Annotated in this window: 44 protein-coding genes, 1 pseudogene and 1 riboswitch (1 of these 46 running past the window's edge); of the genes and pseudogenes, 21 read left to right on the forward strand and 24 right to left on the reverse strand. The window is 51.4% G+C overall.

From position 1 onward, the window contains the following. Window positions 1-133: 133 nt before the first annotated feature. Window positions 134-991, reverse strand: a complete 858-nt coding sequence (gene murI / locus ACJHYO_RS21160) for a glutamate racemase (protein WP_001529515.1) — start codon at window positions 989-991, stop codon at window positions 134-136. Next, window positions 936-2,774 carry a TonB-dependent vitamin B12 receptor BtuB gene (gene btuB / locus ACJHYO_RS21165; protein WP_000591384.1) on the reverse strand — a complete coding sequence of 613 codons (1,839 nt, stop codon included), beginning with the start codon at window positions 2,772-2,774 and terminating at the stop codon, window positions 936-938. Before btuB ends, murI begins: the two co-directional genes overlap by 56 nt. Before the next feature lie 64 nt (window positions 2,775-2,838). Further along, window positions 2,839-3,029, reverse strand: a riboswitch (cobalamin riboswitch). A gap of 113 nt (window positions 3,030-3,142) precedes the next feature. Here btuB and trmA point away from each other — a divergent pair. Next, window positions 3,143-4,243 carry a tRNA (uridine(54)-C5)-methyltransferase TrmA gene (gene trmA / locus ACJHYO_RS21170; RefSeq protein ID WP_085455629.1) on the forward strand — a complete coding sequence of 367 codons (1,101 nt, stop codon included), beginning with the start codon at window positions 3,143-3,145 and terminating at the stop codon, window positions 4,241-4,243. 39 nt (window positions 4,244-4,282) lie between these two features. On the opposite strand, the gene ACJHYO_RS21175 is transcribed toward trmA, so the two are convergent. The 4 genes from ACJHYO_RS21175 to ACJHYO_RS21190 all read right to left on the reverse strand — a co-directional run bounded on the left by ACJHYO_RS21175 (window position 4,283) and on the right by ACJHYO_RS21190 (window position 7,921). Then, window positions 4,283-4,642, reverse strand: a complete 360-nt coding sequence (locus ACJHYO_RS21175) for a YijD family membrane protein (protein ID WP_000806411.1) — start codon at window positions 4,640-4,642, stop codon at window positions 4,283-4,285. After that, the gene (gene fabR / locus ACJHYO_RS21180; protein WP_122083113.1) at window positions 4,642-5,292 is read right to left on the reverse strand and encodes an HTH-type transcriptional repressor FabR; all 651 of its coding nucleotides are present in this window, start codon (window positions 5,290-5,292) and stop codon (window positions 4,642-4,644) included. The genes ACJHYO_RS21175 and fabR overlap by 1 nt, the downstream gene beginning before the upstream one ends. A gap of 103 nt (window positions 5,293-5,395) precedes the next feature. Further along, window positions 5,396-6,712 (reverse strand): citrate-proton symporter, encoded by a 1,317-nt coding sequence (locus ACJHYO_RS21185; protein WP_000125464.1) that lies wholly within the window; start codon window positions 6,710-6,712, stop codon window positions 5,396-5,398. 42 nt (window positions 6,713-6,754) lie between these two features. After that, window positions 6,755-7,921: a M20 aminoacylase family protein gene (locus tag ACJHYO_RS21190; protein ID WP_000569571.1), complete on the reverse strand. Its 1,167-nt coding sequence runs from the start codon at window positions 7,919-7,921 to the stop codon at window positions 6,755-6,757. A gap of 329 nt (window positions 7,922-8,250) precedes the next feature. Here ACJHYO_RS21190 and sthA point away from each other — a divergent pair, with 329 nt between their 5' ends. Further along, the gene (gene sthA / locus ACJHYO_RS21195) at window positions 8,251-9,651 is read left to right on the forward strand and encodes a Si-specific NAD(P)(+) transhydrogenase (protein ID WP_001120806.1); all 1,401 of its coding nucleotides are present in this window, start codon (window positions 8,251-8,253) and stop codon (window positions 9,649-9,651) included. On the opposite strand, the gene oxyR is transcribed toward sthA, so the two are convergent. From oxyR to argC, 6 genes are all read right to left on the reverse strand, one after another. Beyond that, window positions 9,634-10,551 carry a DNA-binding transcriptional regulator OxyR gene (gene oxyR / locus ACJHYO_RS21200; protein WP_001025939.1) on the reverse strand — a complete coding sequence of 306 codons (918 nt, stop codon included), beginning with the start codon at window positions 10,549-10,551 and terminating at the stop codon, window positions 9,634-9,636. The two genes, sthA and oxyR, sit on opposite strands and share 18 nt — an antisense overlap. Before the next feature lie 251 nt (window positions 10,552-10,802). Further along, window positions 10,803-12,086 carry an MFS transporter gene (locus tag ACJHYO_RS21205; protein WP_000382186.1) on the reverse strand — a complete coding sequence of 428 codons (1,284 nt, stop codon included), beginning with the start codon at window positions 12,084-12,086 and terminating at the stop codon, window positions 10,803-10,805. A gap of 66 nt (window positions 12,087-12,152) precedes the next feature. Continuing rightward, window positions 12,153-13,367: a D-mannonate dehydratase ManD gene (manD, locus tag ACJHYO_RS21210; RefSeq protein ID WP_000691039.1), complete on the reverse strand. Its 1,215-nt coding sequence runs from the start codon at window positions 13,365-13,367 to the stop codon at window positions 12,153-12,155. A 497-nt stretch (window positions 13,368-13,864) separates the two neighbouring features. Continuing rightward, window positions 13,865-15,238 (reverse strand): argininosuccinate lyase, encoded by a 1,374-nt coding sequence (argH, locus tag ACJHYO_RS21215; RefSeq protein WP_001230079.1) that lies wholly within the window; start codon window positions 15,236-15,238, stop codon window positions 13,865-13,867. Between the two features lie 60 nt (window positions 15,239-15,298). Further along, entirely contained in the window at window positions 15,299-16,075 is a 777-nt protein-coding gene (gene argB, locus ACJHYO_RS21220; protein WP_001519062.1) for an acetylglutamate kinase, read from the reverse strand. Window positions 16,076-16,082: 7 nt separating this feature from the next. After that, entirely contained in the window at window positions 16,083-17,087 is a 1,005-nt protein-coding gene (argC, locus tag ACJHYO_RS21225) for an N-acetyl-gamma-glutamyl-phosphate reductase (protein ID WP_000935379.1), read from the reverse strand. A gap of 153 nt (window positions 17,088-17,240) precedes the next feature. Between argC and argE the strand changes: the two genes are divergently transcribed. The 4 genes from argE to ACJHYO_RS21245 all read left to right on the forward strand — a co-directional run bounded on the left by argE (window position 17,241) and on the right by ACJHYO_RS21245 (window position 24,338). Further along, window positions 17,241-18,392 (forward strand): acetylornithine deacetylase, encoded by a 1,152-nt coding sequence (argE, locus tag ACJHYO_RS21230; RefSeq protein WP_001314333.1) that lies wholly within the window; start codon window positions 17,241-17,243, stop codon window positions 18,390-18,392. A gap of 301 nt (window positions 18,393-18,693) precedes the next feature. After that, on the forward strand, window positions 18,694-21,345 hold the full coding sequence (gene ppc, locus ACJHYO_RS21235; RefSeq protein WP_001005579.1) for a phosphoenolpyruvate carboxylase: 2,652 nt from the start codon (window positions 18,694-18,696) through the stop codon (window positions 21,343-21,345). A 182-nt stretch (window positions 21,346-21,527) separates the two neighbouring features. After that, the gene (locus ACJHYO_RS21240) at window positions 21,528-23,261 is read left to right on the forward strand and encodes a phosphoethanolamine transferase CptA (protein ID WP_024009443.1); all 1,734 of its coding nucleotides are present in this window, start codon (window positions 21,528-21,530) and stop codon (window positions 23,259-23,261) included. Window positions 23,262-23,486: 225 nt separating this feature from the next. Then, window positions 23,487-24,338: an AraC family transcriptional regulator gene (locus ACJHYO_RS21245; protein WP_000274618.1), complete on the forward strand. Its 852-nt coding sequence runs from the start codon at window positions 23,487-23,489 to the stop codon at window positions 24,336-24,338. Here the strand turns inward: ACJHYO_RS21245 and ACJHYO_RS21250 are convergent. From ACJHYO_RS21250 to ACJHYO_RS21270, 5 genes are read right to left on the reverse strand one after another with little or no spacing between them, the layout of a single operon-like run. Then, window positions 24,325-24,666 (reverse strand): PTS fructose-like transporter subunit IIB, encoded by a 342-nt coding sequence (locus ACJHYO_RS21250; protein WP_000323849.1) that lies wholly within the window; start codon window positions 24,664-24,666, stop codon window positions 24,325-24,327. The genes ACJHYO_RS21245 and ACJHYO_RS21250 overlap by 14 nt on opposite strands. A 1-nt stretch (window position 24,667) precedes the next feature. Continuing rightward, window positions 24,668-25,546 (reverse strand): [formate-C-acetyltransferase]-activating enzyme, encoded by an 879-nt coding sequence (locus ACJHYO_RS21255; protein WP_000204136.1) that lies wholly within the window; start codon window positions 25,544-25,546, stop codon window positions 24,668-24,670. Then, the gene (locus tag ACJHYO_RS21260; RefSeq protein ID WP_000184862.1) at window positions 25,512-27,809 is read right to left on the reverse strand and encodes a formate C-acetyltransferase; all 2,298 of its coding nucleotides are present in this window, start codon (window positions 27,807-27,809) and stop codon (window positions 25,512-25,514) included. Before ACJHYO_RS21260 ends, ACJHYO_RS21255 begins: the two co-directional genes overlap by 35 nt. Before the next feature lie 50 nt (window positions 27,810-27,859). After that, window positions 27,860-28,180: a PTS fructose-like transporter subunit IIB gene (locus ACJHYO_RS21265; RefSeq protein ID WP_000161265.1), complete on the reverse strand. Its 321-nt coding sequence runs from the start codon at window positions 28,178-28,180 to the stop codon at window positions 27,860-27,862. A gap of 14 nt (window positions 28,181-28,194) precedes the next feature. After that, window positions 28,195-29,274 (reverse strand): PTS fructose transporter subunit EIIC, encoded by a 1,080-nt coding sequence (locus tag ACJHYO_RS21270; protein WP_001004469.1) that lies wholly within the window; start codon window positions 29,272-29,274, stop codon window positions 28,195-28,197. Window positions 29,275-29,582: 308 nt separating this feature from the next. On the opposite strand from ACJHYO_RS21270, the gene ptsP reads away from it, so the two are divergent. The 4 genes from ptsP to ACJHYO_RS21290 all read left to right on the forward strand — a co-directional run bounded on the left by ptsP (window position 29,583) and on the right by ACJHYO_RS21290 (window position 34,765). Further along, window positions 29,583-32,084, forward strand: a complete 2,502-nt coding sequence (ptsP, locus tag ACJHYO_RS21275) for a phosphoenolpyruvate--protein phosphotransferase (protein WP_085455627.1) — start codon at window positions 29,583-29,585, stop codon at window positions 32,082-32,084. An 11-nt stretch (window positions 32,085-32,095) separates the two neighbouring features. Then, window positions 32,096-32,758 (forward strand): fructose-6-phosphate aldolase, encoded by a 663-nt coding sequence (gene fsa / locus ACJHYO_RS21280; RefSeq protein ID WP_000424857.1) that lies wholly within the window; start codon window positions 32,096-32,098, stop codon window positions 32,756-32,758. 10 nt (window positions 32,759-32,768) lie between these two features. After that, entirely contained in the window at window positions 32,769-33,872 is a 1,104-nt protein-coding gene (gene gldA / locus ACJHYO_RS21285; protein WP_000374009.1) for a bifunctional L-1,2-propanediol dehydrogenase/glycerol dehydrogenase, read from the forward strand. A 275-nt stretch (window positions 33,873-34,147) separates the two neighbouring features. After that, complete coding sequence (locus tag ACJHYO_RS21290; RefSeq protein ID WP_000647862.1) at window positions 34,148-34,765, forward strand: DUF1287 domain-containing protein; 618 nt, start codon at window positions 34,148-34,150, stop codon at window positions 34,763-34,765. Between the two features lie 26 nt (window positions 34,766-34,791). On the opposite strand, the gene yijE is transcribed toward ACJHYO_RS21290, so the two are convergent. The 4 genes from yijE to ACJHYO_RS21310 all read right to left on the reverse strand — a co-directional run bounded on the left by yijE (window position 34,792) and on the right by ACJHYO_RS21310 (window position 41,125). Continuing rightward, window positions 34,792-35,697 carry a cystine transporter YijE gene (gene yijE / locus ACJHYO_RS21295; RefSeq protein WP_085455626.1) on the reverse strand — a complete coding sequence of 302 codons (906 nt, stop codon included), beginning with the start codon at window positions 35,695-35,697 and terminating at the stop codon, window positions 34,792-34,794. Window positions 35,698-35,790: 93 nt separating this feature from the next. Next, window positions 35,791-37,971 carry a catalase/peroxidase HPI gene (katG, locus tag ACJHYO_RS21300; RefSeq protein WP_001296626.1) on the reverse strand — a complete coding sequence of 727 codons (2,181 nt, stop codon included), beginning with the start codon at window positions 37,969-37,971 and terminating at the stop codon, window positions 35,791-35,793. A gap of 328 nt (window positions 37,972-38,299) precedes the next feature. Then, entirely contained in the window at window positions 38,300-39,190 is an 891-nt protein-coding gene (gene metF / locus ACJHYO_RS21305) for a methylenetetrahydrofolate reductase (protein ID WP_000007515.1), read from the reverse strand. Between the two features lie 381 nt (window positions 39,191-39,571). Beyond that, window positions 39,572-41,125: a bifunctional metallophosphatase/5'-nucleotidase gene (locus tag ACJHYO_RS21310; protein ID WP_000694071.1), complete on the reverse strand. Its 1,554-nt coding sequence runs from the start codon at window positions 41,123-41,125 to the stop codon at window positions 39,572-39,574. A gap of 132 nt (window positions 41,126-41,257) precedes the next feature. On the opposite strand from ACJHYO_RS21310, the gene ACJHYO_RS21315 reads away from it, so the two are divergent. From ACJHYO_RS21315 to ACJHYO_RS21330, 4 genes and pseudogenes are all read left to right on the forward strand, one after another. Then, a complete protein-coding gene (locus ACJHYO_RS21315) occupies window positions 41,258-42,382 on the forward strand; it encodes a hypothetical protein (protein WP_000105532.1) in 1,125 nt (374 codons plus the stop codon). Between the two features lie 232 nt (window positions 42,383-42,614). Next, window positions 42,615-44,165, forward strand: a complete 1,551-nt coding sequence (locus ACJHYO_RS21320; RefSeq protein ID WP_000859433.1) for a bifunctional metallophosphatase/5'-nucleotidase — start codon at window positions 42,615-42,617, stop codon at window positions 44,163-44,165. Between the two features lie 40 nt (window positions 44,166-44,205). Then, window positions 44,206-45,825: pseudogene (locus tag ACJHYO_RS21325) on the forward strand (bifunctional metallophosphatase/5'-nucleotidase). 76 nt (window positions 45,826-45,901) lie between these two features. After that, window positions 45,902-46,762 (forward strand): nucleoside-specific channel-forming protein Tsx, encoded by an 861-nt coding sequence (locus tag ACJHYO_RS21330; RefSeq protein ID WP_085455625.1) that lies wholly within the window; start codon window positions 45,902-45,904, stop codon window positions 46,760-46,762. Between the two features lie 217 nt (window positions 46,763-46,979). Here ACJHYO_RS21330 and metL read toward each other — a convergent pair whose 3' ends face one another. Then, window positions 46,980-49,412: a bifunctional aspartate kinase/homoserine dehydrogenase II gene (metL, locus tag ACJHYO_RS21335; RefSeq protein ID WP_000110754.1), complete on the reverse strand. Its 2,433-nt coding sequence runs from the start codon at window positions 49,410-49,412 to the stop codon at window positions 46,980-46,982. A 2-nt stretch (window positions 49,413-49,414) separates the two neighbouring features. Further along, window positions 49,415-50,575: a cystathionine gamma-synthase gene (metB, locus tag ACJHYO_RS21340; protein WP_024704833.1), complete on the reverse strand. Its 1,161-nt coding sequence runs from the start codon at window positions 50,573-50,575 to the stop codon at window positions 49,415-49,417. A 276-nt stretch (window positions 50,576-50,851) separates the two neighbouring features. On the opposite strand from metB, the gene metJ reads away from it, so the two are divergent. Next, window positions 50,852-51,169 carry a met regulon transcriptional regulator MetJ gene (metJ, locus tag ACJHYO_RS21345; RefSeq protein ID WP_000852812.1) on the forward strand — a complete coding sequence of 106 codons (318 nt, stop codon included), beginning with the start codon at window positions 50,852-50,854 and terminating at the stop codon, window positions 51,167-51,169. 59 nt (window positions 51,170-51,228) lie between these two features. Beyond that, window positions 51,229-51,837, forward strand: a complete 609-nt coding sequence (locus ACJHYO_RS21350; RefSeq protein WP_000702302.1) for a YiiX family permuted papain-like enzyme — start codon at window positions 51,229-51,231, stop codon at window positions 51,835-51,837. 60 nt (window positions 51,838-51,897) lie between these two features. Here ACJHYO_RS21350 and rpmE read toward each other — a convergent pair whose 3' ends face one another. Beyond that, window positions 51,898-52,110: a 50S ribosomal protein L31 gene (rpmE, locus tag ACJHYO_RS21355; protein ID WP_000710769.1), complete on the reverse strand. Its 213-nt coding sequence runs from the start codon at window positions 52,108-52,110 to the stop codon at window positions 51,898-51,900. 202 nt (window positions 52,111-52,312) lie between these two features. Between rpmE and priA the strand changes: the two genes are divergently transcribed. The 5 genes from priA to hslU all read left to right on the forward strand — a co-directional run. After that, a complete protein-coding gene (gene priA, locus ACJHYO_RS21360) occupies window positions 52,313-54,511 on the forward strand; it encodes a primosomal protein N' (protein ID WP_085455624.1) in 2,199 nt (732 codons plus the stop codon). A gap of 156 nt (window positions 54,512-54,667) precedes the next feature. After that, window positions 54,668-55,693, forward strand: a complete 1,026-nt coding sequence (cytR, locus tag ACJHYO_RS21365; protein ID WP_000644904.1) for a DNA-binding transcriptional regulator CytR — start codon at window positions 54,668-54,670, stop codon at window positions 55,691-55,693. A 91-nt stretch (window positions 55,694-55,784) separates the two neighbouring features. Beyond that, window positions 55,785-56,744: a cell division protein FtsN gene (ftsN, locus tag ACJHYO_RS21370; RefSeq protein ID WP_000068845.1), complete on the forward strand. Its 960-nt coding sequence runs from the start codon at window positions 55,785-55,787 to the stop codon at window positions 56,742-56,744. Between the two features lie 92 nt (window positions 56,745-56,836). Continuing rightward, a complete protein-coding gene (hslV, locus tag ACJHYO_RS21375; RefSeq protein ID WP_000208235.1) occupies window positions 56,837-57,367 on the forward strand; it encodes an ATP-dependent protease subunit HslV in 531 nt (176 codons plus the stop codon). A gap of 9 nt (window positions 57,368-57,376) precedes the next feature. Next, window positions 57,377-57,671, forward strand: partial view of an HslU--HslV peptidase ATPase subunit gene (gene hslU / locus ACJHYO_RS21380; RefSeq protein ID WP_001293344.1) — the 5' end (the start) only. It continues 1,037 nt past the right edge of the window; the window shows 295 of its 1,332 coding nt (coding positions 1-295); its start codon is at window positions 57,377-57,379; the stop codon falls past the right edge of the window.

Here is a 57,671-nt window from a genome sequence, read left to right on the forward strand (position 1 = left end):
TCAGGAGAACCCCGCTGACCCGGCGGCGTGTTTGCCGTTGTTCCGTGTCAGTGGTGGCGCATTATAGGGAGTTATTCCGGCCTGACAAGAGGAAATTTAAAATAATTTTCTAACCGCGCAACATTCAACCAAATCAATCTAAAACTGCCAGTTTTTCGAGCGTTTCGAAGCCGTAACGCTGTAAAACGGGCAATAATTGTTCAGCTTCTGGCGTCATTGCCATACAAAATGCAATATTCGCATCGGCAGATTTTGCATCCGGGGCTTCATGCTCTAACAACCAGGCCGTTCGGCGAGCAATCGCTGCGCCAGAATCCACCAGCCGGGTTCCCTCTGGCAGCACTTGTAATAGTTCTTCTTGTAGTAGAGGGAAATGGGTGCAACCCAATACAACTGTATCTGGCGGCTCTTTCATTCTTAACCACGGGCGTAGGATACGTTTTAGCGCATCCAGAGAAACATCTTCGCCATGCAGCTTCGCTTCAGCCAACTCAACCATCTCTGCCGAGCCCAGCATTTCTATCTGGCATTCATTAGCGAAACGCGCGATCAGCTCATGAGTATAAGAACGTTTAACAGTTCCGCGGGTTGCCAGTAATCCGACAATGCCATTTGCCGTCAGACGTGCAGCAGGTTTAATCGCCGGCACGACACCAACAACCGGGAAGTCGAACTTTTCGCGTAATGCAGGAAGTGAAACGGTACTGGCGGTGTTGCAAGCGACCACAGCCAGCGCAAGGGGATAACGTTCTTGCACTGCGGTGACAATTTCCACCACTCGCTCAACAATAAACACTTCGCTTTTTTCGCCATACGGGAAAGCGACGTTATCGAAAGCATAAATGTAATGGAGATCCGGCAAGAGATGCCGGATCTCGTCATAGACCGACAACCCACCGACGCCGGAGTCAAACACCAGCACGGTGGGACGTGGTTCAGAAGGTGTAGCTGCCAGACAAGGTATATTCCCGTCCTGCAGTTTGGTAGCCATAGACTGTCTCGTAATCTTTGTCGAACAGGTTGGCTATTTTACCACGAACTGTCAGGTGAGAGGTGACCGGATATGAAAGTCCGATATCCCACACGCTCAGTCCCCCCATTTTCACCTTACGGGTACTGTCATAGTCGTAATCGTATCGTTCACCAATGTACTGATACGTGACATCCCACCCCAACTCGTAAACCTCACCGCTCAACTCATATTTTACCTGCTGTTTTGCACGGCGATAGAGTTGTTGATCAGTTTCATCATCACGGGGGTCTACATACTGCAACGTTAAACGATGATCGATAGGACCAGTTGTGAAATTACCCGTCCATTCCAGGCCCTTAATGGTCGCGGATTTAACGTTAAAATAGGTATTGTTGTTGTAGTCGATCAGGTTCTGAATTTTGTAGCGATAGGTCGACAATCGCCAGTCAACAGGACCTGTCAAGCCTTCTAATCCTGCCTCCCATTGCTTAGATTCTTCTGGTTTCAAGTTAGGGTTAGAAGCAATACCAAACCGCTCTGCGCCAAATTGTTGACCAAGCGAAGGAGCAAGGAAACCAGTTCCATAGGAAAGCGTTACTTTGTAACCATCAACAAACTGCCACCCTGCTGCCGTTTGCCAAGTGCCATGCCAACCTAGCTGGCCATCGTGATCCTCACGACCAGAGGCTTCTAGTGTGATGTTATCAATTTGCTGCTGCCCGGTTAGATAAAGCCCAGTGTTATTACGCTTGTAGTTATCCGTGCCATTAGCGCCAAAAGACATCAGTTTTTCCTGTTTCCAGTCTGCTCCTGCGCTGATAGCACCATGCCCAACAATGACATTGTTACCCCACTGGATGTAACGTTGCTCCATATCATCAAGTGTATAACCTGATGCGTAACGCCCAGTCAGACTGCTGTAGTTGTAGTCCTTAATGCGCTGATAATTTACCACCAGTTGCGAAGAGTAGACTCCCGAATTAAAACGCAATCCAGTATCCCATGACTGTGTGTAATTTTGATGCTCATCATTGCCGCCATCATATCCCCAGTTCCCTTGGTCGTAATCGGCATTACTGGCATAACCGTAGCCACGGAAGTAACCATCAAATTGATCGTTAAATTTGTGCTCAATTCCCCCCCAGAACAGCTTGTTACGATAACCATCGCGATCGCCATCTCCGCTATAACTTGAGTGTGGCTGAACATTGAAACCTTTGGTCGTCTGATAAGCCCCTGCAGCAGTCACCACCGTATCTCCAAAACGCTGGCGGTATGTGCCATCGTACTGTTGGTAGCCTTTCGAACCGATACTGGAGTTAATTTGCGAACGCTCTTTATTCGTCATAGTGATGATGTTGACAACACCACCAATTGCACCAGAGCCATAAACAGCCGAGCGTGGGCCACGAATATATTCAATACGCTGGACCAGCGAGACTGGGATCTGGTCAATGTCTGAGCTATTCGATATACCAGGGCGTGCTACTGGAATTCCATCAACTAACACCAGAACGTGTTTCGATTCGGTTCCCCGGATAAAAAGAGAAGAACTCTGTCCCATGCCGCCATACTGTGCGACATCAACACCAGGTAAGCGGCGCATCACATCCAGAACGGTTCTGGATTGCCAGCGTTCGATATCCTCACGCGTGACAATATCCGTCGGAGCCAGAACAGTATTGATAGGCTGTTGAAAACGGTTAGCAGTAACGACGAGAGTATCCGGGCTGGTATCCTGTGCCCAAGCGGAAAATGCCGTGACGGAACACGCCGTCAGCAGCGAAGCTTTTTTAATCATTGTAAAGCATCCACAATAGAAGAAGGATGCCGCAGGTTTCATCAATATTACGCGATGATGAGAACCAGATGCGACGTTGGCCGGCAGGTCTTCGGGCTTGGAGGGGTATCTAAGATACTAAGAGATGATGACTTCCCACCGGATGGCAGTGTCCGCATAACGCAATCATCGCACCTTTCCTTACCGCTGCGCGTCAGCTCCAGATTCGCACTGGATTCCCTATTAACTCACAGGACCGGCAAGTGGATGCTACAGGTTGTAACAAGTTACTGTCCAGACGTAGCTCACAAATAGGAATTCATCAAGATCTGGACATCTGATGAGCAATCCCTACAATCGCCGCGTACTTTAATTTTTCAGGATACATCATGACCCCCGAACACCTTCCAACAGAACAGTATGAAGCGCAGTTAGCCGAAAAAGTGGTACGTTTGCAAAGTATGATGGCACCGTTTTCTGACCTGGTTCCGGAAGTGTTTCGCTCGCCGGTCAGTCATTATCGGATGCGTGCGGAGTTCCGCATCTGGCACGATGGCGATGACCTGTACCACATCATTTTCGATCAACAAACCAAAAGTCGTATCCGTGTGGATAGCTTCCCCGCCGCCAGTGAACTTATCAACCAGTTGATGACGGCGATGATTGCGGGTGTGCGTAATAATCCCATTCTGCGCCACAAGTTGTTCCAGATTGATTACCTCACTACGCTAAGCAATCAAGCGGTTGTTTCCTTGCTGTACCATAAAAAGCTGGATGATGAGTGGCGTCAGCAGGCGGAAGCCCTGCGCGATGCACTGCGCGCGCAGAATCTGAATGTGCATCTGATTGGTCGGGCAACGAAAACCAAAATCGCGCTGGATCAGGATTACATCGACGAACGTCTGCCGATCGCGGGGAAAGAGATGATCTACCGTCAGGTAGAAAACAGCTTTACCCAACCGAACGCGGCGATGAATATTCAGATGCTGGAATGGGCGCTGGACGTAACCAAAGGCTCAAAAGGCGATTTACTGGAGCTATACTGCGGCAACGGTAACTTTTCATTAGCGCTGGCACGCAATTTTGATCGGGTATTAGCCACCGAAATCGCCAAGCCGTCAGTCGCCGCCGCGCAATACAACATTGCCGCTAACCATATTGATAACGTACAAATTATTCGTATGGCGGCAGAAGAATTTACTCAGGCGATGAATGGTGTGCGCGAGTTTAACCGCCTGCAAGGAATCGACTTAAAGAGTTATCAGTGCGAAACCATTTTTGTCGACCCACCGCGCAGCGGTCTGGACAGTGAAACCGAGAAAATGGTGCAGGCGTATCCACATATTCTGTATATCTCCTGCAATCCGGAAACGTTATGCAAGAATCTGGAAACATTAAGCCAGACGCACAAGGTCGAACGTCTGGCTCTATTTGATCAGTTCCCCTACACGCACCATATGGAGTGCGGCGTATTACTGACCGCGAAGTAAAACCCATGCCGGATGCGCTTGCATCCGGCATGATACCGATTACTCAGCAACTTCCTGCTTACGGTTACGCATCTTCGCGCCAATCCAGAACACCATAATGACGGACAGTACTGCCGGGAAGAAGTTAGAGCCGATATCCGGATATTCCGCACGAACTACCGTGCTGTACAGCAGTACGCCGAGAATAAAACAAGCAGCTGCCAGACCCGGCAAGCCTACCGGCATAGTGCGATTAAGATAACGTTGATGCAGGCAGTAAACTGTCAACACCAGGGAAATAATCGGGAATACAGAAAATGGTACAATGGAGCTAAACAGCGCTGCAAAAGTACCATTGATCGATAAGCCAGCAACCAACGCTAGCAGCAGCGTACCTCTATCTTGATTTGCTTGTTTCATTACTCGTCCTTCACATTTCCCGGAATAATTGTGGTTTTCTCTTGTTCACGGCGATACCAGTAATAAGCCCCTTTCGAAATCATTCGCAGCTGCAGTACCAGTCGCTCTTCTAATTGCCGGCGTTGCTCGACGCCGACATCCAACGCCTCGGCCCCCGCACTGAAGACAATCGTCACCATTGCTTCGGCTTGCGCTTCAGTAAACGCACGCGGCATATGGTTTTCGAGTTCCAGATAGTCCGCAAGTTCCGCAATGAAGTGCTGAATTTCACGCGCAACGGCGGCACGAAACGCAGCGGAGGTGCCGGAGCGTTCCCGCAATAATAACCGGAAGGCGTTAGGATTATTACCGATGAACTCCATAAATGTGGAGACCGAGGTGCGGATCACACTCCCGCCTTTGGCGATACGCTGACGCGCCTGACGCATGAGTTGGCGTAGCATTAAACCGCTCTCATCAACCATGGTCAGACCCAGTTCGTCTACGTCGCGGAAATGCCGATAAAAAGAGGTGGGAGCAATGCCTGCTTCTCGTGCCACTTCACGCAAACTCAGGCTGGCGAAGCTGCGTTCAGCACTTAATTGGCTAAATGCGGCTTCCACCAGCGAACGGCGGGTTTTTTCTTTTTGTTGCGCTCTTACGCCCATCACGATGTCTGAATCCTTGCCAAAAGTACTGCTGGCACTATACCAGAGAATGAACATACTGGATTGCTCCAGTGTTGTGAATGAACGGTAACGCAATAAAACATATTTACTGCAATTCTTTGGCCGGTTCTTTTACGTACAACAACGCCAGCATCGACAGCAACGTGCCTCCCCCCAGATACCACGCCGGAGCCGTCAGACTATCCAGCAACACGATGGATTGCGTGGCGAAATATTGCGCAAAACCGCCAAAGATTGCTACGCCAATGCTATAAACCAGCGCGAAACCTAATGCCCGAATCCGTTTCGGCAACAGTTCAGAGATCAACAACATCACTGGCACACCGCCAAGCGTGGTAAAGCTGACCATCACGAAAACCACCGTCAGCAACATGCCAGGGCTTGGGTAATTCACCAACAGCCAGAATGACGGCCAGCTACAGAGAAGCACCATCACACGGGAGATTAAAATCAGCTTTTTACGCCCAACCGAATCACATAGCATCCCCACCAACAGCGCACCCACAAACGTAATTACCCCCGCCAGTAACATCGCTGCATGAGAATAATGTTGAGGCATCGCCAGATACTTCGCCGCCCAGGTGCCGTAATAAAAGAGGGAGATATAGGTTGCGACCGTGCTACCAATAGCGAGTAAAACGCCATTAACGATAGTCGCCTTATGTTGCAGGAGCAGAGAAAACGCGCTTTCGCTGGTAGCAGCTTTTTTATTGCGCACTGGCTCAGGTACGTCATTTTCCAGGCTCAGACGCAACCAGCAACCGATAGGTGCTAATAACACGCCAATAAAAAACGGCACACGCCAGCCCCATTCTGCCATTACGGTTTCTGAACCTGTGGCGAACGGTAGCCATGCGCTCAGACCTAAAGCAACAACCCCACCGAAGGTCGTTGCCAGCCCTTGGGTCGCCAGTGACCAACTGCTGTAAAAGCCGCGACGATTTGCCGGAGCTGACTCCACCAGTAGCGACATTGAAGCCCCGACTTCACCACCTGCCGCAACGCCCTGAATTAGACGCGCCAGCACCAGCGTTGCAGTTCCCCAATAGCCCGCCGTTTCATACGTCGGTGCGATGCCGATCATCAGCGTACCGAGGCTCATCAGAGCAATAGTGAACACCATCGCCGGTTTACGCCCGAAGCGATCGGCCCAGGCACCAACGATAATCCCACCGAGCGGACGCATAAAAAAGCTCACACCAAACGTTGCAAATGCCAGTAACAGCGCGACGTTATGATCGGCACTGGGTGGGAAGAAAAGCGTACTGATATAGACCACAAAAAAGTTGTAAACGCCAAAATCAAAAAATTCGAGCGCATTGCCAAACGCCGAGGCAAAGATCACCCGCCTGCCGCTGGGCTTTTTCTTCACACTCACGGTTTCATTTACGATCGCCGTCATTCCATGTTCCTTGCCAAAAAGTGTTGTTGTGTGTTGTTTTATTTATTGCAGCCAGGCTTCAACCAGTGCGCCCCAGTAGCTGCTTGCCGGGACCAGGCTTGCATCGTTAAAGTCGTAACCGGGGTTATGCACCATGCAGGAACCTTCCCCGACATCGCCATTACCGAATAACAGGAAACCGCCTTTGGGTTGGGCTTCCAGCATGAAAGAGAAATCTTCACTGCCCATCAGGGGTTTGATGCCAAACTCAGCCCGATCTTCACCAAATGTTTTGCACGCCACCTGCCAGGCGAAGCGCGCCATCTCCTCGTCATTTACTAATACCGGTGTACCGTTAACATGCGTAACCTCAGCCGTAGCGCCAAAGCTGGCAGCCTGGGCTTGTGCAAGAGCAGGAATACGGGTCAGAAGAAGTTGTCGGGTATCGCGGCTAAGAGAGCGGACACTGATTTTCATCTCAGCACTGTCAGGAATGACGTTAGCCGCCTCACCCGCAACAATGCTGCCGACGGTAATTACCGCCGCTTCCAGCGGATCGACATTGCGCGACACAATGCTTTGTAATGCGGTGGTGATATGTGCAGCAACCAGCACTGGATCGATGGCTTTGTGCGGGATCGCACCGTGTCCGCCACAACCACGAACCGTAATATGGAACTGATCCATTGACGCCATCAGCGCCCCAGGCTGGAAGAAAAACTTGCCGACCGGCAAACCCGGCATGTTGTGCATCCCGAAAATGACATCGCAGGGGAAACGATCAAAAAGCCCCTCTTTAACCATGATCTCACCGCCGTTAATCATCTCTTCCGCAGGCTGGAAGATAAGGCGTAACGTGCCGTTAAAACGGCGGGTTTCGGCAAAATAACGCGCAGCCCCCAGCAGTATGGTGGTATGCCCGTCATGCCCGCAGGCGTGCATTAAACCAGGATGTTTACTGGCCCAGGGCTTGCCACTATTTTCATAAATCGGCAACGCATCCATATCCGCCCGCAGGCCAATACTTTTCTCTCCGTCGCCCACTTTTAACGTGGCTACCACGCCGGTTGTCGCCAGCCCTTGCTCAACCTCATAGCCCCACTGGCGCAGCTTTTCCGCAACCAAAGCACTGGTTTTAAATTCTTGTAATCCCAGCTCCGGGTTTTCGTGGATCTGATGGCGGATCTCGCGAAGTTCTTCCTCAAACCCACGAATATAGTGTTCGATCATCGGCTATTCCTTTATTCACTTATAAACAGGCTAATTAACGGATTTTATTGATGGTATAAATACAAATAACTCATCAATATAAAATATTTATATATTTGTTTTATAAGAAGATTTCATAAAGACAATAACAAAAAAGCACGCTTCGGCAAGATAAAACTATCAGCCATAAGAAAAAGCGATTAATAGTGAATAAATAAAATAAGAAGGAGGAAGACAAAGCAAAGGCCGCTCACGATATAGCCAGATAAATGACGGGGATCAATTGGCTTACCCGCGATAAAATGTTACCATTCTGTTGCTTTTATGTATAAGAATAGGTAAGCCCTACCATGCCACATTCCTACGATTACGATGCCATAGTAATAGGTTCCGGCCCCGGCGGCGAAGGCGCTGCGATGGGCCTGGTTAAGCAAGGTGCGCGCGTCGCAGTTATCGAGCGTTATCAAAATGTTGGCGGCGGTTGCACCCACTGGGGCACCATCCCGTCGAAAGCTCTCCGTCACGCCGTCAGCCGCATTATAGAATTCAATCAAAACCCACTATACAGCGACCATTCCCGACTGCTCCGCTCTTCTTTTGCCGATATCCTTAACCATGCCGATAACGTGATTAATCAACAAACGCGCATGCGTCAGGGATTTTACGAACGTAATCACTGTGAAATATTGCAGGGGAACGCTCGCTTTGTTGATGAGCATACGTTGGCGCTGGATTGCCCGGACGGCAGCGTCGAAACACTAACTGCTGAAAAATTTGTTATTGCCTGCGGTTCTCGTCCATATCATCCAACAGATGTTGATTTCACCCATCCACGCATTTATGACAGCGACTCAATTCTTAGCATGCACCACGAACCGCGCCATGTACTTATTTACGGTGCTGGAGTGATCGGCTGTGAATATGCGTCGATCTTCCGCGGTATGGATGTAAAAGTGGATCTGATCAACACCCGCGATCGTCTGCTGGCGTTTCTCGATCAAGAGATGTCAGATTCTCTCTCCTATCACTTCTGGAACAGTGGCGTAGTGATTCGTCACAACGAAGAGTACGAGAAGATCGAAGGCTGTGACGACGGTGTGATCATGCATCTGAAGTCGGGTAAAAAACTGAAAGCTGACTGTCTGCTCTATGCCAACGGTCGCACCGGTAATACCGATTCGCTGGCGTTACAGAACATTGGGCTGGAAACTGACAGTCGCGGACAGCTGAAGGTCAACAGCATGTATCAGACCGCACAGCCGCACGTTTACGCGGTGGGCGACGTGATTGGTTATCCGAGCTTGGCGTCGGCAGCCTATGACCAGGGGCGCATTGCCGCGCAGGCGCTGGTGAAAGGTGAAGCCAACGCACATCTGATTGAAGATATCCCTACCGGCATTTACACCATCCCGGAAATCAGCTCTGTAGGCAAAACCGAACAGCAGCTGACCGCGATGAAAGTGCCATATGAAGTGGGCCGCGCCCAGTTTAAACATCTGGCACGTGCACAAATCGTCGGCATGAACGTGGGCACGCTGAAAATTTTGTTCCATCGGGAAACAAAAGAGATTCTGGGTATTCACTGCTTTGGCGAGCGCGCTGCCGAAATTATTCATATCGGTCAGGCGATTATGGAACAGAAAGGTGGCGGCAACACTATTGAGTACTTCGTCAACACCACCTTTAACTACCCGACGATGGCGGAAGCCTATCGGGTAGCTGCGCTAAATGGCTTAAACCGCCTGTTTTAACACTTTATCGAAATGGCCATCCATTCTTGCGCGGATGGCCTCTGCCAGCTGCTCATAGCGGCTGCGCAGCGGTGAGCCAGGACGATAAACCAGGCCAATAGTGCGGCGTGGTTCCGGCTTAATGCACGGCAGATAAACAACCCCATCGCGTTTGCGTTCCGGCGGCACAGCCAGCGCAGGCAGTAAAGTGATCCCGCTACCTGCCGCCACCATGTTGCGCAGAGTTTCCAGGCTGGTCGCGCGGAAGTGTGTATCTTCATCCGCCCCGGCTTCAAAACAGAAACCCATTGCCTGATCGCGCAAACAGTGACCATCTTCCAGCATCAGCAGTTTTTCCCCTGCCAGATCGGCCATCGGTACGCATTCGCGGTTCGCCCACGGGTGGTCTTCATAGATAGCCAGCAACATTGGCTCATCAAACAACGGCACTTCAATGAATGCTTCGCTCTCTTTCACCAGCGCGAGGATCACGCAATCGAGTTTGCCGCTGTCCAGTTGCGCCAGTAACTGGTGGGTCTGTGCTTCATGCAGATACATTTCCAGCTTTGGAAAGGTCTGGTGCAGCATCGGGATAATATGCGGTAGCAGGTACGGTCCAACCGTGGGAATTAAACCAATATGCAGCGGCCCGGACATCGTCTCGCCCTGCTGGCTTGCCATCTCTTTAAGGACTTTCACCTCACGCAGTACGGTACGCGCCTGATCCACCAGCAGCATTCCCGCCTGGGTGAACAACACTTTACGGCTGGTCCGCTCCAGCAACATCACGCCCAACTCATCTTCCAGCTTACGAATTTGCCCGCTAAGCGTCGGCTGGCTAACGTGGCAGGAATCTGCCGCACGCCGAAAATGGCGGTGTTCGGCCAATGCCACCAGGTACTCAAGATCACGAATATTCATTATCCATCCTCCATTGCCACGATAGTTCGCGGCGATAGGTAGCATAGCAACGAACGATTATCCCTATCAAGCATTCTGACTGATAATTGCTCACAGAAACGGAGCGGCACCTCTTTTAACCCTTGAAGTCACTGCCCGTTTCGAGAGTTTCTCAACTCGAATAACTAAAGCCAACGTGAACTTTTGCGGATCTCCAGGATCCGCTTTTTTTTATTCTACAGGCCCACAGCAAGAGAGCCTGATAGTAACGGTTACTCAATCCGATCTTTGACAATAAAGAAGTAACACAGCGCCCCGGTGAACGTCACACAGGCCGCGATAACCAGCGCCAGATTAAACGAGTGTGTGGTATCCACGACCCAACCGGTTACGATCGGAGCAAAGGAAGCAAAAACAAAACTGCCAAAGTTTTGAATCCCGGCGATGGAAGCCACTTTTGTTTCTGACACCATCACCTGCACCAGCCCCCATGCAGATGTTCCCGCGAAATGCACGCAGAACAGCGCCATTGAGATAAACGCTACCGCCTGGGCTGGCGAGGAAGATTGCACGACCAGCAACGTGCCTAATGCCGACATCATCAAACCGCAGACAATAGCCGTTTTACGCGTCTTCGCCAGGTCATAGCCTTTTTTCGCCAGCCGATCGACAACAATACCGTTAACCCACATCCCGACCGCCGCCGCGAGGAAAGGAATTGCCGCCACCCAACCGGTTTTCGCCAGACTGAAACCTTGTTCGGCCTGCAAATAACCGGGTAACCACGCGATGTAGAGCCAACCGGTATAATTGACGCCAGAGAAACCTAAAATCATCCCCCAGGTTGTCCGATGCTTAAACAGCGCCAGCCACTCGCTAAATTGTAACTGTGGACGCGGTTTAACCGGCGCGGAGAGATATGTCCGTTCTTCCTCGGTCAGGACAAACTGCGCCCGGTTGCGATACCACGCGTACCAACAGATCCCAACCAGAATCCCTGCTACGCCGATGATGACAAACATCGTCCGCCAGCCCCATGCCAGTTGCATCAATACAAGAGCAGGAGGCGCGATAGCCTGACCGATAACGGTAGATGAGTTAAAAATCCCCAGCGCCGTGCCGCGTTCTTTTTGCGCATACCAGTCGGTGATCGACTTTACTCCCGCAGGCATAAATGGCGCTTCGCCAATACCCAGACCGATACGCATTAAAATAAAGTGGCTAAAAGAATTAACCATTCCTGTTAATGCCTGCATTAATGACCAGAATATTAAGCCTGCGCCTAACACTATTCGTGGGCCAAAGCGGTCTAGCAAAATACCGGAAGGAAGTTGTGAAAAACCATAAGACAGAGAAAATGCAGAAAGCAAAACACCAAATTCGGTAGCGGATAATCCTAACTCGCCACGAATCGCTTCACCTGCCACGCTCAATGATGAACGGTCGAGAAAATTAACGATCCCCGCCATAAATAATAAAACCAGGGTCACTGTCTGAATACGACGAATCCGTTGCGGTTTATTACCCGCAACACTGGTTGACACATCAACGTCCATTTTTAGCTCCTTGAGCGGAATTAATCGATTTGATGAATATTCAGAAAATAATTAAGCGAACCGCTATTACCAGTTCCACAATGTGCCATCTTCCAGTCGTGCGACGGGGAGATACGCCGGGTCATACGGATATTTCGCCGCCAGTTTCTCATCGAAAGAAATACCCAGCCCCGGTTCATCGCCTGGGTGCATATAACCTTCATCGAAGCGCCAGCTGTGCGGGAAGACTTCAAGCATTTGTTCGGAATAGCCCATGTACTCCTGAACGCCAAAGTTTGGCACCCAGAGGTCAAAATGCAGCGCCGCCGCATGACAAACAGGCGATAAATCTGAAGGGCCATGCGAACCGGTACGTACCTGATAAAGCGATGCAAAATCGGCAATCCGTCGCATCCCGGTAATGCCGCCTGCATGGGTAATCGTCGTGCGAATATAGTCAATCAGCTGCTCTTCGATTAACTGTTTGCAGTCCCAGATACTGTTAAACACTTCACCGACCGCAATCGGCGTCACGGTATGCTGGCGAATCAGACGAAAACATTCCTGGTTCTCGGCAGGCGTCGGATCTTCCATCCAGAACAGGCGGTAATCCTCAATGCTCCTCCCAAAGCGCGCCGCTTCGATGGGGGTCAGGCGATGGTGCATGTCATGCAACAGATGTTCGTTAAAACCGAACTTATTACGCACCGCTTCAAATAACTTCGGCGTAAAATCGAGATACTTTTCTGAAGACCACAACTGCTCTTCTGGCCACAGGCCTTTGGTTGCTGGTTCATACGCCAGTCCTTTGCCCTTCGCCAGACCATAGGTGGTTTGCATACCCGGTACACCACACTGCACACGAATCGCCTTAAAGCCCATCTGCTGGTGCTTTGCATAGTCTTCAAGGACTTCATCAATCGTCCGCCCGGTGGTGTGGCAATAAACCATCACGCCTTCACGAGAAGCGCCACCAAGCAGTTGATACAATGGCATATTTGCCGCTTTAGCTTTGATATCCCACAACGCCATATCAATGGCAGAAATGGCCGACATCGTGACGGGACCACGTCGCCAGTAAGCTCCTTTATAAAAGAATTGCCAGATATCTTCGATACGGCTGGCATCGCGGCCAATTAATTGAGGACAAAGATGATCTTTCAGATAAGAAGCGACCGACAATTCGCGACCATTTAACGTGGCATCTCCTAATCCACAAAGTCCGCTTTCAGTGGTTATTTTAAGCGTAACGAAATTACGCCCGGGACAAGTAACAAAAACATCCACAGCAATAATTTTCATTATTGCAATCTCCTGTATTGTAAATAGACACTTCAAACTTAATTTTACGCCTACTACCATACAAGAGAGAAAAAGTGATTATTCAACCGTGATCACATTAAAAATAAAAATTTCTACCGAGGAGAAAAAACACCCTCAAAAACCACCTGAATAATTAGCCATCATCGTTAAAACAACACGTTAAATAATCACATAACAAACTCCATTAATCATTAAAAATGAACACAGCAATAGAAATGAATTATATTCAATTAATTAAAGTATGTATTGGCTGATGTATTGAAAATATAATTTTTATGGGGAGAGTGAAGGTAAAGAAGACGCAAGAATAAAAAGGAATGTGACAAATAATGGTTCTGGTTGGGCGTTAAATTTAAGGTCACCAGAATACTGACAAATTTCTGCCTGATGCGGCGTAAACGCCTTATCCGCCTACGAAGTGTCACACTTTGTAGGCGTGGTAAGCTCCCCATTTTCAGGGGAGCAATATAAACAAATTACCCCAACCGCGCCTGCGCAAAAGCAATCGCCTGCGCCACCTGTTGCGGTGAGACACCGCCTTTTGCTGCACGCTTGTCGAGGCACGATTGCAGCGACAGAATCGGATAGACATCTTCGCCAATCACCTGGCTGAATTTCTGCAACTCACTGAGCGGCAGATCTTCCAACGCTTTGCCCTGACGAATGGCTTCCACCACCGCTTCACCCACAATATGGTGCGCCTCGCGGAACGGTACGCCTTTCGCCACCAGATAATCCGCCAGTTCAGTAGCGTTGGCGTAACCCTGCTGCGCCGCTTCCTGGCAACGCGGACGTTTCACCTGAATGCCGTCCAGCACCAGCGCCGCCATATGCAGGCAGTCCAGCCAGGTATCGAGCGCGTCGAACAGACCTTCTTTGTCTTCCTGCATATCTTTGTTGTAAGCCAGCGGCAAACCTTTCAGCGTCATCATCATGCCGGTTAACGCCCCCTGCACCCGACCGCATTTACCGCGAATCAGCTCCAGCGCATCCGGGTTTTTCTTCTGCGGCATTAATGATGAACCGGAAGTCACACGGTCAGAAAGCTCCACAAACCCCGCTTCGCCGGTGTTAAAGAAAATCAGATCTTCAGCAAAACGCGACAGATGCACCATGCCGATAGCGGCAGCAGAAAGCAGTTCCAACACATGGTCACGGTCAGAAACGCTGTCGAGACTGTTACGGGTCGCCGAAGCAAAGCCCAGCCAGCCTGCTAACTGTTCACGGTCGATTTCATAGGCCGTTCCTGCCAGTGCGCCACAACCTAGCGGGCTGACATCCAGACGCTTAAGCGCGTCCTGCAAACGGCTTTCATCACGCGCCAGCATCTCAACGTAGGCCAGGCACCAGTGAGCGAACGTCACCGGCTGGGCGCGTTGCAGGTGAGTGTAACCCGGCATCACCGCGTCCTGATTGTTCTGCGCGGTCTCGACCAGAGCGGATTGTAACTGCCGGTTAGCCGTCAGCAACTCGCTAACGGTATCTTTGCACCACAGTTTCAGGTCAGTTGCTACCTGATCATTACGGCTACGCCCGGTATGCAGTTTTTTGCCTAACTGACCCACTTTGTCGATCAGTTTGCCTTCCACCCAGCTATGGATATCTTCGGCGTCGCTTTCAAGGATTTGTTGTGGCCTGGCGCGAACATCTTCCAGCAGCACGTTCAGCGCCTCTTCCAGTTGCGCCTGCTCTTCTGCGGTTAACACGCCGACCGTTACCAGGGCTTTGGACCAGGCCACAGAGCCAACAATATCCTGCTCCGCCAGACGGTAATCAAAGCGCAGTGAGTCGTTGAATTGTTTGAACCGTTGATCTGCTGCCTGGGTAAAACGCCCGCCCCAAAGTGCCATAACTCTGTTTCCTTATTTTGAAATTCAATGCCGGAAAGCTGCGCCTCCGGCCAACAAAACTTAAGCTAAAATCCGCGTACCCATCGGCATACCGTTAAACAGTGCCGGAAGCTGTTCCGCATGACGCCAGGAGGCGATATCTACCGGACGGCCCAACGTGCGCGCAGCATCCAGCGCCGCGTTCACTTTCACAATCATGCCGTCAGTAATAATGCCCTGCTCAATCAGTTGTTCTGCTTTCGCGGCGGTCATTTCGGCAATACGTTGCCCTTTGCCGTCGAGAATGCCGCTGACGTCAGAGAGCAAAATCAGATCCGCGCCCAGCGTTGCCGCCAGCGCCGTCGCCGCCTGGTCGGCATTGACGTTCATCAGTTGCCCTTCGTTTGTTACGCCAATGGAGCTGACCACCGGCAGATAACCGTTCTCCAGCAAGCTGTTGATAAGCTTAGGCGAACCTGGCTGCGCCAGTCCAACATGGCCTAACTCTTCATCAAGCTGGGTCACTTTGACGCTGTCGCCGTCACCGAGAAACAAACCTACGGCCGCAATCTGATGCTTCTTCGCCCATGCCAGCAGGGTTTTATTTGCCGTTCCCGCCAGTGCTCCGGTGATAATGTCTATCTGATCCGCAGGCGTCACCCGCAGGCCATTTTTCTTTTTCACCGGCAGATTCAGCCCTTTCATCAGCTCATCCACCACGCAACCGCCGCCGTGCACAATCACCAGCTGACGCTGATGTGACTCGCGATAATTCACCAGTGCGCTAAACAGACGGTCCAGCGCCTCTTCACTATCCAGCAGTACGCCACCCAGTTTGATAATTAATGGATTCATCATTGCACCCTTAAATAAGAGACTGCGTTTCCGCATAGCCGAAACGAATATTGGCGCACTGCACCGCTTGTGCCGCCGCGCCTTTCAGTAAGTTGTCTTCGGTCGCCACAATAATCAGATGCTCGCCCTGAACGGCAAAACCGATATCGCAGAATGGCAGTCCAACGACATTTTTCAGCGCCGGAACGCCTTTGTCATACAGCCGCACCAGTGGTTTATGGGCATACGCCTGCTGTAACGCTTGCGCCACTTGCACCTGGCTCACACCCGGTTTCAGGCGGCAGGTAATGGTTTCGAGAATGCCGCGCGGGAAATTGCCCAGATGCGGGGTGAAGATAACGTCAGCACCGAGGTGTGTGGCGATCTCTGGTTGATGGCGATGGGTAAAGACGCCATACGGTTGCAGGCTAACTTCACAAAAACTATTTGAAATCGCTGCCTTACGTCCTGCACCGCTCACGCCGCTGGTGGCGTTGATCACCGGCCACTGATTGAGGTCAAGAAGATCGGCATCAATCAACGGTTTCAGCGCCAGCTGTGCTGCCGTCGGATAACAGCCTGGCACGGCAATCAAGTTCGCTTCTTTTAATTTATTACCGCACCACTCCGCCAGACCGTAGGCTGCCTGTTCCAGCAGTTCCGGGTATTGATGGGTAAAGCCGTAATATTTTTCATAGAAGGCGACATCGTTAACACGAAACGCGCCGGAAAGGTCGAACACCACACAGCCTGCTTCAAGAAATTGCGGCGCTAAATCGTGGCTGACTTCATGGGCGGTGGCGAGAAACACCACGTCCACCCCTGGGCTAAACTCGCTGATATCCGACATCGGCTGCAACGGCAGATCAACGATGCCTTTTAGCTGCGGATGCAAATCGGAGATTAACTTTCCCGCATCATTGCTTTGCGCTGAAACAGTCAAAGCGGTTATGTTCATATGCGGATGGCGATTTACATAGGTCACTAGCTCTGCGCCAGCGTAGCCGCTGGCACCCACAATCAGCGTATTCAACATCGGGGCTATTCACCTTCTTATGTCTGGTTGCCAGGTTAAACGTAAAACATTCACCTTACGGCTGGTGGGTTTTATTACGCTCAACGTTAGTGTATTTTTATTCATAAATACTGCATGAATATTGATACTATCATGACCAGAGGTGTGTCAACAATGAAAAACAAATTACCGCCATTTATCGAGATTTACCGTGCTCTGATTGCCACACCTTCAATAAGCGCCACGGAAGAGGCACTCGATCAAAGCAATGCAGATTTAATCACTCTGCTGGCGGACTGGTTTAAGGATTTAGGCTTCAATGTGGAAGTACAGCCTGTGCCAGGAACTCGCAACAAATTTAATATGCTGGCCAGTTGCGGACAGGGGGCTGGCGGTTTGTTGCTGGCGGGGCATACCGATACGGTGCCATTTGATGACGGACGCTGGACGCGCGATCCATTTACGTTGACGGAGCATGACGGCAAGCTTTACGGCTTAGGCACCGCCGACATGAAAGGCTTTTTTGCGTTTATCCTTGATGCGCTACGCGATGTCGACGTCACGAAGCTTGCAAAACCGCTCTACATTCTGGCGACTGCCGATGAAGAAACCAGTATGGCCGGAGCGCGTTATTTTGCCGAAACTACCGCCCTGCGCCCGGATTGCGCCATCATTGGCGAGCCAACGTCGCTGCAACCGGTACGCGCGCATAAAGGTCATATCTCTAACGCCATCCGTATTCAGGGCCAGTCGGGCCACTCCAGCGATCCAGCACGCGGAGTTAACGCTATCGAACTGATGCACGACGCCATAGGGCATATTTTGCAATTGCGCGATAACCTGAAAGAACGTTATCACTACGACGCGTTTACCGTGCCATACCCTACGCTCAACCTCGGGCATATTCACGGCGGCGACGCTTCTAACCGTATTTGTGCTTGCTGTGAGTTGCATATGGATATTCGTCCGCTGCCAGGCATGACACTCAATGAACTTAACGGTTTGCTCAACGATGCATTGGCTCCAGTGAGCGAACGCTGGCCGGGTCGTCTGACGGTCGACGAGCTGCATCCGCCGATCCCTGGCTATGAATGCCCACCGAATCATAAACTGGTTGAAGTGGTTGAGAAATTGCTCGGAGCAAAGACCGAAGTGGTGAATTACTGTACCGAAGCGCCGTTTATTCAAACGTTATGCCCGACGCTGGTTCTGGGGCCTGGCTCAATTAATCAGGCTCATCAGCCTGATGAATATCTGGAGACGAGGTTTATCAAGCCCACCCGCGAACTGATCACCCAGGTGATTCACCATTTTTGCTGGCATTAAAACGTAGGCCAAACAATGTCGGATGCGATGCTTACGCATCTTATCCGACCTACACCTTTGGTGTTACTCGAGGCGATTTTTTAACATTCCCATAAGTTACGCTTATTTAAAGCGTCGTGAATTTAATAGCGTAAATTCCTGCTATTTATTCGTTTGCTGAAGCGATTTCGCAGCATTTGACGTCACCGCTTTTACGTGGCTTTATAAAAGACGACGAAAAGCAAAGCCCGAGCATATTCGCGCCAATGCGACGTGAAGGATACAGGGCTATCAAACGATAAGATGGGGTGTCTGGGGTAATATGAACGAACAATATTCCGCATTGCGTAGTAATGTCAGTATGCTCGGCAAAGTGCTGGGAGAAACCATCAAGGATGCGTTAGGAGAACACATTCTTGAACGCGTAGAAACTATCCGTAAGTTGTCCAAATCTTCACGCGCTGGCAATGATGCTAACCGCCAGGAGTTGCTCACCACCTTACAAAATTTGTCGAACGACGAGCTGCTGCCCGTTGCGCGTGCGTTTAGTCAGTTTCTGAACCTGGCCAACACCGCCGAGCAATACCACAGCATTTCGCCGAAAGGCGAAGCTGCCAGCAACCCGGAAGTGATCGCCCGCACCCTGCGTAAACTGAAAAACCAGCCGGAACTGAGCGAAGACACCATCAAAAAAGCAGTGGAATCGCTGTCGCTGGAACTGGTCCTCACGGCTCACCCAACCGAAATTACCCGTCGTACACTGATCCACAAAATGGTGGAAGTGAACGCCTGTTTAAAACAGCTCGATAACAAAGATATCGCCGACTACGAACACAACCAGCTGATGCGCCGCCTGCGCCAGTTGATCGCCCAGTCATGGCATACCGATGAAATCCGTAAACTGCGCCCAAGCCCGGTAGATGAAGCCAAATGGGGCTTTGCCGTAGTAGAAAACAGCCTGTGGCAAGGCGTACCGAATTACCTGCGCGAACTAAACGAACAACTGGAAGAGAACCTCGGCTACAAACTGCCCGTCGAATTTGTTCCGGTACGTTTTACCTCGTGGATGGGCGGTGACCGCGACGGCAACCCGAACGTCACTGCCGATATCACCCGCCACGTCCTGCTGCTCAGTCGCTGGAAAGCCACCGATTTGTTCCTGAAAGATATTCAGGTTCTGGTTTCTGAACTGTCGATGGTTGAAGCCACCCCTGAACTGCTGGCGCTGGTTGGCGAAGAGGGAGCCGCAGAACCGTATCGCTATCTGATGAAAAACCTGCGTTCTCGCCTGATGGCGACACAGGCATGGCTGGAAGCGCGCCTGAAAGGCGAAGAATTGCCAAAACCAGAAGGTCTGCTGACACAAAACGAAGAACTGTGGGAACCGCTCTACGCTTGCTACCAGTCACTTCAGGCGTGTGGCATGGGTATTATCGCCAATGGCGATCTGCTCGACACCCTGCGCCGCGTGAAATGTTTCGGCGTACCGCTGGTGCGTATTGATATCCGTCAGGAGAGCACGCGTCATACCGAAGCATTAGGCGAACTGACCCGCTACCTCGGTATCGGCGATTATGAAAGCTGGTCAGAAGCCGACAAACAGGCGTTCCTGATCCGCGAACTGAACTCCAAACGTCCGCTTCTACCACGCAACTGGCAACCAAGCGCCGAAACGCGTGAAGTGCTCGATACCTGCCAGGTGATTGCCGAAGCGCCGCAAGGCTCCATTGCCGCCTACGTGATCTCGATGGCGAAAACGCCGTCCGACGTGCTGGCTGTCCACCTGCTGCTGAAAGAAGCGGGTATCGGGTTTGCGATGCCGGTTGCTCCGCTGTTTGAAACCCTCGATGACCTGAACAACGCCAACGATGTCATGACCCAGCTGCTGAATATCGACTGGTATCGCGGCCTGATTCAGGGCAAACAGATGGTGATGATTGGCTATTCCGACTCAGCAAAAGATGCGGGCGTGATGGCAGCTTCCTGGGCGCAATATCAGGCACAGGATGCATTAATCAAAACCTGCGAAAAAGCGGGTATTGAGCTGACGTTGTTCCACGGTCGCGGCGGTTCCATTGGTCGCGGCGGCGCACCTGCCCATGCGGCGCTGCTGTCACAACCGCCAGGAAGCCTGAAAGGTGGCCTGCGCGTGACCGAACAGGGCGAGATGATCCGCTTTAAATATGGTCTGCCAGAAATCACCGTCAGCAGCCTGTCGCTGTACACCGGGGCGATTCTGGAAGCCAACCTGCTGCCACCGCCTGAGCCGAAAGAGAGCTGGCGTCGCATTATGGATGAACTGTCAGTCATCTCCTGCGATCTCTACCGTGGCTACGTACGTGAAAACAAAGATTTTGTGCCTTACTTCCGCTCCGCTACGCCGGAACAAGAATTGGGTAAACTGCCGTTGGGTTCACGTCCGGCGAAACGTCGCCCAACCGGCGGCGTCGAGTCACTGCGCGCTATTCCGTGGATTTTCGCCTGGACGCAAAACCGCCTGATGCTCCCCGCCTGGCTGGGTGCAGGTACGGCGCTGCAAAAAGTGGTCGAAGATGGCAAACAGAGCGAGCTGGAAGCCATGTGCCGCGATTGGCCATTCTTCTCGACGCGTCTCGGCATGCTGGAGATGGTCTTCGCCAAAGCAGACCTGTGGCTGGCAGAATACTATGACCAACGCCTGGTCGACAAAGCACTGTGGCCGTTAGGTAAAGAGTTACGCAATCTGCAAGAAGAAGACATCAAAGTGGTGCTGGCGATTGCCAACGATTCTCACCTGATGGCCGATCTGCCGTGGATTGCAGAGTCTATTCAGCTACGGAATATTTACACCGACCCGCTGAACGTATTGCAGGCCGAGTTGCTGCACCGCTCCCGCCAGGCAGAAAAAGAAGGCCAGGAACCGGATCCTCGCGTCGAGCAGGCGTTAATGGTCACTATTGCCGGGATTGCGGCAGGTATGCGTAATACCGGCTAATCTTCCTCTCCTGCAAACCCTCGTGCTTTTGCGCGAGGGTTTTCTGAAATACTTCTGTTCTAACACCCTCGTTTTCAATATATTTCTGTCTGCATTTTATTCAAAATCTGGATATCCCTTCAGATATCCTTAAGGAATTGTCGTTACATTCGGCGATATTTTTTTCAAGACAGGTTCTTACTATGCATTCCACAGAAGTCCAGGCTAAACCCCTTTTTAGCTGGAAAGCCCTGGGTTGGGCACTGCTCTACTTTTGGTTTTTCTCTACTCTGCTACAGGCCATTATTTACATCAGTGGTTATAGTGGCACTAACGGCATTCGCGACTCGCTGTTATTCAGTTCGCTGTGGTTGATCCCGGTATTCCTCTTTCCGAAGCGGATTAAAATTATTGCCGCAGTGATCGGCGTGGTGCTATGGGCGGCCTCTCTGGCGGCGCTGTGCTATTACGTCATCTACGGTCAGGAGTTCTCGCAGAGCGTTCTGTTTGTGATGTTCGAAACCAACACCAACGAAGCCAGCGAGTATTTAAGCCAGTATTTCAGCCTGAAAATTGTGCTTATCGCGCTGGCCTATACGGCGGTGGCAGTTCTGCTGTGGACACGCCTGCGCCCGGTCTATATTCCAAAGCCGTGGCGTTATGTTGTCTCTTTTGCCCTGCTTTATGGCTTGATTCTGCATCCGATCGCCATGAATACGTTTATCAAGAACAAGCCGTTTGAGAAAACGTTGGATAACCTGGCATCGCGTATGGAGCCTGCCGCACCGTGGCAATTCCTGACCGGCTATTATCAGTATCGTCAGCAACTAAACTCGCTAACAAAGCTACTGAATGAAAATAATGCCTTGCCGCCGCTGGCTAATTTCAAAGATGAATCGGGTAACGAACCGCGCACCTTAGTGCTGGTAATTGGCGAATCGACCCAGCGTGGACGCATGAGTCTGTACGGTTATCCGCGTGAAACCACGCCGGAGCTGGATGAGCTGCATAAAACCGATCCGAATCTGACCGTGTTTAATAACGTGGTTACGTCTCGTCCGTACACCATTGAAATCCTGCAACAGGCGCTGACCTTTGCCAATGAAAAGAACCCGGATCTGTATCTGACGCAGCCGTCGCTGATGAACATGATGAAACAGGCGGGTTATAAAACCTTCTGGATCACCAACCAGCAGACGATGACCGCCCGCAATACCATGCTGACGGTATTTTCGCGCCAGACCGACAAGCAGTACTACATGAACCAGCAACGTACGCAGAGTGCGCGTGAATACGACACCAACGTGCTGAAGCCGTTCCAGGAAGTGCTGAAGGACCCTGCGCCGAAGAAACTGATCATCGTTCATCTGCTGGGTACGCATATCAAGTACAAGTACCGTTATCCGGAAGATCAGGGCAAATTTGACGGTAATACAGAGCATGTTCCACCGGGATTAAACGCAGAAGAGCTGGAGTCATATAATGATTATGACAATGCTAACCTGTACAACGATCACGTGGTTGCCAGCCTGATTAAAGACTTTAAAGCGACCGATCCGAACGGTTTCCTGGTTTATTTCTCTGACCACGGTGAAGAGGTTTACGACACGCCGCCGCACAAAACTCAGGGGCGTAATGAAGACAACCCGACGCGTCATATGTACACCATTCCGTTCCTGCTGTGGACGTCAGAAAAATGGCAAGCGACTCATCCGCGTGATTTCTCACAGGATGTTGATCGTAAATACAGCCTGGCGGAACTGATCCACACCTGGTCAGATTTGGCGGGCTTATCTTACGACGGTTACGATCCAACCCGTTCAGTGGTGAATCCGCAGTTCAAAGAAACTACCCGCTGGATTGGTAACCCGTATAAGAAAAACGCACTGATCGATTACGACACTCTGCCGTATGGCGATCAGGTGGGTAATCAGTAATTATCAGCCAGATGTTATTTGCCGGATGCGACGCTTGACGCGTCTTATCCGGCCTACAGATCGCGGCGGTAGGCCGGATAAGGCGTTTACGCCGCATCCGGCAATACAAGTCGACTGAAACTGCCGCAATGTTTACATCTCACTCCCATCAGGCCACACTTTTCAGGTGGCCTTTTTTCATAATGCCAGTTACTGTTTTCCCGTCTACATACCTAAGGGAATAACATGTATCACGACGTCAGCTATCTGCTCTCCCGCCTGATCAACGGCCCGCTGTCCCTGCGCCAGATTTACTTTGCCAGCAGCAACGGCCCGGTGCCCGATCTTGCGTATCAGGTCGATTTTCCACGGCTGGAAATTGTGCTGGAAGGTGAGTTTATTGATACCGGCGCTGGAGCAGCGTTAGTTCCCGGCGATGTGCTGTACGTCCCTGCTGGTGGCTGGAATTTTCCACAATGGCAAGCCCCCGCCACCACCTTTAGCGTGCTGTTTGGCAAACAGCAACTCGGCTTCAGCGTTGTGCAATGGGATGGCAAACAATATCAAAATCTGGCGAAGCAACACGTCGCCCGACGCGGCCCGCGCATTGGTTCTTTTCTGCTACAAACGCTCAATGAAATGCAAATGCAGTCGCAGGAGCAGCAAACGGCCAGACTTATCGTCACCAGCCTGCTTAGCCACTGCCGCGATTTGCTCGGCAGCCAAATACAGACCGCCTCACGCAGCCAGGCTCTATTCGAAGCTATTCGTGATTATATCGACGAACGCTATGCCTCCGCACTTACCCGCGAATCTGTCGCACAGGCGTTCTATATTTCGCCAAATTACCTCTCGCACCTGTTTCAAAAAACGGGGGCCATTGGTTTTAACGAATACCTGAATCACACGCGACTGGAGCACGCTAAGACATTATTGAAAGGCTATGACCTGAAGGTAAAAGAAGTGGCGCACGCCTGCGGCTTTGTCGACAGCAACTACTTCTGCCGTCTGTTTCGTAAAAATACCGAACGCTCGCCGTCGGAATATCGTCGGCAGTACCACAGCCAACTGACAGAAAAACCGACTACTCCAGAATAAGATGGGTTTGCTGCGGCGCAGAAAGCACTTTGCGCACTGCGCTCATCACCCTCTGCGGCTCACGCAGGAAAGCGTAGATGCTGCATTGCACGTAGCGACAATGTTCAAATCGCTCAGCACCGGCAAGCTCGATATCCGTAATTAACAGCGCAACATCCGCCCGGCGGATATCCTCGTCCGCTAAACGATTCTCCGTTCCCAACGCGCCCTGAGTTTCAATGCTAACGCCCCACTTCTCTAACTGGCACAACTTTTCCAGCCGTTCCGCCGCCATATAAGTATGCGCCACGCCGCTTACGCAGGCGGTTACTGCCACCAGGTATGCCATTTTAACCTCCCACGGTAACCTGAAATCCGGCCCGTTCTGCCATTTCACGCATCGTTGCCACATCGGCTGACGACGGAGCAGCAACCTCTTTCATCGACCATGTTTTCCCCAGCAGGCGGTATTTCGGCTCGCCGTACTGATGAAACGGTAACAGATGGATCTGCTTGATATTCAGCGGGATCAGCACGTCCAGCGCCTGCTGCATATTCTCCCGGCTGAGCGTGAAACCAGGGATCAGCGGTAAACGCGGGATCACGTTGACACCCTCACTCACCAGCAAACGCAGATTCTCCAGCACGCGTTGCAGGTTCATCTTCACCACATCCCGCGCCTGAGCCGCATCCATAATTTTTAAATCGAACAACACTTCATCGCACAATTTCGCCAGCGGTAACAGCTTGCTGGCTGGCGCGTCTCCGGCAGTTTCGATGGCGCATGACACACCCCATAGCCGCAGTCGCTGTAAAAAACGGGTCGCAAACTCCGCCTGCATTAACACTTCGCCGCCAGAAAGCGTGACGCCACCGCCGGACGTGCGAAAGAAAATGTCATCTTTCATCACTTCCCGTTCCAGAGCGTCAAGGCTGATATCGCGACCAATCCGTTCAAACGCCCCGGAGGGGCATTCATCCGCATCACGCAAACATTTCGCACAGTGCAGACATTTCGCCTCTCTGCGTACCGTCTGGATTTTGCCGGAGATCGACTCCGGATTAGCACACCATGGGCAAAGATGCGGACAGCCTTTAAAAAAGACCACCGTACGAATGCCCTCGCCGTCATTCAGTGAATAACGCTGAATGTTGAAAATGCGCGCCACATCATTGCGGCGCGTTTCCACAACGTTACAGCTGATGCGCTGTCCGGCGGATGATGTCATCCTGGATCTCCTTCGACAGTTCGACAAAGAAGGCGCTGTATCCGGCAACGCGCACCACCAGCCCGGCATAATCTTGTGGGCGCTGTTGCGCTTCCCGCAACGTGTCGGCGTTCACCACGTTAAACTGAATATGCTGCAACTTAAGCTGGGTAAACGCCCGTAAGAAGTCGGCCAGTTTGCGTAATCCCGCTTCACCTTCCAGGGTCGCCGGAGTGAATTTCACGTTCAGCAACGTACCGTTAGACAGCAGCGTATTATCGAGCTTACTGACTGATTTCAGTACCGCCGTTGGCCCTTGTGCATCCTGACCCAGCATGGGTGACAAGCCACCGTCTGCCAGTTGTTCCCCGGCAAAACGACCGTCTGGCGTCGCGCCAACCACCGATCCCAACGGGACGTGGGCAGAAACGGTATACGATCCCGGCGTGAAGTAGCCGCCGCGCGGGTTCTGGTATTTTTCCACTTCTTTGCAGTAGTGGCGTAACAGTTCGGCGCTGATGTTATCCACCTCGTCGATATCGTTACCGTATTTCTCGAAGCGGTTAATTAAGCGAGCGCGGACTTTTTCGCCTTCTGGCGTGGCGAAGTTGGCTTTTAATACCGACAGCAATTCGTCAAAACTTAAACGCTGTTGATCAAAAATCATCCCTTTCAACGCATGGAGAGAATCGCTCAGGTTGGCGATACCGATCCCCTGTACGCCGGAGAAGTTATAACGCGCGCCGCCATCGGTAATATCGCGACCTTTTTCCAGACAATCGCTGATAAAAGACGAGAGTAGCGGTACAGGAGCCCAGTCGCGATGGCCGATATCACAAATATTGCTGCCCTCAACCATCAGGGTGATGTAGTGGCTGATCTTGGCGCGGATCTGTTCCAGTAAACCTTCATAAGTCAGCGCAGCGTTGCCTTCATTTTCATGCAGGCAGATTTCCATCACTTTCAGTAGGTTAAACATCGCGATGTCATGCAAGCCGTAGGTTCTGCCGGGAATAGATAATTCCACACAGCCCACTACGGAATAGTCGCGCGCATCTTCCAGCGAAACGCCACGGTTGAGGAACGCTGGCACTACCACTTCATCGTTAAAGATTTGCGGAATACCGGTGCCGAGGCGAATGGTTTCTGCGGTTTTCATCAGGAAAGGGGTGTCGATCAAGGCGTTAGTGCGCACGCCGAGGTTCGGTTGCGGTAATTGCACGCTTTGATAAGCGTCAAGGCAAAGGAACGAAAGCACGTTCACCGCGCTACGTCCGTTCTCGGTTAACCCGCCGAGCAGTGCGGTATAGCCGGTAGGGAAACCGGCGAAATAACGCGCGCTACTGGTGGAGCGCAACAGCACGATGTCGTTGCATTTCACCCATAAAGATTCGAGCAGTTCTTTCAGGAATGCCGGATCTTCGCCCTGGGTTAATGATGTCTGATAGAACGGCAACATATACTGGTCGAAGCGCCCCAACGATAGCGAACTGGCGTTGGATTCGTATTGCAGAATGATGTTCATGTACCAGAATAACTGGCACGCCTGCCAGAACGTCTGCGGCTTATGTTCGGCGTTATGGCGGGAGATCTCCGCAATGGTCAGCAGTTCTTCGCGACGCGGGCCATCAGTGCAGCTTGCCGCCATCGTTTCCGCCAGTTCGGCGTAACGCAAAATATGTTTCTGCGAGGCTTCCAGCAGTAACAGCGCTGCCTGATAAAAGTGATTCTCCGGCTGTTGCTGACAATGTTGCTGCATCTGTGCCACCAGCTCCCCCAGCCCGTGATTCAGCAGGCGCGGGTAATCAATAATAATGTGCCCCTGGCCTTTATCCGTCTGGTTGATGCTGAAAATCTGCGTGCTGGTCGCGGCTTTTACTTCATCCGTCATCTGCCCGTTGATGAAATCTTTCATCGAACGTTTTTCCCAGTACGGGAACAACTCTTCGCGGTAGATACGTTTATCTTCTTCGCTGATAGCAAAGCGGTCCTGCGGACGCGTCGGGAATTGATCCAGCTCTTTCAGCAGCCAGTAAGGGTCCATTTCCGGCGACATAATCCCGGCGCGTGGTTTTACGGTGCGGTTACCGGCAATCAGTTCTTCATCACGAATCGAAATTTCAACGTGTTCAAGGATATACGCTGTTGCTTTCGCCCGACGCATTATCACCGGCTCCCCTTCGGTTTGCCGATGGCTGGCGGTATAAAGCAACGCCCGCTCCAGCGAGATTTCACGGGTATTGGCAAACAGTGCAGTTTTGAGGCGAGAGATACGATTCGTCATGAGGAACTCCTGTGGGAAAGCGAACCCGCCCTTGCGGGCGGGGTAAGAACTTAAGCGGTTTGTGCCAGGTGAGCTTCAATTTTGCTCATAATGGCGTCAGCACGTTTTACCGCGTCGCTGATGTTGACACGCACGATAGTCTTGCCAGCAAAACGCTCTTCAAATTTGATGCCGATATCTTTGGTCAAAATCACCATATCGGCGCTTGCCACGTCTTCCGCAGTCAGTTCATTTTCCAGACCAATCGACCCCTGGGTTTCTACTTTCACTTCCCAGCCTTTCGCTTTCGCGGCGCTTTCCAGCGCCTCTGCCGCCATATAAGTATGGGCAACACCTGAAGGACATGCGGTTACTGCGATAATTTTCGTCATGGCTCGTTCCTCAATTAATTAATTTCAAAATCCAGATCCAGGTCGTCTTCCTTCTCTTCAGTTGAAGACCCATTTTTACGCGCCAGACTTTTCAGCACGTTCACGCAGACTGCCGTCACAACCGCCCCGACAGCCACTGCCGCGATGTAACCCAACTTACCTTCAACCACCGGCAGCACAATCAGACCACCCCAGCCTGCATAGCACTGCGCACCGACCAGCGCCGCAGTTACCGCACCACAAACTGAACCGACCATGATGGAAGGAATGACACGCAGCGGATCGGCAGCGGCGAAAGGAATCGCCCCTTCAGTAACGCCAACACAGCCCATCACCAGTGCCGCCTTGCCGGTTTCGCGCTCTTCTGCGGAGAAATTTTTACGACCAATCAGCGTCGCCAGCCCCATCCCCAGCGGTGGAACACAAATCCCAACAGCGGCAATAGCCACCACGGTATAAACACCCTGAGCAACGCAAATCAGCATGAAGGCATAGGCCACTTTGTTAACCGGGCCGCCCATATCGAACGCCAGCATCAGACCCATGATCACCGCCAGCATAACAATGCTTCCCTGCTGCATCCCCTGAAGCCACTGGGTCAGGCTGTTGGTCAACGCCCCCACCGGTTCGCCCAACCCCCACATCATGACGCCAGCGGTAATCAGTGTGCCGACGATTGGAATGATGAAGATTGGCATCACCGAGCGCAGAACTTTATGCACCGGAATTTTCTTCAGGTAATGCACCACGATGCCGCCGATAATCCCGGCGATCAGCGCACCAAAGAAGCCCGCGCCAAAGCTGTTACCAACCCAGGCACCGATAGCGCATGGAGCCAGCGCAGAACGTTCTGCAATGGAATAACCGATGTAAGCGGCGAGGAAAGGCACCATCAGCGTCAAACCTGCAACGCCGATATCAAACAGTTTTTTCAGATTCGGATCGGCTACGGCATCCGGCACTGCGCCTTTGCCATACAACATGACGGAAACCGCCAGCAAAATACCGCCCGATACCACGAAGGGAATCATGTGTGAAACGCCCGTCATTAAATGCTGACGGGTATTTTTCAGGATCTGCACCAACTCATTCATAAGCTGCTCCCGGGCTTGCGAAAGCCCATGTCCATATTTTTGATGGAAGAAACAATAGGCAATCGCAGGCGGAGCAAACAGTGGATAAAAAGGCCATTTACTGGACTTTTGTAATATCAGTACAAAAATGCGATCCGCCTCATAACTTGCGATAATCCGGAAGTACGCCGCAAAACGGCGTCTTGTGAGACGCGTCGCAAATTGACGGTTACATTACATTTGTCCAGCTTTTGGCAGATTTGTCACATGGCAGGCCGTTGCCGTGCGCTCTTATCCTGTAAACAGAAAACCGTACCGGGAGAAAGGCAATGGCCCTGATTGTGGAATTTATTTGTGAGCTACCTAACGGCGTCCATGCGCGTCCGGCAAGCCACGTTGAAACGCTGTGTAATACTTTTTCATCACAAATTGAGTGGCATAACCTGCGCACTGACCGCAAGGGCAACGCCAAAAGCGCCCTTGCGCTGATTGGCACCGATACGCTGGTGGGCGATAACTGCCAGTTACTGATTTCCGGGGCCGACGAACAGGAAGCGCACCAGCGTTTAAGCCAATGGCTGCGCGATGAATTCCCCCACTGCGACGCACCGCTGGCGGAAGTAAAATCTGACGAACTGGAACCACTGCCGATTTCACTGACCAATCTGAATCCGCAAATTATCCGTGCTCGCACCGTGTGCAGCGGTAGCGCAGGCGGCATTCTGACACCGATCTCTTCTTTAGATCTCAATGCGCTGGGTAATCTTCCCGCAGCCAAAGGCGTTGACGCCGAACAATCCGCACTGGAAAACGGTCTGACGCTGGTACTGAAAAACATAGAGTTTCGTCTGCTGGATAGCGACGGTGCTACCAGCGCGATTCTGGAAGCGCACCGATCCCTGGCTGGCGATACTTCCCTGCGCGAACATTTACTGGCAGGTGTCAGCGCCGGATTAAGCTGCGCCGAAGCGATTGTTGCCAGTGCGAATCACTTTTGCGAAGAGTTCGCCCGTTCCAGCAGCAGCTACCTGCAAGAACGTGCCCTGGACGTACGCGACGTCTGCTTCCAGTTACTCCAGCAAATCTACGGTGAGCAACGCTTCCCGGCACCGGGCAAACTGACGCAGCCCGCCATTTGTATGGCTGATGAACTGACCCCCAGCCAGTTCCTCGAACTGGATAAAAATCATCTCAAAGGTCTGTTACTGAAAAGTGGCGGCACCACCTCACATACGGTGATCCTTGCCCGTTCGTTCAACATTCCGACGCTGGTAGGTGTGGATATTGCTGCCCTTACTCCGTGGCAGCATCAGACGATTTATATCGACGGCAACGCAGGGGCGATTGTGGTTGAGCCAGGGGAATCCGTGGCCCGTTATTATCAGCAAGAAGCCCGCGTACAGGACGCTCTGCGTGAGCAACAGCGTGTCTGGCTGACCCAGCAAGCGCGTACCGCTGACGGTATCCGCATTGAAATTGCCGCTAACATCGCTCACTCCGTGGAAGCGCAGGCCGCATTCGGCAATGGTGCGGAAGGCGTTGGTTTGTTCCGCACTGAAATGCTCTATATGGATCGCACCAGTGCACCGGGCGAAAGCGAGCTGTACAACATTTTTTGTCAGGCGCTGGAGTCTGCCAACGGACGCAGCATTATTGTGCGCACTATGGACATTGGCGGTGATAAACCCGTTGATTATCTGAACATTCCGGCAGAAGCTAACCCGTTCCTCGGTTATCGCGCGGTGCGTATTTATGAAGAATACGCGTCGTTGTTTACCACACAACTACGGTCGATCCTGCGCGCCTCTGCTCACGGCAGCCTGAAAATCATGATCCCGATGATCTCCTCAATGGAAGAGATCTTATGGGTGAAAGAAAAACTGGCGGAAGCCAAACAGCAACTGCGTAACGAACACATTCCGTTTGATGAGAAGATCCAGCTCGGCATCATGCTGGAAGTGCCGTCGGTGATGTTCATCATCGATCAATGCTGCGAAGAGATTGATTTCTTTAGTATTGGTAGTAATGACCTGACGCAATATCTACTGGCAGTGGATCGCGATAACGCTAAGGTGACTCGTCACTACAACAGCCTGAATCCGGCCTTCTTGCGGGCGCTCGATTACGCCGTGCAGGCGGTGCATCGCCAGGGCAAATGGATTGGTCTGTGCGGTGAACTGGGAGCGAAAGGTTCCGTGCTGCCGTTGCTGGTCGGTTTAGGGCTGGATGAACTCAGCATGAGCGCACCATCAATTCCGGCGGCGAAAGCGCGGATGGCGCAACTTGATAGCCGTGAGTGCCGCCAGTTGCTCAACCAGGCAATGGCCTGCCGTACTTCGCTGGAAGTGGAACACCTGCTGGCGCAATTCCGCATGACCCAACAGGACGCACCGCTGGTCACCGCCGAGTGCATCACACTGGAAAGCGACTGGCGCAGCAAAGAAGAAGTGCTCAAAGGCATGACCGATAACCTGCTGCTGGCGGGCCGCTGTCGCTATCCGCGTAAACTGGAAGCCGACTTGTGGGCGCGCGAGGCCGTTTTCTCTACCGGTCTGGGCTTTAGTTTTGCCATTCCCCACAGCAAATCAGAACACATTGAGCAATCCACCATCAGCGTGGCGCGTTTGCAAGCGCCGGTGCGCTGGGGCGATGATGAAGCGCAATTCATCATTATGTTAACCCTGAACAAACACGCTGCGGGCGATCAGCACATGCGCATTTTCTCGCGCCTCGCTCGCCGCATCATGCACGAAGAATTCCGTAATGCGCTGGTTAACGCCGCCTCTGCCGACGCTATCGCCAGCCTGCTGCAACATGAACTGGAACTGTAAAAGGAAACATCATGGAACTGTATCTGGACACCGCTAACGTCGCAGAAGTCGAACGTCTGGCACGCATATTCCCGATTGCCGGGGTGACAACTAACCCGAGCATTATCGCTGCCAGCAAGGAGTCCATCTGGGAAGTGCTGCCGCGCCTTCAAAAAGCGATCGGTGATGAGGGAATTCTGTTTGCTCAGACCATGAGCCGCGACGCGCAGGGTATGGTGAAAGAAGCGAAACGCCTGCGCGACGCTATTCCGGGCATTGTGGTTAAAATTCCGGTAACCTCTGAAGGTCTGGCAGCAATTAAAATGCTGAAGAAAGAAGGCATTACTACGCTGGGAACCGCAGTGTACAGCGCCGCGCAAGGATTACTGGCGGCGCTGGCTGGAGCCAAATACGTTGCTCCATACGTTAACCGCGTAGATGCCCAGGGCGGTGACGGCATTCGTACTGTACAGGAGTTGCAAGCGTTACTGGAAATGCATGCGCCAGAAAGCATGGTGCTGGCTGCCAGCTTTAAAACACCACGTCAGGCGCTGGATTGTTTGCTGGCTGGATGTGAATCCATCACACTGCCCTTAGATGTAGCGCAACAAATGCTTAACACCCCTGCGGTAGAGTCAGCTATAGAGAAGTTCGAGCACGACTGGAATGCCGCATTTGGCACTACTCATCTCTAAAGGAGTAATTATGGACCGCATTATTCAATCACCAGGTAAATACATCCAGGGCGCAGATGTAATTAATCGTCTGGGCGAGTACCTGAAGCCACTGGCGGAACGCTGGTTAGTGGTGGGTGACAAATTTGTTTTAGGTTTTGCTCAATCCACTGTCGAGAAAAGCTTTAAAGATGCTGGACTGGTAGTAGAAATTGCGCCGTTTGGCGGTGAATGTTCGCAAAATGAGATCGACCGTCTGCGTGGCATCGCGGAGACTGCGCAGTGTGGCGCAATTCTCGGTATCGGTGGCGGAAAAACCCTCGATACTGCCAAAGCACTGGCACATTTCATGGGTGTTCCGGTAGCGATCGCACCGACTATCGCTTCTACCGACGCACCGTGCAGCGCATTGTCTGTTATCTACACCGATGAGGGTGAGTTTGACCGCTATCTGCTGTTGCCAAATAACCCGAATATGGTCATTGTCGACACCAAAATCGTCGCTGGCGCACCTGCACGTCTGTTAGCGGCGGGTATCGGCGATGCGCTGGCAACCTGGTTTGAAGCGCGTGCCTGTTCCCGTAGCGGCGCGACCACCATGGCGGGTGGCAAGTGCACTCAGGCAGCGCTGGCACTGGCTGAACTGTGCTACAACACCCTGCTGGAAGAAGGCGAAAAAGCGATGCTTGCCGCCGAACAGCATGTAGTGACTCCAGCGCTGGAGCGCGTGATTGAAGCGAACACCTATTTGAGTGGCGTTGGTTTTGAAAGCGGCGGGCTGGCGGCGGCACACGCGGTACATAACGGCCTGACCGCTATCCCGGACGCGCATCACTATTATCATGGTGAAAAAGTGGCATTCGGTACGCTGACGCAGCTGGTGCTGGAAAACGCGCCGGTGGAGGAAATCGAAACCGTAGCTGCGCTTAGCCATGCGGTAGGTTTGCCAATAACTCTCGCTCAACTGGATATTAGAGAAGATGTCCCGGCGAAAATGCGAATTGTGGCAGAAGCGGCATGTGCAGAAGGTGAAACCATCCACAACATGCCTGGCGGCGCGACGCCAGATCAGGTTTACGCCGCACTGCTGGTAGCCGACCAGTATGGTCAGCGTTTCCTGCAAGAGTGGGAATAACCTACTCCAAACTCCCGGCTTGTCCGGGAGTTTGAACGCAAAATTGCCTGATGCGCTACGCTTATCAGGCCTACGCAATCTCTGCAATATAGTAAATTTACGTACTTTTGTAGGCCGGATAAGGCGTTCACGCCGCATCCGGCACGCTGTGCCAGTAATCTGAAACTTCCACCTTGTTCGGGTGTTTTTTTATCCGCTTCTGGACATTTTCTCCACAGAACAATCGTTAGCCCGGAAGGTCGAATCTGTGACTCTTATTTTCACGGACGAAACAGATGAAAGCTTCACTGGCGTTATTCAGTCTTCTGACGGTATTTACCAGTTACTCCTTAAAATCTCCCGCCGTTCCACCAACCGTGGTACAAATCCAGGCTAACACCAATCTTGCCATCGCAGACGGCGCCAGACAGCAAATCGGCAGCACGCTATTTTACGATCCGGCGTATGTGCAGCTTACCTATCCTGGCGGTGATGTCCCGCAAGAACGCGGCGTATGTTCCGATGTGGTGATCCGTGCATTGCGCAGCCAGAAGGTCGATTTGCAGAAACTGGTGCACGAAGATATGGCGAAGAATTTTGCTGCGTACCCGCAAAAATGGCAGTTAAAGCGCCCGGACAGCAACATCGATCACCGTCGGGTGCCTAATCTGGAAACCTGGTTTACCCGCCACGATAAAACACGCCCCACCAGCAAGAACCCCAGTGACTATCAAGCGGGCGATATTGTCTCCTGGCGATTAGATAACGGGCTGGCACATATTGGGGTGGTGTCAGATGGCTTCGCCCGCGACGGTACGCCGCTGGTGATACATAACATTGGCGCAGGCGCGCAGGAAGAAGATGTACTGTTTAGCTGGCGGATGGTGGGGCACTATCGGTATTTTGCTAAATAAGAGATCTCCCCACATGAAGAAAAAATTCAGATCCTTTTTACACTGACGGCTTCTTTTTTCTTACGGCTCACCAGCGCCAGTGCCAGTACAATCAGCACAATACCGCTACCTTCAACTGCCCCCGGATTCTCACCGAGCAGCCACCAGGAAAAGAGTACGCCGCAAACGGGAACGGCCAGTGTGCTTAAGCTGGCAATACTGGCAGGCAAGTTTTTCAATACAAACAACCATAAGCTCCACGCCAGCGCTGTCGCCAGAATCGCACTGTAGGCCAGCGCCCAGAACACGGTGGGTTGCCAGTCAATTTCACGTTGCGGCACCAGTAAAGCGACCACACTCATCACCAGCGCCGCATACAGCATCTGCCAGGATGTTAGCGACAATAAATCCACGCGCGGATGGCGGGCATACAGACGTTTAGCAACAATCGCGCTCGCCCCCCAACTCGCACCGGAGAGAATTGCCAGCATGGCGCTTTTCATCGAAGAGAAATCGAGTTGCCACGGCTGCAACACCAAAAATAAGCCGAAAGCGGCAATCAGAATCGCGAAATATTGCCCACGTCGCAGGCGTTCACCGAGAAACAACGCGGCGAAAATTACCACCCAGAACGGCATGGTATAGCTCAGGATTGCCACCTTCCCCGCTCCGCCACTGACCAGCGCCCACTGTGCCAGGCCAACCATCCCGCAGGTTTGTAACAGGGCAATGGCTAAGGTGTATTTAAACGGCGTCGGGCGCATTCCGCGACCACGTAATAAAAGGACGATGAATAAAACGAGAGCGCCGAAAATGCAGCGTAAGGCGGTGAAGTCGAAGGCACCGATGTAGCTGGTGACTTGCTTCATGAAAATCCAGCTATAACTCCAGATAAGTGTGAGCACAACCAGGCCACTGATTGCCAGTGGGTTGCTCTTTCCTGCGGCAGACATGAGAGATCCAGTGTGTAGTTTTCCTGTGGACACTATACGCCGGTAAAGAAACTTCAGCGACTGCATGAAAGGCAGTCGCTGAAGAAGGTCAGATTACAGCAGGTCGAAACGGTCGAGGTTCATCACTTTCACCCACGCTGCCACGAAGTCTTTAACAAACTTCTCGTGGGCATCGCTGCTGGCGTAAACTTCCGCCACCGCACGCAGGACAGAGTTAGAACCAAAGACCAGATCCGCACGGCTGGCTGTGTATTTCACTTCGCCAGTTTCGCGGTCACGGCCTTCGAACAGCTCTTTCGATTCGTCGGTCGCTTTCCACTCATAACGCATATCCAGCAAGTTCACGAAGAAGTCATTGCTCAATACGCCAACGCGGTCAGTGAAGACGCCGTTTTTGCTGCCATCGAAGTTGGCACCCAGTACGCGCATCCCGCCCACCAGCGCAGTCATTTCCGGCGCGGTCAGCGTCAGTTGCTGTGCTTTATCAATCAACAGTGACTCGGTGGTGGAAACGTCCAGACGAGCGCGATAGTTACGGAAACCGTCAGCAATTGGCTCCAGCAGTTCGAACATCTCAATGTCAGTCTGATCCTGACGCGCATCAACGCGGCCCGGCGCAAACGGCACATGAATGCTCAAACCTGCGGCGCTTGCGGCTTTCTCAACGCCAACCACACCTGCCAGCACGATGATATCCGCCAGCGAAGCTTTGCCAGACTCTTTCTGAATTTTCTCCAGAACTGGCAGAGCACGAACGGCTGCGGCGTTCACATCCCAGTCACGCTGCGGCATTAATGCCAGACGCGCACCGTTGGCACCACCACGTTTGTCGCCACCACGGAAGGTAGAAGCAGACGCCCAGGCCACCGATACCAGCTCACTAACAGACAGACCAGAATCCGCAATCGCGAATTTCAGATCGATAATGTCCTGCTCGGTCGGGTTGTAGATCGGCTGCGGCAGCGGATCTTGCCAGATCAGATCTTCTTTCGGTACTTCCGGTCCGATGTAACGAGATTTCGGCCCCATATCCCTGTGCGTCAGTTTGAACCAGGCACGAGCAAAGGCTTCGTTGAACGCCTGCGGATCGTTGAGGAAACGACGAGAGATCTTCTCGAACTCAGGATCAAAACGCAGCGTCAGGTCGGTCACCAGCATCGTCGGTTTACGTTTCTTCGACGGATCAAACGGATCCGGGATAATTTCCGGTGCGTCTACCGCTTCAAACTGGATTGCGCCAGCCGGGCTGCGGGTCTGTACCCACTCATACTTGAACAGGTTCTCGAAGAAATAGTTGCTCCACTGGGTCGGCGTCTGGGTCCAGACCACTTCCAGACCAGAGGTAATGGCATCTGCGCCAACGCCGCTGCCGTAAGTGCTCGCCCAGCCTAAACCTTGTTCTTCAATCGGTGCTGCTTCTGGATCAGGACCTACGTTTGATGTCGGACCGGCACCGTGGGTTTTACCCAGCGTATGACCACCCGCAATCAGCGCCACGGTTTCTTCGTCATTCATGCCCATGTTGCCGAAGGTCGCGCGGATAGCTGCTGCTGCCGAAAGTGGTTCGCCGCTGTGATCAGGGCCTTCCGGGTTAACGTAAATCAGGCCCATCTCGGTTGCACCCAGCGGTGCTTTCGCCAGCGCTTCCGGATGACGGTGAGTCAGCCAGGCTTTTTCATCACCCCAGTTAACATCCAGATCCGGTTCCCAGACGTCTTCACGACCGGCACCAAAACCGAAGGTACGGAAGCCGGAGTTTTCCAGCGCCACGTTACCCGCGAGGATAAACAGGTCGGCCCAGGAGATTTTCTGACCATATTTCTGTTTGATTGGCCACAACAGGCGACGCGCTTTATCGAGGCTTACGTTATCCGGCCAGGAGTTCAGCGGTGCAAAACGTTGCTGACCACGACCCGCGCCGCCGCGACCGTCGATTGAACGGTAAGTACCCGCGCCGTGCCAGGCCATACGAATAAACAGACCGGCGTAGCTGCCCCAGTCGGCTGGCCACCACGGTTGAGATTCTGTCAGCAGGGCTTTCAGATCTTTTTTCAGGCCGTAGTAATCTAATTTGCTGAATTCTTTGCGGTAGTCAAAGTCCTCACCCAGCGGGTTAGAACGATTAGAATGTTGGTTTAACAGGTCAACACGGAGTTGATTTGGCCACCAGTCGCGCGTGGTTGTGCCCCCACCTGCGCTCTGGTCGTGACCGCCCTGATGGAACGGGCATTTGCCGGTGGCTGTCGTGTTATGGATATCGTCTGACGTGCTCATCAATGTGCTCCCCTCTACAGTGTTACCGTTACGATACACAGCGTTAGAGAGAAGTTATAATTGAATTAATCCACGGATGCGATAGTTGAGATCTTACATATTGTTGGTTAAAGAGATGTAGATCAAATTGATCGTAATTAAGACTTTTTGATTATGTCCGATTTAGGATAAATGCTTTATAAAAAAGGGTTTTAGATTTGTATCCTTCAAGTAATGAGGGAGAAAACAAGGCTGATAACCTTATTTTCCCGCCCTCATTTCGAGGCAGCATTTTGTGCTCTGTTTAAAATTTGTGATCACTGTGTGATTTTCACAAAAGGCACACTATTTATAAACCAGGTCGAACACCCAGTGTATGGCAAATCGCGTAACTCATTTCAGCGCGGTTAAGCGTATAGAAGTGGAAATCTTTCACTCCTTCACGGCTTAAAATCTTCACCATATCCATGGCAATATTCGCGCCCACCAGCTTGCGGGTTTCAGCATCGTCATCCAGGCCGTCGAACATTTGTGCCATCCACGCCGGAATACGCACGTTGGTCATGTCGGCAAATTTCTTCGCCTGTTTAAAGTTAGATACCGGCAAAATGCCCGGAATGATTTCCACATCAATGCCTGCCGAGACGCAGCGATCGCGAAAACGCAGGTAGCTTTCGACATCGAAGAAGAACTGAGTAATGGCGCGGTTGGCTCCGGCATCCACTTTTCGTCTCAGGTTGAGTAAATCGGCCTGGGCACTTTTCGCTTCTGGATGTACTTCCGGATACGCCGCCACGGAGATATCGAAATCTGCCACTTCTTTTAACAGTGTCACCAGGTCAGAAGCATACATTTCTGGCTTACCACTTCCCGGCGGCAGGTCGCCACGCAGCGCCACGATATGGCGAATACCGTTATTCCAGTAGTCGCGTGCAATGATCCGCAGCTCGGCAGGCGTCGCATCAATGCAGGTAAGATGCGGTGCCGCTTCCAGGCCGGTGCGATCTTTAATGCCTTTAATAATGCTGTGCGTACGGTCGCGCTCGCCGGAGTTTGCGCCATAGGTCACCGATACAAACTTCGGTTTCAGGCTGCTAAGGCGATCGATGGAGTTCCACAGGGTCTGCTCCATTTCACTGGTACGCGGCGGGAAAAATTCGAACGAAACGTTAATCTGCCCCTGGACTTCTGCCAGACTCTGATTCAGGGCATCCCGCTGGCTGGCGTGAAAAAAGCTCATACCTTACCTCATCAATCGCTTGTCGTTATATGTTGTGTTGTGCACATCTATCCGTTTAGACGTCCAGATGTAAAGATGAAGGAAAAGCCGAAGGGCGTCAACCGAAAAATAACCAATGATGGTGAGGAAAAATCAGGGAAGATGAAAAAAACTCATCTTAATTAGAGGCGATAAAAGATTTCTCTATAGCGCAATCCACCTCGCACGTTTTGACTCATATTCTGACAACACAGCGACACCTGGGCTAATTCGAAAAACAACGTCCTGCCACCGGATGGTGATGTTAAGGCATCTGATTCGGCCTGCGCCCTCGCGTAGGCCGAATACAGGATCTGCGCAATCAACGGGTAACAAACAGTTGAGTCAATTCAGTGCGCACTTTTATTTGATATCCTTCACGCGCATACCGTTGAGCTGTTCATCCGTAATGGTGTTGCCCGCTTTGAAGTAATCAACCACCGCGTGATAAACGTAATAACCGCCCGTTGTGTTACGCGCTTTCCCTTCGGTAAAGGCGGTAAAACCATCTCCACCATCAGCAAGGAAACTCTGAGTAGCAATGTGATAAACCGTCGCATCTTCAATGGGTTTGCCATTCAGAGTCAGTGTGATTACCCGCTGACCAACCGGCTTGCTGCTGTCGTACTTCATTTCCAGGCCTTTCGATACCTGTAAAACGCCATTGCTTAAACTTGCGCCGTGTTCCATCAGACTGCGTAATTGTTTACCCGTGAGTTCCATCGTCACCAGTTCGTTGGGGAACGGGAAGGTACTGATGACGCCGCCCATCGTGATCGCCCCTGCGGGGATCTCATTGCGGATACCACCAGAGTTTGTTAAAGCCAGTTGGGTATTTTTACCCGCTGCTGCCAGTAAAGCGTCAGCCGCCAGGTTCCCGAGGGAAGCCGATTCACCATAGGCACGTTTTAATTCAACCGGCGATTGCGCCACCGTTTGTTGCACCACTTCATCAAGCTTTTTATTCCAGCCGTCGATCACCTGTTTCGTTTGCTGATCGGGCTTCCACTCGTCAGCGTAAATGGTTTTAAGCTCGAAGTTTTTCACCGTAAAATTATGCGGCTTCTCTTTGTAGTCGAGAACCAGTTTGCCCACATCAATCCCGCCGCTGTCAGTGGAGAGGATGAGCGTATTGCCGACTTTAATCGGTTCCGGCGTACCCACATGTGCATGTCCGGTGATCAAAATATCCAGCCCTTTCACCTGACTTGCCGTCTGAATATCTTTATCCAACGCGCGACGCACATCTGTGCCTCCCATACTGGACTGGCGGGCTGGAACACCTTCGTGGATCAGGGCGACGGTCAAATCAACCTTGCCTTTGAGTTCATCGATATAACGTTGTAGCCATTTAATTTCATCGCGCGCTTCAATACCCACGCGCGTAGCAGCAGAGACAGTGTCATTAAAGGCAAATACTCCGTGCAAACCAATAACGCCTATTTTCACACCGTCTTTTTCGATGATGGTATATGGCTTATCCCAGAATGATTTACTGCTGTTCTGATAAAAAATATTGCCCTGCACAATAGGGAATTTTGCCTGGCTCAACTGTAATAATGTGTTGTCCCAGCCGTGGTCAAATTCATGGTTGCCTATTGTGACGGCATCAAACGGCATAGTATTCATAATATCGATAATAGCCTTACCTTTGGTCAGGCTGCTGATATATGGCCCGGTAAAATAGTCGCCCGCATCAAAAAACCATGTCGCTTTATTTTTTGCTTTTTCTTGCTTAACCAGCGTAGTGATATTTGCCCAGCCGCCAATATCCCGTTTACCGTCAGCGATCCACGGCACTTTATAAGGTTCTACATGCGCATGGAGGTCGTTGGTATAAATAATAGTGACATCTTTAGCGCAAGCCCAGAACGGCAGTGTTAATGCGATACCCGCAGCAAGTATTTTAATTTTCATAAACAATCCCTTTCAGTGAGATAAAGGATTGCTACATTACGTTCTGAAAGACTTATTTATGTGAGAGTAATCACATCCGCAGGGGATAGTTGCCGGACAAAATCAACGACCTTGTGAAATCGTTGGTGATATATGTCGACTCTGTTTACGATTAATGCCTGTAAAACGTTCGGTTGCCGAAATTTGGGATTGGCCTCATCGGAAGATTACAGTTGGCCAGACTATAAACTGGGTTATCCGGCACTGCACTGTCGGGCATGTGGCAGTTACCCGCCGTTGTTTGACGAGCAACAATTTCGTGACTGGTTGTCAGTTCACTTGTCTACTTATGCAATTGAGAAAGGCCATTTCTGCCCAGTATGTTATGGCACAGACATGATTTGTTATGGTCACAATCCACAGGGTTCGCAACGCATTCAATGCCGTAACTGCAAAAAAGTCTGGACGCCTAAAAAATATCAGAAAGAAATTACGCATCCCCAGGCCATTGAAACCGTTCAACTGTTCATACCCTTTCAAGGGGCCAGCGCAGTACAAAAACTGTATGTTTTAGTCAGTCTTGACGCCACTCGTGGCAACATTCTTCATCTCTCCACGAATTATACGCAACATCAGACAGGAGACAGTCTGCGGTACAGTTACAAGGGCAACACAGAACCAACTATGCACCATCACGATATCGTGCAGAAGGTAGATATGCGTGAAGCGCAATTCTTGCGCCGGAGCCAGTTCGATGAAATTCAGTATGGCAGTGCTGTACTCAAGCGCAACGGTAAGGGAGCCATACTACGCCCGGTTATCACGGCACACGGGCATTTCAGAATACTGAAAATCCGCTATCCAGATGTCAAAACGCATATTATTTCACACGAATGTTTTCTAAGAGGCGCAATTATTACAGCCTGGGCAGATCAGTTCCGCCAACAACAAGGTGAACTTTGGTTCGTAGAAGAAGAAATCAGTGACAGTAACGCTGATACGCCCTGGCATTTTAAGGGAACGACATACCATGGTTGGTGGCAAAATCAGTGGCAGCGCTGGGAGCAGGGGAATAACTGCAAGATGGTCTGCCTACTCACGGGAGCCTGCTTAGAAAGGGGCGCAAATGTTTCTCTGGCAACCAGTCGTTGTTTTATCACATGGCTGACAGACCAACACGACTTTACCCAAAGCGCGTTATTATCCGCAGGTCGCGTAACGCAAATGCTGACCTCACTGGCGTTAAAATACAATGAATCGCTCACTCCATCTTGTTAGTCAATACACTCGACAAACGACCATAAATTAAGAGAGATCACTACCTTTCATTTAATTAAATATATAAATGTATGACCGTGAAATATAATCATGGTCAATGTTTAATTAATAACATTATTTGTTACTAAGATCACACAATACTTTTCTGAACTATGCTTACATAAAATAAGACACGATGTGTCTTTTATTTAAATAATTCAACAAATGTAACAACCCCTATCCAGGAGGGATGATGAAAACTGTATTTACAACATTATCAGTCATATTCGGCGTGATATTTTCTCACAGTGTTCTAGCTCAGGACGTTACTATTTATTATACGAATGACATCCACGCACATGTCAATCCGGCAAAAATCATCGCTGTTGATAAGAACAGACTTATAGGTGGTATGGCTAATATTGCAGGCATCGTTAATGAAGCGAAGAAAAAAAGCAAAGATGTGTTTTTCTTTGATGCAGGCGACTATTTTACCGGGCCGTATATCAGCACACTGACCAAAGGTGAAGCTATTATTGATATCATGAACACTATGCCCTTTGATGCGGTGTCTGTTGGTAATCACGAGTTCGATCACGGTGTGCCCAATATGGTGTCTCAGTTATCAAAAGCAAAATTCCCCATTCTGCTGGGAAATATCTACTACACCGATACGAATAAACCAGTTTGGGATCATCCGTGGACCATTATCGAAAAAGATGGTTTAAAGATTGGTGTGATTGGATTGCATGGCGCATTCGCTTTCTATGATACAGTCGCGGCAAAAGCACGTGAAGGCGTAGAAGCCAGAGACGAAATTAAATATTTAAATAAAGCACTTGCAGAATTAAAAGGTAAAGTCGACATTACCGTTTTGCTAATTCACGAAGGTGTCCCGGCGCGTCAATCAAGCTTTGGTAGTAAAGATGTGGAGCGGCTACTACAGGCAGATATTGAGACAGCTAAAAAAGTGAATGGTGTTGATGTCTTAATTACCGGTCACGCACATGTCGGAACACCGCAACCAATAAAAGTTAATAACACATTAATTGTATCTACCGATGCATACGGCACCAACATCGGAAAACTTGTGCTTGATTACAATCCGAAAACGAAGAAAATTGATAGTTATAATGGTGAGTTAATCACCATCTTTGCAGATCAATTTAAACCTGACACCATCGTTCAAAATACTATTGATAAATGGAGTGCACAGCTTAACAAAATAACACAGGAAGTTGTCGGCCATTCTCCCATAGTTTTAACACGTGAGTATGGTAGTTCCTCTTCTACCGGCAACCTTATTCTTGATGCAATGATGGAAAAAACACCTGATGCCGTTGCCGGATTTCAAAATAGCGGTGGGATGCGAGCTGATTTTCCTAAAGGCGATATCACACTAGGAGATGTTATTAGCACATTCCCCTTTAATAATGACCTCATCGAGATGGATTTGACGGGCCGCGATCTCAAATCATTGATGACGCATGCAACCAATCTAACTAACGGTGTGTTACAGGTTTCAAAAAGCGTTGCGGTTGTCTATGACAGCAAAAAACCACTCAACCAACGGTTAATCTCTTTCACCATTAACGGCAAACCCGTGGAAGATAATCAAACATATCGTATTGCCACGCACTCCTTTTGTGCCAGTGGTGGTGACGGTTTTGAAGCATTTTTGAATGGAAAAAATGTGAAGACGATACCGGGAACAACCTCGGCGGAATCTATCATCGATTATTTCAAAAATCATAAACCTGTCACCCCAGACTTAACTAAACGAGTCATGGACGTCGCCAAATAAAATCTCATTTATCAGTCAATTTATTTAACAAGGAATGCGAATGAAAACAGCGCAGCGTACTTTATTTGCCGCAACATTGCTGACTATTTTTTCGACCTCAGTTATGGCGCAGGATGTCACGATTATTTATACCAATGATCTTCACGCTCATGTGGATTCCTATAAAGTACCGTATGTCGCAGACGGAAAACGCGACATTGGTGGCTTTGCCAATATATCCACGTTAGTAAAACAAGAGAAAGCCAAAAATAAAGCCACCTTTTATTTTGATGCTGGAGACTATTTCACCGGGCCATATATCAGTAGCCTGACAAAGGGCGAAGCAATAATTGATATTATGAATACCATGCCTTTTGACGCAGTATCAATCGGTAATCATGAGTTTGACCATGGCTGGGATAATGCCCTCCGACAATTAAGCAAAGCGAATTTCCCTGTTTTATTAGGCAATGTTTATCATAAAGAGAGTGAGAAACCCTTCTGGAACAAGCCCTACACCATCCTGGAAAAAGATGGCATCAAGATTGGTATTGTTGGGCTACACGGCGTATTTGCATTTAATGACACGGTCTCGGAGCTCTCTCTCCAGGGACTCGATAATGACAATAATAACCGATTTGATAAATCTTCCGCGACCCTCAAGAATCAGGGGATTGAAGCACGTGATGAAGTGAAGTATTTGCAGCATTATATCGACGAGTTACGTGATAAGGTTGACCTCACCGTGGCGCTGGTTCATGAAGGCGTACCGGCGCGTCAGTCCAGCATTGGCAATACAGATGTTAGACGTGCGCTGGATAAAGATATTCAAACCGCAAGCAAGGTGAAAGGATTGGATATTCTGATTACCGGGCATGCCCACGTCGGAACGCCAGAACCAATCAAAGTCGGCAACACCTTAATCCTTTCGACTGACAGTGGCGGTATCGATATTGGTAAATTAATCCTTGATGTCAACCCTACAGCTCGGAATCATAAAGTGAAGAGCTTTGAGCTGAAAACGGTTTATGCCGATGAATGGATACCCGATCCAACCACACAAAAAGTTATCAATGGCTGGAATAAAAAACTGGCGGATCTTGTACGCCAACCAGTCGGTGAATCATCGATTGCATTAACTCGTGCCTACGGTGAGTCATCGCAACTTGGCAACCTGTTTACCGATGCAATGCTTGTCGCTGCACCGACTGCACAAATTGCGTTGATAAACTCCGGCAGTTTACGTGCTGATATAAATGCAGGCACGATTACCTTTGGTGACATTACCAGTACATTCCCCTTCAAGAATGAACTTACTGAAATGGATCTCAGCGGTAAGGATCTGCGTAACCTACTGGAACACGGGGCATCGCTTACCAATGGCATCCTGCAAATGTCAAAAGGCGCAGAAATGCGCTATACCCTGCAGAAACCAGTAGGTCAGCGCATTGTATCTTTTAAAATTAATGGTGAAGAGATCGTTGATACGAATATTTACCATGTTGCGACTACGACTTTCCTAGCACTTGGGGGCGATGGTTTTCTGGCATTCAAAGAAGGGAAAAATGTCTAGGTCCGCGCCGGAAATAACATGTCCAATGTCGTAATCGATTATTTTAAGAAAGGCCACAAGATTACTCCTGCACAGGTAAATGAAATGCGGGTAGAAGTAAGCAAATAACAAAAACTTATAATACCATTCATTCACTGGATGACATTATTTCTCTCTAAATCAACAATATATAAGAGATATATTTATGTATATAAAAAAGCACTGGATAGCTTTATCCATTCTATTAATACCTTGCATTGGAAACGCTCAGGAAATTAAAATTGATGAAAGCTGGTTACATCAAAGCTTGAATGTCATTGGTCGCACAGACTCTCGCTTTGGCCCAAGACTGACTAACGACCTCTACCCTGAATATACTGTAGCAGGAAGAAAAGACTGGTTTGATTTTTATGGTTATGTTGATCTACCGAAATTCTTTGACGTCGGCAGTCACTATGATGTTGGGATCTGGGATGAGGGCTCACCACTATTTACGGAAATAGAACCTCGGTTTTCCATTGACAAATTGACCGGATTAAATCTTGCGTTCGGCCCATTTAAAGAATGGTTCATTGCAAACAACTATGTCTATGATATGGGTGACAACCAGTCATCCCGGCAAAGTACATGGTATATGGGGCTTGGTACAGATATCGACACGGGTCTACCAATTAAGCTTTCTGCCAATATATACGCCAAGTATCAGTGGCAAAACTATGGTGCCGCTAATGAAAATGAATGGGACGGATATCGATTCAAAATAAAATATAGCATCCCTCTTACAAATTTATTCGGAGGGCGATTGGTATACAATGGTTTTACTAACTTTGATTTTGGCTCCGATCTTGCGGACAAGTCACACAATAATAAACGAACCAGTAATGCTATTGCTTCAAGCCATATCCTTTCCCTTCTATATGAACACTGGAAATTTGCATTTACACTACGTTATTTTCACAACGGTGGACAATGGAATGCGGGAGAGAAGGTTAACTTCGGAGATGGTCCATTTGAATTAAAAAATACAGGATGGGGAACCTATACTACTATTGGTTATCAATTTTAAATTAGGTGACATTTTAGATATTGTTACTTAATGTCATTTTGTAATTGTCATTAATAACTTCACCATTCACTCTGTTACTTCATCGCTCAACACAAAAGCCCCCTTATTACCGGGGGCACTGACCAAAGGCAAAATGACAATCAATCACCACTTCCCCAGGAAGAGGTTTAGGGGTGACAACAAAAGCTGGCAACTGCCAGCTTTTGTTCAATAATCACTACAACAACTGCGCCAGTCGGTTAATATCCGACTGAATCGCCCCGGCGGTGACGTCGCGCCCTGCACCTGGCCCGCGGATCACCAGCGGGTTGTCGCGATACCAGCGGCTTTCGATGGCAAAGACGTTATCGCATGGCAGTAGTGATGCCAGCGGATGGTCTTCACGCACCGCTTCCACGCCCACACGCGCTTTGCCGTTGGCATCGAAACGCGCCACGTAGCGCAGCACCAGCCCCATTTCGCGGGCCGCTTCCAGTCGTTGCACCATCTGCTCGTTAAGTTCATCGCCATTTTCAAAGAAATGGTCGATGCTGCCGCCTTCGCAATGGGCAGGTACCAGTGATTCAACACGTACCTGGTCCGGTTCAATGTTGTAACCCGCTTCACGCGCCAGAATCACCAGCTTGCGCATCACGTCTTTGCCGGAAAGGTCATCACGCGGGTCAGGCTCGGTTAAGCCCTGCTGCCACGCCTGATCCACCAGCTCGGTAAACGGCACGCTACCGTCGAATTGCAGGAACAGCCAGGAGAGCGTGCCGGAGAAGATCCCGCTGATCGACAAAATAGTATCGCCGCTGTCGATCAGATCGCGCACGGTGTGGTTGATCGGCAAGCCTGCGCCGACGGTAGCGTTGTACAGCCAGTGACGCCCGGTTTTTTCGAAGGCGTCGTGGATCTGGCGATATTTATTGCTGTCGCTGGCTCCTGCCAGTTTGTTGGCGCTGATGACGTGGAAACCGTGGCTGGCAAAATCGAGATACTGATCAGCAAGCTGCTGGCTGGCGGTAACGTCCAGCACCACTAAATCATCATACGGATGGGCGCGCATCCACAGGAACAGCGACTCTTCATCCTGCTCGACCGCTTCATCGTTGAAGAAGGCTAACGCGCGGCTGGCGTCCAGCCCGTCATAGCTCAACAGGCTGCGGCGGCTGTCCACCACGCCTGCCAGCACAAATTCAAAGCCGGTACGTGCCGAAAGCGTACTCTGCTCACGGGCGAACAGTTCCAGCCAGCGGGAACCGATATTGCCCTTGCCGAACAACACCAGGCCGATGCGTTTTTCCGCACGGAAGACGGACTGATGCAGCCCCTGAATCAGGCTTTCGGTCGGGCCGGTGCGCAGTACTGCCACCAGGCTGATGCCGTCATCGGACTGCCAGGTAAATTCGACCGGCTGGCCTTTCAGTTGCTGCCAGAAGCGGTGGCAATGCAGCGGGTTACGGGTGACGCCCGCCCCAACCATCGCCACCAGCGCTAGCCCCTGACGCAGGCGCAGTTCGCCAGGTAATCCCGCTTCGTCGAGGATTTTCAGCGCACTGTCGGCCACTTCTGAGGTGTAGCAAAATTGCAGCAACTGGCGATCGTTATGCACGCCAACCGCCAGTGGGCGCACCTGAGCACGTTTCAGGATCTGGTCGATCTCTTTATGCGCCAGTTTGAAATCCTGGCTGGCGGGCACCTGAAACTCAATCAAGCAGACATCATCATGGCTGGTGACAATACGCGCACCAGTACCGGAGGCCAGCACGCGTTCAATGCGCGTGGAACCTTGATCCGGCGTGTAGCTACAGCGCAGTTGCAGGTCGATTTCGCTGCCAGAAACGGGCTGTAAAGTACGGGCATGAAGAACGGGAGCCGCCAGACGCGCCAGTTCGCTGGCTTCATCCAGACGCAGCAACGGCAGCAGGCAGGCATCTTTCACTTTACGCGGGTCGGCGCTATATACCCCGGCGACGTCGCTCCAGATGGTTACGCGAGAAACACCCGCCAGCGCACCGATTTGTGTCGCGGAATAGTCGGAACCGTTACGCCCCAGCAGCACCGTTTCACCGGCGTTGTTACGGCTGATAAACCCGGTCACCACCAGACGTTTGCCCGGATGTTGTACCAGTAGCTGTTGCAGCAACGGGTAAGAAAGTCCTTCATCAACCTGCGGTTGCGCAGCGCGTTCAGCGCGTAAAAACTCGCGGGCATCAAGCCAGGCCGCTGGCAGCCCTTGTTGATTAAGCACCGCAGACATCAGGCGCGCCGACCACACTTCACCGTGGCCCACCACTTCCGCATACACCGCATCGTTAATACCGCTGTCGAGCAACGCCGCCAGGTGCTCAAGATCGCTGACAAAAGCGCTAATGAGGTTATCGGCTTCTTCGGCGGGTAGCAGGCCGCTAATCAGATCGCACTGATAACGACGTAATGTTTGTTGAACCTGATGCGCAGAGAGACGATCGGTCTGGCTTAGTTTCAACCAGTTAATCAACTGGTTAGTGGTGCTACCGGCGGCGGAAACCACCATCATATCGTCAGGCTGAGAGTACTCCGCCATAATGCCCGCGACACGCAAATAACACTTCACATCAGCCAGACTACTGCCACCAAATTTATGCAGTTGACGACCTTTCGCCCCTGCCTGCGCAATCACACTCATTTTTACCCCTTGTTTGCAGCCCGGAAGCCATTTTCCAGGTCGGCAATTAAATCTTCGCCATCTTCAATACCGGTGGAGATACGCAGCAGCGTCTCGGAGATCCCGGCGGCAGCACGCGCTTCTGGCGCCATGCCTGCATGTGTCATGGTTGCGGCGTGAGAGATTAAACTTTCCACTCCCCCTAATGATTCCGCCAGCGTAAACAACGACAGCTCGCCCAGGAAACGACGCAGCGTGTGCTCATCGCCATCCAGTTCAAAACTCAACATTGCGCCAAAGCCTTTTTGCTGGCGCGCGGCAATTTCATGCCCCTGATTTTCCGGCAGCGACGGGTGATACAGTTTTTTCACCAACGGCTGGGTTTGCAGATATTTCACAATCGCCTGCGCGTTGCGCTGGGCCAGCTCCATTCGCGGCACCAGCGTTCGCAACCCGCGCAGCAGCAGATAGCTGTCAAACGCGCCGCCCGTCACGCCAATATTGTTTGCCCACCAGGCAAGTTCAGTGACAACGTCCGGGTCTTTAGCAATCACTACGCCTGCCACCACGTCAGAGTGACCGTTCAGATATTTCGTGCATGAATGCAACACCAGATCGGCACCTAATGCCAGTGGATTTTGTAATGCCGGGCTTAAGAAGGTGTTATCCACCACGCTCACCGCCCCGACTTCCCTTGCCAGATGGCAGATTTTCGCAATATCCACGACGCGTAACAATGGATTACTTGGGCTTTCTACCAGTACCAGTTTGGGTTTTTCTGCCAGCGCTGCCCGTAATGCCTGTTCATCGCCTTGATCAACAAACAACACGCGATAGCAACCGCGTTTCGCCAGGCTGTCGAACAGGCGATAGCTACCGCCGTAGCAGTCGTGCGGCGCAACCAGCAGATCGCCAGGTTTCAAAAAGACGGTCGTTACCAGGTGAATCGCGGACATGCCGGTATTAGTAAGTACTGCACCAGCACCGCCTTCCAGTTCTGCCAGCGCTCGCTGAACCACATCGCGCGTTGGGTTGCCGCGCCGCGAGTAATCATGCGCGCGCGGTTCATTAAATCCGGTAAAGTTATAGGTACTGGAAAGATGGATGGGAGGGACAACGCAACCATACTGTTCGTCGTCATTTAACCCGCTACGCACTGCGATGGTGGCCTGTTTACGCGTCATGTGATGAAGTTCCCTGGGCTTGGTCGGTGAAATGTCAGGCACCAGAGTAAACATTGTGTTAATGGACGTCAATACATCTGGACATCTAAACTTCTTTGCGTATAGATTGAGCAAATCTCAAATAGCCGTTAAAATTATATGCATTATCACGCCGACAGGTGCATTACACGATGTCACGGTAACGCCTGTACGGTAAACTATGCGGGTTTACGGTCAGTACCCATATTAATTGTGTGGTCTGGCCTCAATTTATTGACGAAGAGGATTAAGTATCTCATGGCTGAATGGAGCGGCGAATATATCAGCCCATACGCTGAGCACGGCAAGAAGAGTGAACAAGTCAAAAAAATTACGGTTTCCATTCCTCTTAAGGTGTTAAAAATCCTCACCGATGAACGCACGCGTCGTCAGGTGAACAACCTGCGTCACGCGACCAACAGCGAGCTGCTGTGCGAAGCGTTTCTGCATGCCTTTACCGGGCAACCTTTGCCGGATGATGCCGACCTGCGTAAAGAGCGCAGCGACGAAATTCCGGAGGCGGCAAAAGAGATCATGCGTGAGATGGGGATTAACCCGGAGACGTGGGAATACTAAAGCGGAAAAGAGCGGCGCGGAGTTAACCAGCCGCTTTTTTCATACATGGACGTTTAACGATGAAAATCAGGCTACTGATTCTCAGCCTGCTGGTTTCTGTGCCTGCATTTGCCTGGCAACCACAAACCGGCGACATCATCTTTCAGATCTCTCGCTCATCGCAAAGTAAAGCGATCCAACTGGCGACCCATTCCGATTACAGCCACACCGGTATGCTGGTGATACGCAACAAAAAGCCCTACGTTTTTGAAGCGGTCGGCCCGGTAAAATACACCCCACTCAAGCAGTGGATCGCCCATGGTGAAAAGGGCAAATACGTTGTTCGCCGCGTTGAAGGCGGACTGAGTGTTGAACAACAGCAAAAACTGGCGCAAACGGCAAAACGTTATCTCGGTAAACCGTATGACTCCAGCTTCTCGTGGAGCGACGATCGCCAGTACTGTTCGGAAGTGGTGTGGAAGGTCTACCAGAATGCGCTGGGAATGCGTGTGGGCGAGCAGCAGAAGCTGAAAGAGTTCGATCTTAGTAACCCGCTAGTTCAGGCAAAGCTCAAAGAACGCTACGGCAAAAATATTCCGCTTGAGGAAACGGTAGTTTCACCACAAGCCGTTTTCGACGCGCCACAACTCACCACGGTCGCCAAAGAATGGCCGCTGTTTTCCTGGTAATACGACCAACATTCAGGCACAAAAAAAGCGCCGTACGGCGCTTTTTTCGGAAATCCGGTCTTATTTGCTGCCCGGGATGTTGAAACGCTTGTTGAAGCGGTCAACACGGCCACCGGTAGCAACATCACGCTGTTTGCCAGTGAAGAACGGGTGGCACTTGCTGCACACGTCGAGGTTCAGGTCATGACCAACGGTGGAGCGGATTTTCATTACGTTACCGCAAGAGCAGCTAGCAGTAATTTCTTCGTATTTCGGGTGAATATCTTTTTTCATGGGAAAACCTCGGTTTAAGGCCGCGTCGCTCTTCCAGCCCTAACGCCAGACACCACGCGATGTTAAAAGTATAGCTTCAATACGATCATTTCGTACGAAGGCGCGAAATCATACAGAAATTAACCAGCGTATGCAAACTGATCCGCACTCTTCTACGGCAATGTGTATACTAACCCACCGAATTTCAAGTCAGGATGATGCTATGCCCGTTGCCCACGTTGCCTTGCCCGTTCCGCTTCCTCGTACCTTTGACTATCTGCTGCCAGAAGGCATGACGGTTAAAGCCGGGTGTCGCGTGCGCGTGCCGTTTGGCAAACAGCAGGAGCGCATCGGGGTTGTGGTGTCAGTGAGCGATGTCAGCGAGCTGCCGCTTAACGAGCTGAAAGCGGTAGTTGAAGTGCTGGACGTTGAGCCGGTATTTACTCACTCCGTCTGGCGATTACTGCTCTGGGCGGCAGATTACTATCATCATCCGATTGGCGATGTGCTGTTTCATGCCTTGCCGATTTTACTACGCCAGGGGCGGCCTGCGGCGAACGCGCCGATGTGGTACTGGTTTGCCACTGAACAAGGTCAGGCGGTGGATCTTAACAGCCTGAAACGCTCACCCAAGCAACAACAGGCACTGGCAGCGTTACGGCAAGGCAAAATCTGGCGTGATCAGGTTGCCACGCTCGAATTTAATGATGCCGCGTTGCAGGCGCTGCGCAAAAAAGGTCTGTGTGATTTAGCAAGTGAAACACCAGAGTTTAGCGACTGGCGCACGAACTATGCCGTTTCTGGTGAACGGTTGCGATTGAATACCGAACAGGCCACCGCCGTTGGCGCAATTCATAGCGCGGCAGATACTTTTTCTGCCTGGCTGCTGGCGGGCGTTACCGGTTCCGGTAAAACGGAGGTTTATCTCAGTGTACTGGAAAACGTGCTCGCTCAGGGCAAACAGGCGCTGGTGATGGTGCCGGAAATCGGCCTGACACCGCAAACTATCGCCCGTTTTCGTGAACGTTTTAATGCCCCCGTGGAAGTTCTGCATTCCGGCCTGAACGACAGCGAGCGTCTTTCGGCGTGGCTGAAAGCGAAAAATGGCGAGGCGGCGATTGTGATCGGCACCCGCTCCGCGCTGTTTACGCCGTTTAAAAATCTCGGCGTGATTGTCATTGATGAAGAGCACGACAGCTCCTACAAGCAGCAGGAAGGCTGGCGCTATCATGCCCGCGACCTGGCGGTGTATCGTGCGCACAGCGAGCAAATCCCGATTATTCTTGGCTCCGCAACGCCCGCACTGGAAACGTTATGCAACGTGCAGCAGAAAAAATACCGCCTGCTGCGCCTGACCCGTCGGGCGGGGAATGCGCGCCCGGCAATTCAACATGTGCTGGATTTAAAAGGCCAGAAAGTGCAGGCAGGTCTGGCTCCGGCGTTAATCACCCGTATGCGCCAGCATTTACAGGCCGACAACCAGGTTATCCTCTTTCTTAACCGCCGGGGTTTTGCGCCTGCGCTACTGTGCCACGACTGTGGTTGGATAGCCGAATGCCCACGTTGCGATCACTACTACACGCTGCATCAGGCGCAACAGCATTTGCGCTGCCACCATTGCGACAGTCAGCGTCCGGTGCCGCGCCAGTGCCCTTCTTGCGGTTCCACGCACCTGGTACCCGTGGGGCTGGGCACCGAACAGCTTGAACAGACGCTCGCGCCGTTGTTCCCTGGTGTCCCCATTTCTCGTATCGACCGCGATACCACCAGCCGCAAAGGGGCGCTGGAACAGCAACTGGCGGAAGTGCATCGCGGCGGCGCGAGGATCTTGATTGGCACGCAAATGCTGGCGAAAGGTCACCACTTTCCGGATGTGACGCTGGTGGCGTTACTGGATGTGGACGGCGCGCTGTTTTCTGCCGATTTTCGCTCGGCAGAACGTTTCGCCCAGCTTTACACCCAGGTCGCCGGTCGTGCCGGGCGTGCGGGTAAACAGGGCGAAGTGGTGCTGCAAACGCACCATCCGGAACATCCTCTGTTGCAAACATTGCTCTATAAAGGCTACGACGCCTTTGCCGAACAGGCACTGGCTGAACGACGCATGATGCAGCTGCCGCCGTGGACCAGCCATGTGATTGTGCGTGCGGAAGATCATAACAATCAGCACGCGCCATTGTTCCTGCAACAACTGCGTAATCTCATTCTCGCCAGCCCACTGGCAGACGAGAAACTGTGGGTTCTCGGTCCGGTTCCGGCGCTGGCCCCTAAACGTGGCGGTCGCTGGCGCTGGCAGATATTGTTGCAGCACCCTTCCCGCGTGCGCTTACAGCACATCATCAATGGTACGCTGGCGCTTATTAATACAATACCGGATTCCCGCAAGGTGAAATGGGTGCTGGATGTCGATCCGATTGAGGGTTAAACCGCATCACGATGCGAGGCGGATCGAAAAATTCAATATTCATCACACTTTTCATGAAAATTCTGTAACCGTTTTCACGCGCTATCTGCTAAAAATGTTGCCGATGTGAAGTAAACATGGATGTAGTACGCCTGACGTGCCAGGCGAGGAGTGAGTGTGAAAGCGAAGAAGCAGGAAACTGCCGCGACCATGAAAGACGTTGCCCTCAAGGCAAAAGTCTCTACAGCGACCGTCTCCCGAGCATTAATGAATCCCGATAAAGTCTCCCAGGCCACTCGTAATCGGGTTGAAAAAGCGGCCCGGGAAGTGGGTTATTTACCACAGCCTATGGGGCGCAACGTCAAGCGTAATGAATCCCGCACTATTCTGGTGATTGTCCCGGATATCTGCGACCCTTTCTTTAGCGAAATTATTCGCGGTATCGAAGTTACGGCGGCAAATCACGGATATCTGGTGCTGATTGGCGACTGTGCGCATCAAAATCAGCAGGAAAAAACCTTTATCGATTTGATCATCACCAAGCAAATTGATGGCATGTTGCTGCTGGGTTCAAGGCTGCCGTTTGATGCCAGCATTGAGGAACAGCGTAATCTGCCGCCGATGGTGATGGCGAACGAATTTGCACCGGAACTGGAGCTACCTACAGTTCATATAGACAATCTGACCGCCGCATTTGATGCAGTAAATTATCTATATGAGCAAGGGCATAAACGGATTGGCTGTATAGCCGGTCCCGAAGAGATGCCGCTGTGTCACTACCGCCTGCAAGGCTACGTTCAGGCGCTGCGTCGCTGCGGCATTATGGTTGATCCGCAATACATCGCCCGTGGCGACTTCACCTTCGAAGCCGGAAGCAAAGCAATGCAACAACTGCTTGATCTTCCACAACCGCCTACTGCGGTCTTCTGCCATAGCGATGTGATGGCGCTCGGCGCACTTTCTCAGGCAAAACGCCAGGGGCTGAAAGTCCCGGAAGACCTTTCCATAATCGGTTTTGATAACATCGACCTGACGCAATTTTGTGATCCGCCGCTGACAACCATCGCGCAGCCGCGTTACGAAATCGGTCGGGAAGCTATGCTGTTATTGCTTGATCAAATGCAGGGGCAACACGTTGGCAGTGGCTCTCGTTTAATGGACTGCGAACTTATCATCCGGGGATCAACACGCGCGTTACCTTAAAGTAAACCTTTAAGACTGCCGTGACTGGTCAAAGGCCCGCCGCTTAAGTAACATGGCGGGCTGACGAACGAATAAATACAGCGAAACGATAGTGGCACAACGAGATTATGTACGCCGCAGCCAACCGGCACCTTCGCGGCGAAAAAAGAGCACCTCACGGAAAAAGCAACGAAATCTGCCTGCGGTTTCTCCCGCTATGGTCGCTATTGCTGCCGCCGTTCTTGTGACCTTTATCGGTGGTCTGTACTTCATTACGCATCACAAGAAAGAAGAGTCCGAGACGCTGCAAAGCCAGAAAGTGACCGGAAACGGACTACCACCAAAACCAGAAGAACGCTGGCGCTACATCAAAGAGCTGGAAAGTCGCCAGCCGGGTGTGCGTGCGCCTACAGAACCTTCTGCCGGTGGTGAAGTGAAAACGCCGGAGCAACTGACACCAGAACAACGCCAGCTTCTTGAGCAAATGCAGGCTGATATGCGCCAGCAGCCAACGCAGCTGGTTGAAGTTCCGTGGAATGAACAGACGCCGGAACAGCGTCAGCAAACGCTACAGCGCCAGCGTCAGGCGCAGCAATTAGCGGAGCAGCAACGCCTGGTTCAGCAGTCGCGTACGACTGAACAAAGCTGGCAGCAGCAGACGCGTACGTCGCAAGCCGCGCCGGTACAGGCGCAACCGCGCCAGTCTAAACCGGCTTCTACTCAGCAGCCTTACCAGGATCTGCTGCAAACCCCTGCGCACACGACCGCGCAGTCGAAGCCGCAGCAAGCTGCGCCGGTTGCTCGTGCCGCTGACGCGCCAAAACCGACGGCGGAGAAAAAAGACGAACGCCGCTGGATGGTGCAGTGCGGTTCGTTCAGAGGCGCGGAACAGGCAGAGACGGTACGTGCTCAGCTGGCGTTCGAAGGCTTTGACTCAAAAATTACCACCAACAATGGCTGGAATCGTGTGGTGATTGGCCCGGTGAAAGGCAAAGAGAACGCAGACAGCACCCTCAATCGCTTGAAGATGGCGGGTCATACAAACTGCATTCGGCTCGCCGCCGGGGGTTGAAACCCTCAAAATCCCCCCCATCTATAATTACATTATGCCCCGTACTTTTGTACGGGGTTTGTACTCTGTATTCGAAACCAAGGGGTCAGCTCGTGACAACTATAGTAAGCGTACGCCGTAACGGCCATGTGGTCATCGCTGGTGATGGTCAGGCCACGTTGGGCAATACCGTAATGAAAGGCAACGTGAAAAAGGTCCGCCGTCTGTACAACGACAAAGTCATCGCGGGCTTTGCGGGCGGTACTGCGGATGCTTTTACGCTGTTCGAACTGTTTGAACGTAAACTGGAAATGCATCAGGGCCATCTGATCAAAGCCGCCGTTGAGCTGGCGAAAGACTGGCGTACCGATCGCATGCTGCGCAAACTTGAAGCATTGCTGGCAGTCGCGGATGAAACTGCATCGCTTATCATCACCGGTAACGGTGACGTGGTGCAGCCAGAAAACGATCTTATTGCTATCGGCTCCGGCGGCCCTTACGCCCAGGCTGCGGCGCGCGCGCTGTTAGAAAACACTGAACTTAGCGCCCGTGAAATTGCTGAAAAGGCGTTGGATATTGCAGGCGACATTTGCATCTATACCAACCATTTCCACACCATCGAAGAATTAAGCTACAAAGCGTAAGGATCTCCCATGTCTGAAATGACCCCACGCGAAATCGTCAGCGAACTGGATAAGCACATCATCGGCCAGGACAACGCCAAGCGTTCCGTGGCGATTGCTCTGCGTAACCGCTGGCGTCGCATGCAGCTCAACGAAGAGCTGCGCCATGAAGTGACCCCGAAAAATATCCTGATGATCGGCCCGACCGGTGTCGGTAAAACTGAAATCGCCCGTCGTCTGGCTAAGCTGGCGAATGCGCCGTTCATCAAAGTTGAAGCGACCAAATTCACCGAAGTGGGCTATGTCGGTAAGGAAGTGGATTCTA

Source organism: Escherichia sp. WS1118, from assembly GCF_046487695.1.
Lineage (GTDB): Bacteria > Pseudomonadota > Gammaproteobacteria > Enterobacterales > Enterobacteriaceae > Escherichia > Escherichia coli.

Bases quoted from the DNA above. Each gene is read 5' to 3' on its own strand.
- murI (WP_001529515.1), bottom strand. From the start codon at position 991: ATGGCTACCAAACTGCAGGACGGGAATATACCTTGTCTGGCAGCTACA.
- btuB (WP_000591384.1), bottom strand. From the start codon at position 2,774: ATGATTAAAAAAGCTTCGCTGCTGACGGCGTGTTCCGTCACGGCATTT.
- trmA (WP_085455629.1), top strand. From the start codon at position 3,143: ATGACCCCCGAACACCTTCCAACAGAACAGTATGAAGCGCAGTTAGCC.
- ACJHYO_RS21175 (WP_000806411.1), bottom strand. From the start codon at position 4,642: ATGAAACAAGCAAATCAAGATAGAGGTACGCTGCTGCTAGCGTTGGTT.
- ACJHYO_RS21185 (WP_000125464.1), bottom strand. From the start codon at position 6,712: ATGACGGCGATCGTAAATGAAACCGTGAGTGTGAAGAAAAAGCCCAGC.
- ACJHYO_RS21190 (WP_000569571.1), bottom strand. From the start codon at position 7,921: ATGATCGAACACTATATTCGTGGGTTTGAGGAAGAACTTCGCGAGATC.
- sthA (WP_001120806.1), top strand. From the start codon at position 8,251: ATGCCACATTCCTACGATTACGATGCCATAGTAATAGGTTCCGGCCCC.
- oxyR (WP_001025939.1), bottom strand. From the start codon at position 10,551: ATGAATATTCGTGATCTTGAGTACCTGGTGGCATTGGCCGAACACCGC.
- ACJHYO_RS21205 (WP_000382186.1), bottom strand. From the start codon at position 12,086: ATGGACGTTGATGTGTCAACCAGTGTTGCGGGTAATAAACCGCAACGG.
- manD (WP_000691039.1), bottom strand. From the start codon at position 13,367: ATGAAAATTATTGCTGTGGATGTTTTTGTTACTTGTCCCGGGCGTAAT.
- argH (WP_001230079.1), bottom strand. From the start codon at position 15,238: ATGGCACTTTGGGGCGGGCGTTTTACCCAGGCAGCAGATCAACGGTTC.
- argB (WP_001519062.1), bottom strand. From the start codon at position 16,075: ATGATGAATCCATTAATTATCAAACTGGGTGGCGTACTGCTGGATAGT.
- argC (WP_000935379.1), bottom strand. From the start codon at position 17,087: ATGTTGAATACGCTGATTGTGGGTGCCAGCGGCTACGCTGGCGCAGAG.
- argE (WP_001314333.1), top strand. From the start codon at position 17,241: ATGAAAAACAAATTACCGCCATTTATCGAGATTTACCGTGCTCTGATT.
- ppc (WP_001005579.1), top strand. From the start codon at position 18,694: ATGAACGAACAATATTCCGCATTGCGTAGTAATGTCAGTATGCTCGGC.
- ACJHYO_RS21240 (WP_024009443.1), top strand. From the start codon at position 21,528: ATGCATTCCACAGAAGTCCAGGCTAAACCCCTTTTTAGCTGGAAAGCC.
- ACJHYO_RS21245 (WP_000274618.1), top strand. From the start codon at position 23,487: ATGTATCACGACGTCAGCTATCTGCTCTCCCGCCTGATCAACGGCCCG.
- ACJHYO_RS21250 (WP_000323849.1), bottom strand. From the start codon at position 24,666: ATGGCATACCTGGTGGCAGTAACCGCCTGCGTAAGCGGCGTGGCGCAT.
- ACJHYO_RS21255 (WP_000204136.1), bottom strand. From the start codon at position 25,546: ATGACATCATCCGCCGGACAGCGCATCAGCTGTAACGTTGTGGAAACG.
- ACJHYO_RS21260 (WP_000184862.1), bottom strand. From the start codon at position 27,809: ATGACGAATCGTATCTCTCGCCTCAAAACTGCACTGTTTGCCAATACC.
- ACJHYO_RS21265 (WP_000161265.1), bottom strand. From the start codon at position 28,180: ATGACGAAAATTATCGCAGTAACCGCATGTCCTTCAGGTGTTGCCCAT.
- ACJHYO_RS21270 (WP_001004469.1), bottom strand. From the start codon at position 29,274: ATGAATGAGTTGGTGCAGATCCTGAAAAATACCCGTCAGCATTTAATG.
- ptsP (WP_085455627.1), top strand. From the start codon at position 29,583: ATGGCCCTGATTGTGGAATTTATTTGTGAGCTACCTAACGGCGTCCAT.
- fsa (WP_000424857.1), top strand. From the start codon at position 32,096: ATGGAACTGTATCTGGACACCGCTAACGTCGCAGAAGTCGAACGTCTG.
- gldA (WP_000374009.1), top strand. From the start codon at position 32,769: ATGGACCGCATTATTCAATCACCAGGTAAATACATCCAGGGCGCAGAT.
- ACJHYO_RS21290 (WP_000647862.1), top strand. From the start codon at position 34,148: ATGAAAGCTTCACTGGCGTTATTCAGTCTTCTGACGGTATTTACCAGT.
- yijE (WP_085455626.1), bottom strand. From the start codon at position 35,697: ATGTCTGCCGCAGGAAAGAGCAACCCACTGGCAATCAGTGGCCTGGTT.
- katG (WP_001296626.1), bottom strand. From the start codon at position 37,971: ATGAGCACGTCAGACGATATCCATAACACGACAGCCACCGGCAAATGC.
- metF (WP_000007515.1), bottom strand. From the start codon at position 39,190: ATGAGCTTTTTTCACGCCAGCCAGCGGGATGCCCTGAATCAGAGTCTG.
- ACJHYO_RS21310 (WP_000694071.1), bottom strand. From the start codon at position 41,125: ATGAAAATTAAAATACTTGCTGCGGGTATCGCATTAACACTGCCGTTC.
- ACJHYO_RS21315 (WP_000105532.1), top strand. From the start codon at position 41,258: ATGTCGACTCTGTTTACGATTAATGCCTGTAAAACGTTCGGTTGCCGA.
- ACJHYO_RS21320 (WP_000859433.1), top strand. From the start codon at position 42,615: ATGAAAACTGTATTTACAACATTATCAGTCATATTCGGCGTGATATTT.
- ACJHYO_RS21330 (WP_085455625.1), top strand. From the start codon at position 45,902: ATGTATATAAAAAAGCACTGGATAGCTTTATCCATTCTATTAATACCT.
- metL (WP_000110754.1), bottom strand. From the start codon at position 49,412: ATGAGTGTGATTGCGCAGGCAGGGGCGAAAGGTCGTCAACTGCATAAA.
- metB (WP_024704833.1), bottom strand. From the start codon at position 50,575: ATGACGCGTAAACAGGCCACCATCGCAGTGCGTAGCGGGTTAAATGAC.
- metJ (WP_000852812.1), top strand. From the start codon at position 50,852: ATGGCTGAATGGAGCGGCGAATATATCAGCCCATACGCTGAGCACGGC.
- ACJHYO_RS21350 (WP_000702302.1), top strand. From the start codon at position 51,229: ATGAAAATCAGGCTACTGATTCTCAGCCTGCTGGTTTCTGTGCCTGCA.
- rpmE (WP_000710769.1), bottom strand. From the start codon at position 52,110: ATGAAAAAAGATATTCACCCGAAATACGAAGAAATTACTGCTAGCTGC.
- priA (WP_085455624.1), top strand. From the start codon at position 52,313: ATGCCCGTTGCCCACGTTGCCTTGCCCGTTCCGCTTCCTCGTACCTTT.